The following is a 57,671-nucleotide window of genomic DNA, read 5'->3' as shown; positions in this document are numbered from 1 at the left end:
TATTTTCAAAATGGATTTCAAGTTCGCTATAAGGTAATGATCACGCTTTTAAAGTATTTAAAATTTTTAATTTATTAGTTATGAAATGATCATAAATTAATTTATTATCGATTTTTAAATTTAATTGATTTAAATCAAAATCATATTCTATTTTTGTATTTAAATCAGTGATTTGTTCTAAAAAAACTAAATCAATACTTTGTTCACTAATTTTTTTAAAAAAAGTTAATAAAATTTTTTGATCAATATCTTTTAGATCATTAATATATCAAATTTGCAAATCATGCATTAAAGTTGTTTTTGGTAGTTGATGCAATTCATTAATAATAGTTGCATCAACTAATTGATTAAAATAAACAAATAAATTGTTTTTTTTATCTTTAGTTAATTTTTTAATATTGATTTTATCTAACAGTTCATCATCAATCATTACAATTTTTTTAAATAACGCATTTTTTGTTTCCATTTTATATTCCTTTATTTATTAAATAAAATAAATGCACACTATTTGGTTATTGAGTTGCATTTATTGTTTTATTGAACCTACATTTATATTTTATAATATATAAAATTTTTTAAATTTATAATTGTTTAAATTTTAAAAAACTAATACGTTTTAAACTTGTTAAATTTGTTATAAAAGCAAAAAATATTAAGATATACACAAATGAATGTATACTCAATATTTTATTGTAAATTTATTATTTATTTTAGTTAAAAATATTTATTAATTTTAAGTTGCTGGATTTACTTGTTCTTCAGCAACTTTTAAATCACTACTTTTAATAGCATCAACATTAGCTTCAACATCATTAATCATTAGTTTTGATACATTATAAGTATCTGTTGCAAATTCAACAAGATCTTTTGTAGTTACACTTAATTTATCAGCACTTAATACTAATTCAACTTCTTTAGTTTCTTGTGCACCTTTTTTAGTTAGTGTTAATTTTAGTGATGGTGTAGTTTCATTTGCTACTACAAGTGCTTTAGAGAAAGTTAATTTAACTTTTGCTTTTTTAGTTCCAGTATCTTTGTCTACTAATTCAACACTACTTACAACTGCTTTTTCTTCTTTTGGTGTAGGTGTTGGAGTCGGAGTTGGTGATGGTGTAGGTGTGTTTTCAAAGTCCACTTTTTCTGTTTGATAATTAAAATTCTAAAAATTATCAGTTTTTAAGGTAATAAAAAATAGCCCAATTTTGAGCTATTTAATTTATTTTTTAGAAAATTTGTAACTAGATAATTATTTTTCAGTTGATCCACCTTCTGTGCTACCTGTTTCAGGTTTTTTACCTTCAGTTGATCCACCTTCTGTGCTACCTGTTTCAGGTTTTTTAGAAGCTTCTACTTTTAATTCTTTATTTTTAATTTCGTCATTTAAACTAACTTCATTACCATTTAAAGTTAATTTAGTTACTTTATAAGTTCCTTCATTTAACACATTTAAATCAGCTGTTGCACTTAATTTATCTTGACTTAATACTAAGTCAACTTCTTTTGTTTCACTATCTTTAGTTAAAGTTAATTTCAATGATTTTTGGCTTTCGTCTTTTAGTTGAACTGCTGAGGCAAATGTTAATTTAACTTTTGCTGTTTTTGTTTGTGCATTAACTTCGCTAAACTCAACATTACTTACAATTGCTTTATCTTCTTTTGGTGTAGGTGTTGGAGTAGGTTCTGGAGTTGGTGTAGGCGCATTTTCAAAGTCTACTTTTTCTGTTTGATAATTAAAATTCTAAAAATTATCAGTTTTAAGGTAATAAAAAAAGCCCAATTTTGAGCTATTATTAATTTTATTATTTTAACTTTTTAAGTTCTTCTTTTGCTTTAGCTAATTCTTGTTCAAGGTTTTGTTTTTGTGTTTGTTTTTCTTGAACAACTTTTTCTAATTCTTTAACTTTTGCAACATCGTTTTTACCTGCTTTTTCAGTTTTAACAGCGTTTTCAGCTTCTGTTAATGCAGTTGTTGCTTCTTTTACTTTTTTATCTAAATCAGCAACTTTTGCTTCTAATTGTTCTTCTGTTAGAGCAGGAGTATTTGATGGATGATCTCCTTGTTCGTTTCCACCATTTCCATTATTATTTTTGTCTTCAATTAATAATTTACTATTCTTAACTGTATCATTTAAATTGATTTCATTACCATTTAATGTTAATTTAGATAAATTATAAGTACCTTCTTTTAAGTTAGATAACTTCCCACTTAAAGTTTTAGTAGTTTCATCATAGCTTAAATCACTAACTTGAATTGGAGTTGTTTCGCCTTTTTTAGTAACTTCTAAGTTAAATACTTTTTTGTTAGAATCCGCTAATTCTAATTTACTAAAAACTAATGAAACTGTTCCTTCATCTTTTTTGTTTTTATCTTTTGTAAATGTAACATTACTTACAATTGCTTCATCTTTTTTGGGCGTTGGAGTCGGAGTAGGTGATGGTGTAGGTGTGTTTCCAAAGTCTACTTTGTCTGTTTGATAATTAAAATTCTAAAAATTATCAGTTTTAAGGTAATAAAAAATAGCCCAATTTTGAGCTATTTAATTTATTTTTTAGAAAATTTGTAACTAGATAATTATTTTTCAGTTGATCCACCTTCTGTGCTACCTGTTTCAGGTTTTTTAGAAGCTTCTACTTTTAATTCTTTATTTTTAATTTCGTCATTTAAACTAACTTCATTACCATTTAAAGTTAATTTAGTTACTTTATAAGTTCCTTCATTTAACTCATTTAAATCAGCTGTTGCACTTAATTTATCTTCACTTAATACTAAGTCAACTTCTTTTGTTTCACTATCTTTAGTTAAAGTTAATTTTAATGATTTTTGATTTTCATCTTTTAGTTGAACTGCTAAGGTAAATGTTAATTTAACTTTTGCTGTTTTTGCTTGTGCATTAACTTCACTAAATTTAACACTACTTACAACCGCTTCATCTTTTTTAGGTGTGGGTGTTGGTTGTGGAGTTGGAGTTGGTGCAGGCGCATTTTCAAAGTCCACTTTTTCTCTTTGATAATTCAAATTCTAAAAATTATCAATTTTAAACAATAGAAAAAACATTTGAAATAAAGTATTTATTTTTTATATTTCATATTAATTTTCCATTATTTTTTTGATCTAAATTTTATTAAATAAACAATTATAAGAGTCGTTTTTTATTTTGATTTTTGTAATCTTATATGTTTTGTTGGGATAAAAAAATAGCCCAATTCATAGGCTATTAATCTCTTTATATATAAATAATTAAAAAGGCACTTTTTTAAAAAAAATATAAATTTTATTTTCCTGGTTTTGTAGTTTCACCACTTCCTGGTTTTGTAGTTTCACCACTTCCTGGTTTTGTAGTTTCACCACTTCCTGGTTTTGTAGTTTCACCACTTCCTGGTTTTGTAGTTTCACCACTTCCTGGTTTTGTAGTTTCACCACTTCCTGGTTTTGTAGTTTCACCACTTCCTGGTTTTGTAGTTTCACCACTTCCTGGTTTTGTAGTTTCACCACTTCCTGGTTTTGTAGTTTCACCACTTCCTGGTTTTGTAGTTTCACCACTTCCTGGTTTTGTAGTTTCACCACTTCCTGGTTTTGTAGTTTCACCACTTCCTGGTTTTGTAGTTTCACCACTTCCTGGTTTTGTAGTTTCACCACTTCCTGGTTTTGTAGTTTCACCACTTCCTGGTTTTGTAGTTTCACCACTTCCTGGTTTTGTAGTTTCACCACTTCCTGGTTTTGTAGTTTCACCACTTCCTGGTTTTGTAGTTTCACCACTTCCTGGTTTTGTAGTTTCACCACTTCCTGGTTTTGTAGTTTCACCACTTCCTGGTTTTGTAGTTTCACCACTTCCTGGTTTTGTAGTTTCACCACTTCCTGGTTTTGTAGTTTCACCACTTCCTGGTTTTGTAGTTTCACCACTTCCTGGTTTTGTAGTTTCACCACTTCCTGGTTTTGTAGTTTCACCACTTCCTGGTTTTGTAGTTTCACCACTTCCTGGTTTTGTTTCAAAACCTATATTTTCTGTTTGATAATTAAAATAATAAAACTTAGTGTAAAAATAGGAACAAAAAATTATAAAATTCAAAATAAACATTAATTTTTATTAACAACTTTATTTTTAATTAAAAATTTCTTCAAAAAACACATTAAAAAAAAAAAAAAAACTAATAAAAATTATAAAATTAAATTGCAAGTGTTAAGCGAAAGACATTTGCAATCTTCATATGTTTTCGTTAAAATTAAAATTCCTATTAAAAACAACATGAGATTAAACAAAATCTTAATGTTGTTATTATCTATACATTCTAAAGAAAAATATATTTGCAAAACTATAAATAGACACAAAAAACAATAGAATAATAAAACTAAATTTCATATTTAGTTTATTAGGAGATCGTTATAAATGAAATTATTAAAAAATAAGAAATTTTGAGCAATTACACTAGGGGTAACTTTAGTGGGAGCAGGGGTAGTTGCTGTGGCAGCTTCATGTTCTAGCTCAAATGTTAAATCTAAATTAAGTAGTCAACTTGTTAAATCAAAAGACGAAAAGAGCTTTTACGCTGTTTACGACATTGAAAATTTCGATGATTTAACTGAAAATGATAAAAAAGCATTAAACGAAGCTGAATTCAATGTTGCAATTACATCAGCTGAAAATAAAACAGAAAACGCAACAACAAAAGGTCACTTACTTAACAAAAAAATCTATGTTAAATTACCACGTGAACCAAAAGCTAAAGAACAATTAACTATTATTAATAAAGGTGGCTTACTAAAAACTGCATCTTTAGTATTACCTGATAATTTTAATTATCAAACAGAAAAAGTGGAGTTTGAAAACACACCTACACCATCACCTACTCCAACACCTAAAAAAGACGAAGCAGTTGTAAGTAGTGTTGAATTTAAAAAAGTTGAAAATAAAAAAGATGAGGCAACAGTTTCATTAGTTTTTAGTAAATTAGAATTAGCAGATGCTAGCAAAAAAATATTTGTTTTAGAAGTTACTAAAAAAGGTGAAACAGCACCAATTCAAGCAAGCGATTTAAAATATGATGAAGCATCTAAAACTTTAAGTGGAAAGTTATCTAACTTAAAAGAAGGTACTTATAATTTATCTAAATTAACTTTAAATGGTAATGAAGTTAGTTTAAGCGAAGAAATTAAAAAAGTTGAACTAAAAGTTGGACCAATTAATGAACAAAGTGCCCAACCATCAAATCTGCAAAAAGATAAAGAAGAAAAAGTTAAGGCTGTTAAAGCTAAATTAGATGCTGCAGAAAAAGAATTGACAACAGCTAAATCTGATGTTGAAACTAAACAAAAAGCTGTTGATGCTGCTAAAACTAAACTAGATCAAGCAACTAAAGAATCAACTGATGCAAATCAATCATTAGAAACAGCTAAAGAAAATCAAAAAACAAAACAACAAGCTGTAGATTCAGCTAAAGAAGAATTAAAAGTAGCTGAAGGTTCTACAGAAAATAAAGAAGAAAAAGTTAAGGCTGTTAAAGCTAAATTAGATGCTGCAGAAAAAGAATTGACAACAGCTAAATCTGATGTTGAAACTAAACAAAAAGCTGTTGATGCTGCTAAAACTAAACTAGATCAAGCAACTAAAGAATCAACTGATGCAAATCAATCATTAGAAACAGCTAAAGAAAATCAAAAAACAAAACAACAAGCTGTAGATTCAGCTAAAGAAGAATTAAAAGTAGCTGAAGGTTCTACAGAAAATAAAGAAGAAAAAGTTAAGGCTGTTAAAGCTAAATTAGATGCTGCAGAAAAAGAATTAACAACAGCTAAATCTGATGTTGAAACTAAACAAAAAGCTGTTGATGCTGCTAAAACTAAACTAGATCAAGCAACTAAAGAATCAACTGATGCAAATCAATCATTAGAAACAGCTAAAGAAAATCAAAAAACAAAACAACAAGCTGTAGATTCAGCTAAAGAAGAATTAAAAGTAGCTGAAGGTTCTACAGAAAATAAAGAAGAAAAAGTTAAGGCTGTTAAAGCTAAATTAGATGCTGCAGAAAAAGAATTAACAACAGCTAAATCTGATGTTGAAACTAAACAAAAAGCTGTTGATGCTGCTAAAACTAAACTAGATCAAGCAACTAAAGAATCAACTGATGCAAATCAATCATTAGAAACAGCTAAAGAAAATCAAAAAACAAAACAACAAGCTGTAGATTCAGCTAAAGAAGAATTAAAAGTAGCTGAAGGTTCTACAGAAAATAAAGAAGAAAAAGTTAAGGCTGTTAAAGCTAAATTAGATGCTGCAGAAAAAGAATTAACAACAGCTAAATCTGATGTTGAAACTAAACAAAAAGCTGTTGATGCTGCTAAAACTAAACTAGATCAAGCAACTAAAGAATCAACTGATGCAAATCAATCATTAGAAACAGCTAAAGAAAATCAAAAAACAAAACAACAAGCTGTAGATTCAGCTAAAGAAGAATTAAAAGTAGCTGAAGGTTCTACAGAAAATAAAGAAGAAAAAGTTAAGGCTGTTAAAGCTAAATTAGATGCTGCAGAAAAAGAATTAACAACAGCTAAATCTGATGTTGAAACTAAACAAAAAGCTGTTGATGCTGCTAAAACTAAACTAGATCAAGCAACTAAAGAATCAACTGATGCAAATCAATCATTAGAAACAGCTAAAGAAAATCAAAAAACAAAACAACAAGCAGTAGATTCAGCTAAAGAAGAATTAAAAGTTCTTCAAGCATAAAAAAATAATTAATAAATACCATTCAAGAATCTTAAAAATAAGATGCCTTTGTTTGGTATTTTTTTTATTACCTAAAACTAATAATTTTAGAATTTTAATTATCAAACAGAAAAAGTAGACTTTGGAAATACACCTACACCATCACCTACTCCGACTCCAACGCCAACTCCAGAACCTAAAAAAGATGAAGCGGTTGTAAGTAGTGTTAAATTTACAAAAGATGAAAAGAAATCAAATGAAGCAGTAGTTTCATTAGTTTTTAGTAAGTTGGAATTAGCGGATTCTAGCAAAAAAGCATTTAATTTAGAAGTTATTAAAAAAGGTGATACAAATCCAATCAAAGTAAGTGATTTAAACTATGATGAAACTTCTAAAACTTTAAGTGGAAAATTATCTAGTTTAAAAGAAGGTAGTTATACTTTATCTAAATTGACTTTAAATGACAATGAAATTAGTCTAAGTGACGAACTTAAAAAAGTTGAATTAAAAGTTGAAGCAACTAATGAGCAAAATGACCAACAATCAGATCCAAAAGAAAATGATAAAGAAGCAAAAGTTAAACAAGCACAAACTAAATTAACTGAAGCAACTAATGCATTAACTAAAGCACAAACTGATTTAAAAACTGCTGAAGATGAACTTAATAAACTAAAAACAGATAAGGCAGAACAAGCTAAGATTGATGCTGCACAAACAAAAGTTAATGCTGCTAAACAAGATGTTCAAGCTAAAACTAAAGCAAAAAATGATGCTCAAGCTGAATTAGATAAATTAACTAATTCAAATGATAATCAACCATCAGATCCAAAAGAAAATGATAAAGAAGCAAAAGTTAAACAAGCACAAACTAAATTAACTGAAGCAACTAATGCATTAACTAAAGCACAAACTGATTTAAAAACTGCTGAAGATGAACTTAATAAACTAAAAACAGATAAGGCAGAACAAGCTAAGATTGATGCTGCACAAACAAAAGTTAATGCTGCTAAACAAGATGTTCAAGCTAAAACTAAAGCAAAAAATGATGCTCAAGCTGAATTAGATAAATTAACTAATTCGAATGATAAAATGTAATCATATTTAAAAAAATAAATGGTCCATTTGGGCTATTTTTTATTACCTTTAAAACTGATAATTTTTAGAATTTTAATTATCAAACAGAAAAAGTGGACTTTGGAAATGCGCCTACACCATCACCTACTCCGACTCCAACGCCAACTCCAGAACCTACACCAACACCTAAAAAAGATGAAGTAGTTATAAGTAATGTTACATTTACAAAAGATGAAAAGAAAAAAGATGAAGCAACAGTTTCATTAGTTTTTAGTAAATTAGAATTAGCAGATTCTAGCAAAAAATTATTTAGTTTAGAGATTACTAAAAAAGATGATACAAATCCAATCAAAGCAAGTGATTTAAAATATGATGAAGCATCTAAAACATTAACTGGTAAATTGACTAATTTAACAAAAGGTGAATACAGTATTTCTAAATTAACATTAAATAATAATGAAATCAATTTAAATGATACAGTTAAGAATAGTAAATTATTAATTGAAGACCAAAATAATAATGGAAATGGTGGAAACGAACAAGGAGGTCAACCATCAAATCCTAATAAAGATGAAAAAATTCAAAAAGCTGAAGAAAAATTAGCTAAGGCTAAAGAAGAATTAAACAAAGTAAATGAATTAGTTACAACAAAAGACACTGCTGTTAAAGAAGCTACAAAAGCATTAGAAACTGCTAAAGCTGATGCTAAAACAAAAGAAGCAGCTGTAACAACTGCAACTCGTGAATTAGAAGAAGCTAAGAAATCAAACGAAGCTAATAAAGATGAAAAAATTCAAAAAGCTGAAGAAAAATTAGCTAAGGCTAAAGAAGAATTAAACAAAGTAAATGAATTAGTTACAACAAAAGACACTGCTGTTAAAGAAGCTACAAAAGCATTAGAAACTGCTAAAGCTGATGCTAAAACAAAAGAAGCAGCTGTAACAACTGCAACTCATGAATTAGAAGAAGCTAAGAAATCAAACGAAGCTAATAAAGATGAAAAAATTCAAAAAGCTGAAGAAAAATTAGCTAAGGCTAAAGAAGAATTAAACAAAGTAAATGAATTAGTTACAACAAAAGACACTGCTGTTAAAGAAGCTACAAAAGCATTAGAAACTGCTAAAGCTGATGCTAAAACAAAAGAAGCAGCTGTAACAACTGCAACTCGTGAATTAGAAGAAGCTAAGAAATCAAACGAAGCTAATAAAGATGAAAAAATTCAAAAAGCTGAAGAAAAATTAGCTAAGGCTAAAGAAGAATTAAACAAAGTAAATGAATTAGTTACAACAAAAGACACTGCTGTTAAAGAAGCTACAAAAGCATTAGAAACTGCTAAAGCTGATGCTAAAACAAAAGAAGCAGCTGTAACAACTGCAACTCGTGAATTAGAAGAAGCTAAAAAGTAAAAATTAATCATTAAATACCATTCAAAAATCTTAAATATAAGATACCTTTGATTGGTATTTTTTATTGCTTAAAATTGATAATTTTTAGAATTTTAATTATCAAACAGAAAAAGTAGACTTTGAAAATGCGCCTACACCAACTCCAGAACCTACTCCAACACCTACACCAAAAGAAGATAAAGCAATTGTAAGTAATGTTGAGTTTAGCGAAGTTAATGCACAAACAAAAACAGCAAAAGTTAAATTAACATTTGCCTCAGCAGTTCAACTAAAAGACGAAAGCCAAAAATCATTGAAATTAACTTTAACTAAAGATAGTGAAACAAAAGAAGTTGACTTAGTATTAAGTCAAGATAAATTAAGTGCAACAGCTGATTTAAATGTGTTAAATGAAGGAACTTATAAAGTAACTAAATTAACTTTAAATGGTAATGAAGTTAGTTTAAATGACGAAATTAAAAATAAAGAATTAAAAGTAGAAGCTTCTAAAAAACCTGAAACAGGTAGCACAGAAGGTGGATCAACTGAAGGTAAAAAACCTGAAACAGGTAGCACAGAAGGTGGATCAACTGAAAAATAATTATCTAGTTACAAATTTTCTAAAAAATAAATTAAATAGCTCAAAATTGGGCTATTTTTTATTACCTTAAAAACTGATAATTTTTAGAATTTTAATTATCAAACAGAAAAAGTAGACTTTGAAAATGCGCCTACACCAACTCCAGAACCTACTCCAACACCTACACCAAAAGAAGATAAAGCAATTGTAAGTAATGTTGAGTTTAGCGAAGTTAATGCACAAACAAAAACAGCAAAAGTTAAATTAACATTTGCCTCAGCAGTTCAACTAAAAGACGAAAGCCAAAAATCATTGAAATTAACTTTAACTAAAGATAGTGAAACAAAAGAAGTTGACTTAGTATTAAGTGAAGATAAATTAAGTGCAACAGCTGATTTAAGTGAGTTAAGTGAAGGAACTTACAAAGTTTCTAAATTAACATTAAATAATGTTGAAGTTAGTCTAAGTGACGAACTTAAAAAAGTTGAAATGACTCCAACACCTAAAAAAAATGAAGCTATAGCAAGTGGAGTAAAAATTGGCGAAGTTAAAAATGGCGTTGCATATATTGAAGTTACATTTAGCAAATTTGAACTAGCAGATCAAAATAAAAAAGACTTTGTTTTAGAAGTTAATAAGAATCAAAATGGCACTTCAGCATCTATTAAAGCAACTGATTTAACTTACAATGAACAAACTAAAACACTTAGTGGCAAATTAAACGGACTAGAATCAAATACAAATTATGAGATTTCAAAACTTACTTTAAATGGTAATGAAATTAAATTCGATCAAGAAGAATTATTAAAATCATATGTTGATCAAGCTAAATTAATTATGTCGTTTAACAAAAATGATAAAAAAGTTAATATAAAATTAGAAAACTTTAATATTTTAGATTCTTTTCAAAATAATCAACCGTTATTAACGTTTGATATAGAAATAACAAAAAAAGATGGCATAACACAAGTTGTTCACAAATCATTAACAAAAAATCAATTACTAAATAAAGATGGTTTAGAAATTGATTTAAAAGATAAAATGAATGGAACAAATGTTAATTATGAAGTTAAATTAACAAATGCTAAATTACTAAATATTTCTATAAAGGAAAAAGCTATAGAAACAAAATAATTAGAGTAATAATAGCCTAAGACTAGGCTATTTTTTATTGTTTAAAACTAATAATTTTAGAATTTTAATTATCAAACAGAAAAAGTAAACTTTGGAAATGCACCTACTCCAACACTTGCACCAAAAGAAGATAAAGCAGTTGTAAGTAGTGTTGAATTAGTATACAAAGAAACTGCTTCACTTTATTCAATTCGCGCAAGATGAAATGGTTATAAATGAATTTATGTAAACGAATGTGAAAATAAGACGATTAAAGAAATTGAACATGAAATTGGATTATTGAATGATCAAGCAAGAGTTTATGATAAATATAAAGATCGAGAATGAATTAATCATAGTTATCCTATAACTAAAGAAGATATTGATTATTATTTTAAATTTAATTCTAAATTAACAAAAGATAAAAATGGTAAACCATTAAGTGAAGATGAAATTAAAAAATTAAAAGAAGAAGAATTCAAAAGAGTAGTGGAAGATTATAAAATAAAGATCCAAACTGATTATTGAATTATTTTAATGTGTATTTTAAGATTGGTTGATAAGCCTCGTGCTCAAAAAAATTTAACACCATTTGATCAAAAAAACGAAAATAATGAGTATGTTTGATCAGAACAAGAACTAAGAACGTTACAAAGTGAAGCAACTAAAATTGCAGGCAAGGCAGCTACTAATGAATCTGATTTAAATAACGCTTTTGGCGAAAAAAATCATTCATTAGATGATCGTAAGGCTGTGATGGAAGGAATTGCAGATGATTTGTTTAAAATACGCAATGAAATAGATAAAGAATTGGAACGTCGTGAAAATGAATATATCAAACAAAAATAAATAACCAAAAGCATAAATATTAATTATTTTGGTTATATATTTCGATGTTGAAAATTTGATTATTTCAACATAATTATTTAAGGGTTTTAATAAAAATATCAAAAATAATGTTTTTGAATACAAATTCCAAAAAATTTTTATATCAAATTAACTAATATAAAAATTTCATTATCGAATATTAGTAAAAAGCAACGAAAGTTGTTGATTTTTGCGTCTTTATATGCACCAAAAAGGTCCAATAATCACGATTATTAAACTTTATGTATATGGTCTTAGGAGCGACAAAGTATGATAAACAAATTTCTACAAAGTATTAAAAAACGTAATTTATCAAAAAATACATATTTAACTTATGAATCACATTTAAGAAAGTTTAAGGTGCAAGAGCAAAGTTTTAAACAGATTATTAAGCAATTATTAAATAACAATTACAAACCAAAAAGTCTAAAATTAGCTAAGTCAATTTTAAGTGAGTATTGAAAATTTACTAAACAATACCAGTATGTGCAAGACTTGCAAGAAATAAAATTAAGCAAAGAACAAAAAAGTTATAAAAAAATCTTTAGTTTAAATGAAATACAAAGATGTTTAAAAATTAATAAACAAGATACTAAACAGATTAAGTTTTATAAAACGATTTTATTATTCTATGCCACAACTGGAATTAGAGCAATGGAAATCTATCAACTTAAACAAATAAACAATGACTTATTCGTAATCAGTGGCAAAGGTAATAAGAACAGACAAATTTGCTATATTGAACATCTGTGAAATAACATTAAAAACAAAAAACTACCATCAACTAAAACATTACGTAAATATCTAAAAGTATTTTTTGATAATAAAAACGTTTCATTACATACGCTAAGACGTAGTTTTATTACAAACTTTTTAACTAGCAATGATAACTATAAACGTGGTGATATGTTAAAAATTGTCCAAGATTTAGTTGGTCATGAAAACATTCAAACAACACTACAATATGTACAGATCACAAAAGAACAAGTGGACGACGTTTATAAAAAATTTTTTAAGGAATTTGAAAATGATAAATAATATTTTTAATAAAAAGTTGTTAGTTTACAACGAAAAAGATCAACGTTGGTATAACAAATTTGATAGAACTAAACCTTTATTTTCACCAAGTAGACTATTAAGTTTTAAAAATTACATTTTTGAAAAAATACCAGCAAAAAATCTAGAATATCCGATTGAGTTTGGAACTAGTTTAATGCAAATCATTCAATACTATTTTGAAAATCAATCAAAATTAGATGTCATTTTAAATAGTATTAATGAAGAAAAATTAAAAGAAGTCTTTTTATTGTTTTTAGACTATTTAAAAACAAATGATTATTCACTAATCGCTGTTGAATTACATTTATTTAGTCCAAAACTAAACCATTACTGACATGGTTTTGCTGATGTTGTTGTTAAAACCAAAGATGATAAGTATAAAGTACTTGAAATCAAAACACACAACGAAATCCAATCAGTGCCATCTTGAAAGTTTCAAGCTGGTGTATATGATTACATCATCAGCCAAGAATTAAGCAATTACGAACCATCAGCTATACTAGCATTTAGTCGTAAACAAGCAAAGTTAAGCGTTTATGAAAATGATTCATTAGATTTAAGTTTTATTAATAAAATCAATGAACTATATTCTTAATAAAAACAAAAAAGTAAGCTTAACTGAACTAATGAATCAACAACCACATTGATACTTAGAAGAACTACAAGAACATTTAATTAAATATCTTGATACAAACGGACTAAACGACACTAAAAAACTAATTAAACAAACAATTAAAGAATGGAAAAAATAATATGGATAAAATTAAAAATTATCTAGAAAAATTACAAGCGTTTTATAAGTTATATTCTCTTAATTTAACTCAAGGAACAGAAATTTTAATTATTCAAATCATTGATAAAGGTAATTTAATTTTTGATTCCATTGAAAAAGGTAAAACATTTAACGAAAGTAAAATAATAGAACCACTTTTATTCATTTTTAAAAAAATAAATACAATTTTAGCTATCTTAAAATTAACTTTTACTAAAGATGATTTAATTGGAATTCTACAATCATTAGAAGAGCATATATCAGAATTTATTATTGCAAATTATAAATATGATTTTGAAATCGAAGAAGATGATGAAGATTAATAACAATGGAAAAAATAGTTGGCTTTATTGTGAACATAATTAATGTTCAAAAACAAATGATAAAAGACTTAAAAGAACTAAAAAATCATAAAGACATCATGGTGAAAGACCATGAAAAATTAAATGATATGTTAAATGCCATGATTGATGAAGCAGTTAAAAATTACAAAATTGCATTAAAAAACATAACAGAAATTCTAAACGTTCATTTAAACTGTGTTTTATATAATCACAATCTTAAATGTGGCGTAAAAGATGAAAAATTATTATTACCACTATTTAAAAGAAAGAAAGCGAGTTAATAACTTATGGCAATGCTTTGTATGTGTGATGAATGCCAAGCAATTATTAATTATTATGTTGTACAAATTGAACAATTGTGTAACGAAATTGTAAAAACAAGAAAAAGAGTTGAACCATATAAAAAATTGGGTAAATTGTTTTTTGAAATTATTCAAAATGATTTATTTGAAGCAATAGCTGAAGAAGTGTTTAGAATAGATGAAAAACCAAAACGAAAAACAAATAAAAGAGTATGTAAATAAATTTAAAGATTTGCGTAATCAACTAACAAAAAACAATGACGTTAAAAAAGTTTGCGATTTAATTAATGATTTGTTTTTTGAAGTATATAAAAACAATTTAATAGATGAAGTTATCAAGGAGATTAACAAACATGACTAATTGAGATAAAGAACATGCATTAAGTGAAGAACTAAGACAATTAAAAGATGAGTTCGAAGATTTAATGGATGATTTAGCAAGAATTAATAAAGATTTAGATTTTAATATCTGAGAACGTAAAGACTTAGAATATCGTAAAGCAAGTTATGAGACAGATATCGAAAGTATTAGATTACGAATTAACCAAAAACAAAATGAAATGATGGAGATAATAAAAAATGACAAATAGTATTAAACGTGAAATATTAAGTGCTTTAAATGATGAAACAAAAAAAGTAATTAGCAAATTACAACAAACAAATAATTTAATTAAACAATTAAGCGATGAAAAAAAGACATTAGAACAATATTTAAAAGATAATGTTAACAATCATGAAATCGTTGATTTAGACAGTGATTTAAAAATTAAAATCTATGATTTAACATCTAAGGATAGTATTGTTTTAGATTATGACAAAATCATTACTGATTATAAAGTTGATACAAAAAAATATGAAACGATTAAAAAAGGAACAACATCAACACGAATAACATGAAGTGGAGCAGATAAATAATGGTTAAAGACGATAAATTAGTGCCAAGCATTAGATTATTAACACCAAATGAACTAAGCGAACAATGAGCTAATCCAAATAGCGAAATTAATCAAATCACACGTGCTGTTTTGACCATTCAAGGAATTGATTTAAAAGCCATTGATTTAAACCAAGCAGCACAAATTATTTATTTTTGCCAAGCAAATAATTTAAATCCACTAAACAAAGAAGTTTATTTAATTCAAATGGGTAATCGTTTAGCACCAATTGTTGGTATTCATACTATGACAGAACGTGCTTATAGAACTGAACGATTAGTTGGTATTGTACAAAGTTATAACGATGTTAACAAAAGTGCTAAGACAATACTAACAATCAGATCGCCAGGTTTAAAAGGTCTTGGAACTGTTGAAGCTGAAGTATTTTTAAGCGAATACAGCACGAATAAAAACTTGTGATTAACAAAACCTATTACCATGTTAAAAAAGGTGTCTTTGGCCCACGCATTGCGTTTAAGTGGCTTATTAGCGTTTAAAGGTGATACGCCTTATATTTATGAAGAAATGCAACAAGGCGAAGCAGTGCCAAATAAAAAAATGTTTACACCACCAGTTGCTGAAGTAATTGAACCAGCAGTTGAAAATATAAAGAAAGTAGATTTTAATGAGTTCTAATAACTTTGATAATAATATGCCACGTATTGAATTTAAAAAAATGCCACTAACTTTTATTAGATTAAATACGAAAAAAAGTAATAACGCACCCTTTGTTTCAGGTAGTTTTTGATTAGCAGATAAAGTAAATGCGAACGTTTATTTTAGTGAATATTTAATGGAACGTATTGTTCCATTTGAAAATAACAAAACTAATATCGTTATCTTAGAAAATGTTTCATGTTATATAAATTTTAACTGAGAAGAAAAACGAATTATTATGCGTGTTGTTTCATTTGATAATATTTTTTACAAGCATCAATTAAGCGAACAACAAACTATTGATTTTGTGAGTGCTGAAAAAGAATATAACTATCAAACACAAACAGTTAATTCTTATAGTAATAGTGATGATGAAATTGAAATTATTAACTGATTAGAAAGTGATGAACAAAAAGCATATTTTGATAGTCAGTTAATGTTTATTGATTATAAAAACCAAGGCTTTTTTAAAAATAAAACAATGCCAGATAAACTAAAAAATAACGCTAATGCTTTAGAACTTTATAAACAAATTATTAAATTAGATTTAGAAGCATTTAGTGGTTTATACAACGGCTTAAAACCATTTGAAGCAGCAAATAAATTAATTGAAAAAGGCTATATAACACTTAACGATTTCTTTAAATATGCGATCTAAACAATGACATTTGAGCACACAAGATGCTAATTTAGCAAATAAAAAATATGATTATATTTACTTTAGGGGTGTTAATCAACTTTATTTAAAACGTCTTAAAAAAAGTAGTAATAAGTTTTTTGTTTATAAAAAATGTAAAATCGTACCACGTATGATATCAAAACATTTAAATAACGACCATTTAATTAACGTTAATGATTATGTACCACTAACCAAAGAATTTATTAAAAAAAGCGTTGAAAAAGAAGTTAAACATTATCTAAGGTTTATATCTTATGAAAACAAAACTAAACAAATGCCTGAACTAATTAATTTTTTAGAAAAAACACTTGAAGATAAGTTATTTATTGTCGCAAAAGATTATGACCCTTTATTTTCTGTGTTTTTACGTTATTACATTCAAAGTTTAATAGAAAAATATATTAATGAATTATGAATAAATGAGTGATAGGAATCGATTTATCAACAACAATAACAGGAGTTGCTATTTTAAGAAATGAGCAGATAATTAAAACCTTTGCTGTTGCTTTTGATAATTTTAACGAAAAGAATTTATATAACAACGTTATAAGACTTATTAAAGAAATTAATTTAAATGTTTGATTATTAGCTGATGATGATTATTATATTGGTATTGAAGTTGCTAACTTTTCAAATCCAAAACTAACACAGCGCTTTTCAATTTATGCTGGTATGATTATTGCGTTAATGTCGCAAGTTTTAAGAGATTTTAACGCTGAATTTAAAATGTTTAATGCGAATGCTTGACAGTTAAAAATACCACAAATACAATATAACACATTGCGTAAAGATCGTAAATTAATTACTAAAAATTTAATGATTAAAACATTTAATATTAAAAGTAATTTAAACGAAGACGAATACGACGCCTTAGCGATTGCTTATTTTTATGATAGTATTAATTCAACGCTAGAACAAGAAGAGATAACTAAGGCTAAAAAAGTAGTTAAAATGAATAAAGTTAAACAGCAGTTATCAATTAGTAAAAAGATTAATAAACTGCTTGAAAAGAAAAGCAAACTAAAAAAAGCAACTGCGATATCAAAAGTTGATGAACAAATAGAAGAATTAAAGAAACTAAATAAATAATGTTATAATATTTATCTCGTAGGTAGTCATACTATCATTTGCTAAATAGTATAACTAGAATAAAAAAAAGGTGTTAGTTGAATCTAGCACTTTTTTATTTTAATAATTTAAAACAAATTATATATTATGTTATAATATATATACTAGTACACGTTGATATAACGCTTACGTGTTAAAATAAAATAGCGTTATTCTTTCTCTTCTTTTTTACAAAGATTATTAAAATATTATTTTTTACTTAAAAAATAATCTTTCTGATTTATTAAACAATATTGGACAAATATATTTTTTGCTTAAAGTACGCCCAATGGCGTTGTTTAATTAATCTTTCTCACCACTTATTAAATAAACGACTGCTAAAACGTCATGATAGCGTTTTTTAATTATTTATTTGAATTTTTGAATGTTAAATTTCAAAATAAACTAAGCAAGCCTGATAAACTTGCTTTTTTTATTGTCTTTTGGTATAATATTATTGTCCATTATCTGGTATTTATATTAGGTCTTTGGGCTATAATTCTAAATGTATTATAATATTGTTGAAAACAAAAAACACGCTCCGTTAAAGCGTGCTTAATGTGTTAGTTTAGGTTTTATTATCTTATTTTCTTAAACTTATTAGGATTTGGATTATTGTTAAGATTATTACTATTAGGTCTGATAATTCCATAGAATCACCCCCTTTTTTTAAAAGGTTATGGTGTATTCCTAAACTAACAATAATATTATAATATATTTTTTACACTTTGTCAATACTTTTTATATATAAATATATAAAAATGTGGTATAATTTAAGTGGCTATTACTTATTTACGACTGGTAGTAGCAAAATCTTTATTATTTCAGTTCCTTAATGGTTGAAATATAAAAAAGCCACCCTTTAGCAAGGTGGTTTTTATTTTGTCTAATAATCGCTTTTAATACGTTTTAAATATTCGATCTCTTCTTCTAATTTGCGTTGTTTACGTCTTGATAGATAACTATGTCTGATATCATCAATAAACGCCTTTGGGTCTAATATACCATCTTTAATTAATTTAGCTAGCATTAATCTAAATCTTAGCATTAGCATTAATTCAAATACTTTTAATGGAATTGATAACGCTGTTATTAAATATCCAAGCACTGAGAACACTAAACCAAATAATGCGGTTGGATCTTGTCAGTTGATGTGTTTTAATTTGTCAAACAAACTCTTAATCTTGTCATTGAAATTAAAAAATGGTACAAATACAATAATCATAGCAAACGCAATTACAAATACTAAAATACCAATTCATAATATCAAGCGTTTTTTATTAAAGAAAAATAATTCCTTAGTAATCGCTTTGAACTCTTGTTTTGTCATCTTTTATAATCTCCTGTTCTAATCGCTTAACTTTTTGTTCTTGCTCTTGTATTTTTAATTGCTTTTCTTGTTGTTCTAGTTTTTTTAATTCTTCATCCAATGTTTTGTAATTGTTAGAACTTATAACTGCTTTAATATTTTCAACACTAATATAACGATTACGTATTTGTTCAACTAGTATATCTAAGGCTTCAAACTCTTCTTTATTTAAATCCCCGTATTGGTGCATTTTAGCAACAGTTCGCCATAATGTTTTTAATGTTGGTAAAAGTGTTAACATTGAAATAATCAAATTAATAAATCCAATAGTCATAAAGAACGGGAAATAAAATTTTTGTTCTTTAACAAATAATACAAACACGTTATCATTTGGTAGTCCAGCAATTAAATAAGTTGACAATAGTGCTAATCCTAAAAACAAACCTGAGATAATTGAACTTATTAAATAAATCAGCTGTACTTGTTTTTTAGAAAACTTCCATTCTTTGTTTTTAAACTTATTTTTATTGTTCATCATTTAAAATACTCTCCTTATTTTGCTTGTATAAATCATTTTGAGCCTTTTTTATGCTTCTTTTTTGTTCGTTAATAGCTTTTCATTCACTTTTTAGTTTGTCTTGTTCTATGCGAGTTTTTAGATGTCAGTTTTTACCTTCTGTTGTAAAACGTCAAAAGAACGGCGATATTGCGAAAAAATCAACGCAACCACAAATGATATAAGCAAATAAAACGACTAAAAATAATTGCCATTTTTTCGTACTTCCTAGTTTTGGAAATTTTGATATCATTCAATCTCATAATGTGGCTTTGTCTGTATATTCGCTTTCTTTACCAAAAAATACAAACGACGTTTCACCAATTTTAATAAAAAACGAACAAATTAAAAAAATGGTTCATAATGTGGTTAGAATTCATAGTCATAAAATACGACGATTAATATATTCTTTCATTAAATTATTCTCCTACATAAATTGTTCTAACACTTCATTCATAATTTAATCCAACTTCAAAGTTTGTAGCAAATGTTTTATTTACTATATCTATTAATCACAAATCAACATTAACACCAGATTTTTCAGCATTAACACGAACGACTAAAAATTGAGGTTGATATTGATTTCACAACAGGATTTGTTGCTGTGTTTCTCCACTATCAGATAACATATTATTACGGTCTGTGTTTCTATCAAAAGAAAACGTTAAACTATAATCTTTATCACTTCAATTAACACTACTATTATTAAAATTTAATGATAGATATCATTTAAAAATTACCTCATTATTTGCCATATTTGGAAACGTACGTTTAATATCAGGTCATGGTATTGTTTTATTATCGCCATATTCTTCATCGCGACCAGTTCATTTAAAATTTTCTGGTAATCGAACACGTCCAGCATAATATCATTGTGAATGAATTTTATAGTTATTGCTACTTTTTTTGTTTTCTAAATTTCTAATCTTAGATTCAATTGTTGTAATAGTTGAACTATTAGCATTATTTACTGTTTGTACGCTATTAATTTTGTCGTTTAAACTTGAATAATTACTTTTAACTGTATTTTCTAAATTAGATAATGTACTTGATGCTGTTGATTGTTGATTTTCTAATTTAATATACTTTTGTTCTAAATTATTTTTAGTTTCTTTTAATGATGTTTGTAATTGTAAAAGATTAGATGTATTTTTAGCAATTGATTTATTCATTCTTGGAATAATACCATCATTTTCAGGTTTATCACTGTTTCAATCTAATCGTTCTAGTTTTACAGTGCCAAAAGGTCAAACTGTATCAGAACCTTCTCTATTACCAGCAGATACGTCATTAATTAAATATTTTATTAAGTTATCATAATTTTCACGAAAACCTAACATTCCTATTAGTGCAGTGTTTTTAAAACTTTCTAAATTAGATGTTAAAGCATCAACATTAGCACTATCACCTTTTTCACCCTTTGGCCCAGTTTCACCTTTTGGACCAATTGGACCTTGTATTCCAGGTTCGCCTTTTTCACCCTTAAATACACCAGCTACTTTATCTTTTTCATAAAGCGATAAAACTGTTTGTTTTACTTCATTCACTTTATTTTCTAAGTTCTTAGTGAATGTATTTTCTTTAGCATCGATTGTTTTTTTAATTTCAGCAACTTTATTATCAACAGCGTTTTGTACACCATCTTTAATTTTGTTTAAATCAATTTGTTGAATATTAATTAATTCTCATACATTTTCGTTAATTTGCTTACTTGGATCTACGATATTATGCGTACTTACACCATTGTTAACTAGTGCCTTATAAACTTTAATTGTGTTAGTTTTTTCATCTAAGTCATAAACTAACTCACCAGCTTTATAGTCATAAATAGCATCCCAGTACATTTTGGAATTAATTTTATTACAATATTCATACAATTCTTGGCGTGTAATTGCATTGTTATTATTTTGTCCATATCATGCTAAATTTTTAACGTCATGAATATCGACATAATTAGCAATAGCATTATCATAAACTTTATTGCTTTTATCTGTTGTTAAATCATTTGGTAGTGTACAATCATTTAAAATAAAGCCATTTAATGTTGCTAAATTACCAGATGCGTTAATGCTACTTACGTTATTAATATTGTGATGGTTTAAATCAAAATTATTATTAACAACAGGGTTATTTTTAGATATATAATGGTCTCTTAATTCTTCATGAACATTATTAATCGCATTAATTTTTAATTCATCATAATTAACATAAATACCATCATCGTTAAAGTTAGCGAACTTTGATTTTTTATATAATCCACAAACGCGTAATTTATTAATGATATCTAATCGCTTTTTTTCAAAATCAGCATTTTCTGATTTAAAAGACAATGATAAGCCATCGCCAATACCAGATGAATAATCCTTATCTATAAAATGACCTTGTAATCATAAATAATTTGTTAATGTTGCAATTGCTTCTTTAAATTTAGTTTTTTGATAATCTGTTGTTTGTGCATCATCAAATCAGCCATAAATAAAACCTGCTTGACCATTTGCTGCTATACAATCATCAATCATTGATTGAGCACGCAAAATAAACGTAGTTAACGCTTGTTTTTTACGTTCTAATTGTAATTGATTATCTTCTAAATTTTCGTTTCTTACAATTAGTGGAAACAAGCTTAAATATTCTTGTACACTTAATAATAATTTATTATTCATTATTTAACTCCTTCAAAAAATTTACGAGATGCTCCAAATCAATAAATGCTTTCTTTTTGTAAATGAACTAAGTTTTTACGATTAGCATGATAGAATACATTTCAAAACGTTGTACCAGTTGGTGCAAATTTCAGCATTGTAGCAATGCGTTTTGGAATATTACGTCATGTATAACGTGCTAGTGGATTACGTTTGGATGGTTTCATTAATTTAAGTGTTAAATAACCAATCTTACCAACGCCATCACTTGCGTATCATGTGCCATAATCTATCCAATGTTTATTAAAATCAATGTCAACATTATCAACATCTTTAAACTGATTTTCTTTACGCACTTTTTCAAAATTCTTTTTTTCAGTTTTAGATGCGTTATCTAATGTATCTGTTAAATGTTTGATAATGCTATCTTTTTGTTTTGTCGTGTATTTACTAGTTTGTTTAGCAATATCTTTAATCGCTTCATTAATAGCATCTTTTAGTTTTTTAGCTAAATCTTTGTTATCTTGAATAATTTTTAATTCTTTTGAGTTAAAAATCTTTTCTAAACTTGAATTATCAAAAAACTTTTTTAATATGTCATCTGGTTTTAAATTAAAGTCATGAAAAACAGTTTTACCTTTTTTCATAAAAGCACCAGTTTTATTTTTAAACATTTTAAAAAAATCAAATTTAAACATCTTTAACATACGTGAAAATAAGTTAATCAAAGTAGATATTAAACTCTTAATTTTAGATAACAACAAGCGACCAACAAAGCGTAGTATTAGAATTAGTATACCCATAGTATTAGTTAACAAAAAAAGGGCATTATTTGCCCTTTCTCCTTTCTTTGTAAAATTACTTGTAAGTACTTAAACCCCTTCAATTTGCTTTATTTACTTCAGTGATTTTAGAATCTTCACTGATTGGTGTTTTAAATTCAGCATATAGTGAGGGAAATTGTGAATAAAGATTTGAGCGTGCTTTATTGATTTCATCTTTTGTTGGTTTATCATTTAAAATCACAAAATTTAAATGTGCAAATTGTGGAAAGACCGCACTGTTCATACTTCATGAGTTATGAATTAACTGGTGTGATTTGCTTGTTGGACTTTGAAATGTTGTTAACATTAATTCTTGTTTTAAACAAATTGTAGTCTCAGGCATTGTAATAATACCGCTTAGTTTGCTAAACTTGTAATCACGAATTAAATTACTTGTGTATTTTTGATCTGTTGATTTTAAATAATCTTCGCCTAAATATGCAGATGAGTATATTGGCATTCCTAAATAATCACCCATATATTGTGAACTACTTCCTAAACCCTTAGTGCTATAGTCGCTGTATGCTTGACCATCACGAATTTTATAAGTTTTAGCAGTTAATACAACTAATGCTGCATCATCTGATAAAACGAATCGTAATTTATTTGGATCTGCTCCTAAATTAAATTTAGTACGACTTTTTGTTACTTGTTTTGCTTTACGATATATTTTTTCAACAATTTTTAATCGTTCATCATCTGTTAATGATTCAACACGATCAGGACTAAGTTCTGGAATAATAATATAATTACCAGTTGCTAAACAAGATTGATAAATCGCATCAATGTTAATTAAATTAATTTGATCTTGTTTAACGACTTCTAAATTTGCTAATGTCTTAGCTAAAAAATCGTTTCATTGAGCACCTGTTTTTTTATCAAATACACTAATGCTTACTTCTTTTTGATAATCATTACTTAAATGTAATGTTAATCTATCAATTGCTGGTACTTGCTTTTGTGTAAAGTCATCACGGTACTCTTCAACTTGTCCGATTACGCCAACTTCATAAATAGCAGTTCGCATATCATCCATAATTTTAGTTGGTGTCATTGTTGCACTTCCTAGAAATTCAGCGTTAAATTGATTTTCTAGCATATATTTTTCAAATCCACCTGCAACAACACGTTCATTATTAGCGTTAACAACATCTAAATATTGAGTGATTGTATATTTAGCATTTGGATCTGGTCTTTTTCAAGTGTTTTGGTTATCAGCCATTTTTTCAATTCTCCATTAGTTAAAAAATTTTAAAAAGTGGCTATTAGCATCTTCTACGACTGGTTTTTCTTGATGAATATTAACAAACTGTTGATTTTGTTCAAGCGTTGCGATTTTATTTAATAACTCTTGTTCTCGTTGCTTAAACGTATTTTCTAAGTCTTTGATTTCTTTTAACTTAGCTTCAACTAATTTATTAGCATTATCTAATTGTTCATTTGTTTTTAGATAATTTTCAAATTGTTTTTGAATACGTTTGTCAATTTCATCATATAAAGCATTTTCTTTATTTTCTTCAGTTTCTTGTGGTTGAACTTGATTTTTTTCAAGTTCATTATCCATATTTACATACCTACTTTCTTAGATTGTTTTATTTTTTGTTTCACAATATACGCAACTTTTGAGATTATGAAATAATCAATTAGCATAGTTCCTACAAATCCTAAACCAAACGCTACACCGATAATGGCTCGTGAAAAGATTTGAGTTGTATAAAATACTCCATTAACTGTTGGGTCTTTTATTAAATTATAAGAATATAGACGAATTATTTTTTCTAAATTACTAGTTAATAATTCTCATTTACCTTTATCATCTGTATAAATTCACTTAACATTATCAAAGCAAATAGCAAAAAATGAAATTGCTAATATAGCAGTTAGAATTCATAATCACTTAATACGTTCATTGTGAAATTTAATTATTTTGTTCATACTATATATTTTACTCCACTAATTCAATTGTTTTTAATTTAATGGTTTTTGATTTAATACAGTTATTTGTCTCTAATTCTTTAATAGCATCGCTTAAATCAAATGGTGCAGTTTTAAATAAACGTCGTTCATTATTACCACCTTTAAATTCATCTATAACTCCACTTTCGCTTTGTATTTGTTTTTCATTGCCCCTATCATCAATATAAATATTTGCGTTATTAGCATCGCTTAAATCAAATGGTTTTTCAATTTTATAAGTTGGTAAATAATTTGAAACTAAACGATAATTAACACGATTAGTTGGCTCGATACTATAAACAATATCTTTTGTTGTACTTTCATAATCTTTTAATTCAATTTTAAATGTGTTTTCATTGATTTTAGTTAAGATAATATATTTGTTTTCATTTGGTTTAACACTAACAGATATATTCTCTTTATTATCAACAACAGAATTAACACTAAATTCTTGATTAATAGCTACAAGATTAAATTCTAATTTATCATCAACTTCACCTAAATTAATACGTATTGAACTATTATTTGGTTTTGAAATTAGTAAATCATAAACATCAGTTTTAATACTAAATGTACTAATCGTTGATTTTTTATTTGGTGTGTTTAAATCTACTGCATAATTACCACCATATTTTAATTTATTATATTTTGTTAGTTCAAAACCAACAAAATTATTAGCTGATTGAAAACTATTATCAACGTTAAACTGATTTGTTCAACCTTTTGAAATAAAATTATCTTCAATCTCAAAAGTTAGTTTTAAATTCCGTTTTGTTTTATTAACTGAACCTAAATTTAACCATTCACGATAATTAAAATCTCATTTAAACACAAAACTATAAGCAATAACTTTATTAGCAACAATTACATCACTTAAATTACTTCCACCAAATAAATAATTTAGTTTATTAGTATATGAACCATAGCCAAATAGATTTGCTAATTTAGAGCTGTCTGGTTCATAAAAATAAAAGCGTGGTTTTCTATATTGCGTAGCACTTAATAATGAATTATCGCCCACTTTATATAATGTCTCATTAATTGTTTGTAAACTTGCATTAACTCCATCATCACTATTTGTTTTAGTATTTTTTAAAAAATCAGTTTCAACTGGTGGCTTTGGATAACTTAGTTTAGTTCCAACTGAATTAATCTCATCAAGCGTTGAAAAATTAATATAGTTGCTTCATTGACTCATATCATCAGTATATTTTCCATTGCTTTCAAAAATCGCTTCATACACATTTTTAAATTCATCTTTTAAACGTGCATCTGGTGAATAAAAGCCACTAAAAGCTGTTAGTTTAATATCACACTTACCCAAGCCTTTAATATCAATCGTATCAATTACATAAGGATATTTAACACGATTAACATCTTCACGTTTACCAGACGCTATATTAATAACAGCTGGTTCATAACTAAGCGGTGTGTTTGGTGGTAATGCTTCACAGAAACTATCTCAATATAAAGGTTTTTTATCTTTTCTTATATACGTACCATCACGATATGTTGTTTGTCCAATTAGTTCAGTATCAAATACTTTTAGCTCATCATCTACAAATTTAGCAAATCTATCAGTTATATCAAAATGATAACAACAAGCAATGGCTGGTATGCCAAGTGGACTAAATGTTTTAGCTGGTTTGTTAGTGAAAATATCTAAATTAATTAAATCCGCTTTTAGTTTGTTTGATACTTCTAATTCAAGTGGTAAACATGGTGCAATAAAATTAAAACCACGTGTATTTAATCAAATGTTTGACATGTTATAACCTGTTGCGTCTTCAACTTTGGTTCAACCAGGATATAAAATATCTACAATACCACGTCTAATTTTACCTAAACTAAGTGGTGTATTATCTATTAATTCGCCAAGATTTTGACGTATTGTTTCCTTGTATGAATATGGTAAATACTTAATCAAATCATACATAAACGCATTGTGATTTAAAAACGTATGCAAATTAGTACCAGGTGGCATTGTAATATTATTTAATCCAATTTTAGTTGCTTCTTTTATTTGTTCAGCTTTGGTTTTAGCAAATCCCATATTAAAAGATCATAAACCTAAATTATTTAAATTAAGTGCTTGTGAAACAACACGTCCAACACTTTCAAACGCTGTACCCACAACTTCACCAGCAACTTGACCAGTTACAACAGCATCAGCTAATGGATTATTTTGTTCTGCATTTTCAGTTAATGATCCGCCCTTTTGTGCTCCTGTTCCACCTAATTTAAAGTTAAAAAAGCTCGCATGTATTTTAAAACCTTCATCTCATAATTTAAATGGATAACGATTGTCTTCATAACTTAGTGCGTTATTGCTTGCGTCTCATTTATGATTTAATAATAATCCACCATTTAATTTAATATTAGCGTTATGGTCAAATGTAAAATCTTTTTGTTTTTCATACTGGTCTTTATAAATCTTTTCAATTTCAAAAAACGCATTGTATAAATATACATAATTACTTGTTGGTGCTGATACATTAAAGAATTTAGATGCGACTGGTATTTTAGCTTTATATAGTAATAATCGCTTATTAGCACTTAACTCTCGTGTGTCATTATTATAAGTTCGTCCTGTTATTAACATACTATTTAGTGCATATGGACCATTAGTTAATAATTGAATACTTTTAACTCCTAACGGTTTTTCTTTACGTTCATCATATGTTAATTTACCATTTTGAATTACTGGTCATAAATAACCATCTCCAGGTTGGCATGGTTGAATTGTTGCTAAAATGTCATTACCAGATGATGTTAGTAAATCGTTAACGTTTGTTAGTGTAATTTGTGCTCCTTCATAACGTTTTGATGTTGTTGAATAAAAAGGAATGACTTCATTAACCATTAATCATTGATTAGCTTGTGCATGTTCATCTGGAATAATAAATAAATACTCTTTTAGCATATCAGTCGTTCATTGTTTAAACTTTGCTTTATGACTAACTAAATTACCTTGTTCATTTTGGTATATTTCATCTTCATAAACACTTGGATATTTAACAATTAAAGTAACTGTTGTAATTGTTTTAATAACTGTATGTTCTTTATCATTAAAAACAATTGTAGATACATTATTTGCTTGGGAATAATTTTGTACTCATGCTTGAAAATAATAAGGTTTAAAGTTGTTTTTTAGCGTTGTATTACTTGGATCAATACGTGCGTAATCTTTACTAATGTAATTTAAACTACCTTTAAAGTTATACGTAAATGATTTATCTCAATACGCAATAATTGGCTCATTACTTGCTTTAATATTTCAAACAGTGCTAAAATCTTTGTCATTTACTAATAATGATTGTTCACCAGTGTTTGTAATTTTAATAAAACCTTTTAGTATTCTAAATGGGCATAAATGAATTGGTTTTTGGTTTGGTTCAATTAAACTATCAATGCTGTCTTCAATATTTTTTTGACTATAACCTTCAAGTTCATCTAAATAAATATTACTCATTTTCAAACTCTCCATTTTCTAGTTTTTGTTTATGTTCTAATTCTTTTACTAGTTCATCTTGTTCGGTAGGTGTAAGTTCTGGATATAATTTTTGTACAGCTAAATTAAGTGGCATTAAATTAGCACCATATAAGCTGATCACTTTTTCCATATTATCGTTGTAATCTTTAATTAAATTACTAATAATTTTAAATTCAACATATTGATCAAACTCTTGACGTATTAGTTTATTAACTTGTTTTTGTTCAATTGAGCTTAAACGCTTGTTACCATAACGTTTTGTTTTAAATCATGCAATCGCAATATTTTTAAAAAAATCTATTCAATCATTGGTGTATAGTTCTACTTTCATTTTTGTCGTTTCAAAAGTTGCTTTATTTAAATTAGTTGCTGTTTCGCTATTTTGATAGCTTAAACTATCGCCCATATTTCATACATAACCACAACCTTTAAAGATTAAATTTAATTTTTCAGTAATGGCTTGTAAGTGAATACTTTCGTTAAAAGTAGATTGCATAATTTCAAATGCGTTTTTATCTGGTGTGTTTGTGTTTAATATCAGATCTGAACTCATGTACTGTATTTCATCAATTCATTGATTACGATAAGTTTGTGCGTCATTGTGATTAATAATTGATCCAACGATTCGTGTTTTGTTTAATTCACGTTCTTTTTTAATAAAGTTTAATAAAGCATTAGTATCATTGATTAAATCATTAACTGGATATCAATCTGGTAATTTCTCATTAATTTTATTTTCAAAGTCAATAAATGAACGATTTAAAAACTCTTTTGTGCACAATACGCCGTAGTTGTGTACGACGTTTTTGTTTTTAAAAATATCTTTAAAATACATTGGTGTAGAAACTTCAAATTCATTAAAAATAATTTTATATACACCAGTTGAGTTATAGATTAATCGTTTAATTTCGTATGGTGTGTGTAGTTCTTTTAAACTTAAATATTCACTATCTTTCATTAACGCAATTTTACGATAAATAGTACTGCTATACTCTTGTTGTTGATTAATCCTAATGGATTTGTTCATAGCGTTATTAATATCTGCATTAAAAATTAAAATATCATTGTTATATATTTCAAAACCAACATAGTTAATACCATACAATGATTTAATACGACAATCACCTTTAATTAGTTTTAGTATTTCGTTGTTTTCATTAATATTATCAATAAATTCCATCCACTCCAAAGGTACATTATCTTTTGTTTTTAAGATAACATCATTAACAGTACTTTCTTGTGCAGTTCGTGCAATCATTTCTTTAATGTCAATGTTAATATCAAAATTAGATGGATTTCATTTACTTTTAATAATTGTATTAGTTTTAAGTGCCATATCTTATAGCTCCTTTTTCATTAATTGCAGGTGCTTGTGCATAAAAATATAAATGAAACGCACACATTAAATACTCCAACGCATTAATCGTATGCGTATGCTCATGACTACGCTCTTTTTTAGTATCTTCTTTAATGGTTTTTGGTAAAACAACGTAGCAATTTTTTAAGTCCTTATATAGTTTTGGACACGCATTTTTACTAAATCGCAATTTACCACTTGCAAGCATGTAATTAACTAAAACAACACGGTCTCAAATAGCGTGTTTAATAGCAGGTGCAAAAACAAGTTCAGAACCATACATATTATATTGAAACGCAATGCGTTTAAATGTAGCGTTAAATGTTTCATAAAAATAACGCAAATGAGCATTATCAATATAAATTACAATCTTAACGTTTACTTCTTGTTGTTTTTTAATAAACCAACGCACAACTAACTCAATTTGTTGCTCGCTTGTTAGTGGATTAACATTGTTGTTATAAACCATTTCATCTAAAATCTCAATTCCATTTTCTTTTGAAATTGAACCAAATAAGCACGCAGTATCTGATGATGAACTACTTGTTCCATCTCCCCAGTCCATACCACCAAAAAACTGCATTGCATAATTATCATATTCGCCATATGGTTCATGCATTACGCTTAAACTTCGTGCATAAATAGCACCTTCAACACTCCCACTTAATCCCAAACTAATTACACGATATTTAGAATAATCAATATCTTTTCATCATTCAAACTGCTCAATTTCTTGTTGTGATGTAAATTTATTCGCACGATATGTACTTCTTAAAAATAATTTTTTATCTACAACGCTATATTCATAATATGGCTTTTGTTGGATTGAGAATTCGTTTTCTGCTAAATGATTATTAAAGTTTTCAATATATCAGTGTTCACTTGTTCAAGGATTAGATGCAAAAATAGATACGACCTGCGTATCTTTGGTACCTCTAAGTGATTGCTGTGAGTTTTTAACTAAATTAAAATCTAATTGTGACGCTTCTTCAAAAAACGCAAAAACATAACGTGCTTGCGTTCACAAACGAAACCCAACCTTAGCACCTTTGTTAATGTTATTACGTGTCTCATTTAACGCTTCAAACATTACAGTTCAACCATTAATAATAACAGTACGTTCTGAATGGTTAATCTTAGCAAATTTTAATAATTGCTTTTGCTCTAAAAAATTTAAATAGTCGCTAAAAATTTTTTTCGCATCAGATATATTCTGACGAAAAACATATATTGCGTTTTGCTGTTTAATCGCAACAAGTGATGATAAAAAATCTAATGTCGCAAAAGTCTTACCACTACTTCGTCCACCTAATAAATTAATTTCATTAAATGGTATTGGCAACTTTTTGGCTACAAACTCAACTAAATCACTATAGAAACCAAAACATTCTATAAAATCTAGTTTTATTCTCATAACGATATCAAAAAGCATTAAACTAAAAACGATTAGTCTAACCTTTTATTAAAATAAAGTTTTAATTATTTCGTTGTTTAAGTAGCTTTCATAATAACCACTTACCACGTAAAAACTTTTAAAAATATAATGTGGCCTACTTTTGGTTATGTCTCGTGCTTTTTATCACCAAAGAGATAAGACTAATAAATAATTTTCACACTCAGATACTTGACAAACGTGCTCTTAAAGCTAACTTTGTAGCTATTATCATACGACTTATTTTTGTAAGCGGCAATATTCAGGTGCTTTAAAAGGATATCTAAATATATCTAAAAAACGTTGCTCTTTGTTCGTTTTTTCTAGTCATAAATATTATAACACATTTATAAGTTTTTTAATGGTTAATTTGTTATTATCATCAACTTTTTCAAACGTTATTGTTGTATCTTCAATATCTGTACTTTTTTGCTCATTTGCTAACTCAAAATCTAGACGTTTAAAATATTCTTGCGTTCTAAATTTACGCAATCCTTGGTTATTTAGCTCTTTATCGTATGAAGCGTTTCTACCCAACAACTCATTTAAAGCCATTCTAAGGCCATAATTGGCTTTGGTAATGTATTCATACCTTTTTTTGTTAAACTCGTCTCTTTGCGTACTTAAATTAACTCACACGCCCCAATTTATGTCTAAGAATTCAAGCAAAGCACTCAAATTACATAAATCTAGGTTTTTAGTAGTCATAACCAAAGTGTAAAAGTCATTGATTTTTAACTGCAGTTCTTGTAATTGTTTTAGTTCGTTTCTTTTCATCATACAAAAATTATAACCACATCGCACATAAAATTTAAATTAGATCATCGTTTAGTTTATCAATCAATAGTACAATCTAAAACGTTATCGTAAGGAAGTAGCGTAATATACGCATATTGAGGATTATCGCAAAAGCGATAATACGAAATAGAAGTATATGAAGATACTTTCTTATGATAACTAATATCATTTTTTTAAGAGACTTTAAGAGAATATATACGATATCGTAGTCTCTTAAAAAAATATAATAAATATAAATAAGATGAAAAATAATAAATATGATGTATAAGAAGTATATATATGAATGTTAATGAATATATATACGATTATATATTATATTTTTGTTTTTTATTTTGTTTATATTTTAATTTATTACGCGTGAGATAAATTGACAAAAATAAATTGACAACAATAAAAAAATGTTGTTATAATATTCTTGTCGTTTCCAAATTGCTAGAAACCAAACAACATAAGCCAAGGTTCAATAATCACGATTACTTGCCATTTATTGATCTTATTGTTAATCAAAAAGATTTAGATAATCAAAAACTTGATCAAATTAATTCAATTCCAACAATTTCCAATATTATTATTAGCAATATTGCAATTAAAAATGAACAAGGTTCAAATTTCCAAAAAAGATTAACTAATCATGCAATTGTTTTCGATCCTTCTGTACTTAAAAACCAAATTGAATGTTGGATCAAAAATATAAGTTTTAATTATATTACGCATTTGCCTAATTCAGAAAAAAGTATTGACATTAACTTATTTACTACTAAAATCAAAAATTTTAATCAAAACGTAAGATTAAAAATATTGTGTTATGATGACAATGGTAATCATATTTTTGAAGATTTTAATTTTGGTAAAATTACTAAAAAAACAAAAAACGAAATTTATATTACGTTTAAATTTACAAAAGAATTATTAAGAGAAAGAAAATATTACATTTCTGAAATTGAATTTGTGGATGAAAAAATTAAATTTAAAACTTATAACGATTCAATAACTGATCCCAATATTAAAGGTAACTATAGTTTTTATATAAATAATTATAAAAGTGATAGTAATATTGAAATTTATACTAAAATAATATTATAATATATTTTTACACTTTGTCAATACTTTTTATATATAAATATATAAAAATTATGTATAATTTAAGTGGAAGCGTCTACTAAAATAGTATTAATTGTATAAGGTACAAAATAAATATTATTTATGTTAATATGTTATAATATTATTGTCCCATTGGACGCAGATATACTATAATAAAAAACCACTAACCCGTAGTTAGCGAGTTAGTGGTTAGTTTAGTTAGAGTATTAAGTTAATTTTTAACTATTGTGATTAGGATTTCAATTAAGGCAATTAGTAAGGCGATTAATTTGTCATTGTTCATAAGGTTTACTTTCATTCCCTTTCAAATTAAAGGGAATTACCAAGTTAATACTAATATTAGTTGAAATATAAAAAATAAAAATCACCATTCGCTAAGGTGATTTTTATTTTGTTCATGATCGTTTTTTAATGAACTTTAAATATTCGTTCTCTTCTTCGAATTGTTTCCGAAGCTTTATGTTTATATAATCTTTTATAAATTATCTAAAATCTAAATGGATTGTGATTATTTGCTTTTAGATAATATATTAAAGTAGACTCGTTAATATTTAAATTATCATCAAAATTAATTTGGTGTTTTTTTAACAATTCTTCAAAATCATTTAAAATTTTTACTTTATTTTATTCCAAATTTACAATTTGAGCATTAATTTCTTTTAAACATTTTTGAATTTGTTCTAAATTAACATCTTTTTGTTGTTTTAAAATATTTAATAAAGTTTGCAGATATAAGTATTGACTCAATTTAAATGCATTATTAAAATAAGCTTGTTCAAAGTATTAGGATTTTGTTTGTTAAATATTTTTGCTAAATTAAAATCAAATCAATTATGTACATCATTATTTTTTCATAATAAGTGCATAATTAAATTAGTGTTAACATCTTTTATATTTTTAAAATAACGATATGAGTAAATAAGCTGTGGCTGTAAAAAGAATAAGGGATATTTAATGCTTTTTAATTCGTTAGCATCAAATATTGATTGAATAAGCTTTGAATTTTGCGAATTATTTTTTCAAGTATTAATATTTTGATTTAGTAATGATTGAGCATTGTTTAAAATAGTTGTATTTTGTAAATTTAGCTTATCTAAATATTCATTAATAATTTCATAATCTTCTTTTCAAAATAATTTTTCATTATTAGAAATTTTAGAGTCCTTATTTAAACTTTTAGTAATTGATAAAATTAATAAATTTTTAAATCATCAAAACTAGTTTTTTGATTTAAATCAGTTATTAAATAATTAGGAATTAGATTAGAATTTTCAAAAGCAATACCTGGTAGTTTAGCATGAATATCAAATTTTCAATCATTATAAGTATCATATACTAAACCTTTTTTTAGCATCATTATAATCAAAAACAAACTTTTTATATTGTTTATAAAATACATCAAATGGTTGTGCTATTAATTGTTCATAAGCTTTTTTTGAAACTAAATCATTCGTATCACAATGATAGTATTTTTTAAATAATTCAAAACCTAGTTGTGTATATAATTCATGATCAGTTGTACTAATTAGTTTTTTAGTACTCATTTCATTAGCAAAAATTTTAGGTTTTTGATCAATGATATAAGTAGCATTAGCAAACATATAATAATCAATTAATTTTTTAAAATATGGTTTACCATAACTTTGTTTAACAAATTCAAAATCAACTAAATTTGTTATATGTTGGTCAATATATTTCAATAGTTTTTCAACAAAATCTCATTGATAAGTGTTTTTGGTTTCATCTCAATGTTGTTTAGCATACTCAAAAGCTATAATTTTCTTCTTTGGTGCATAATAAACAATCAATGGAATATAATAAGGCTAAGAGCTGAAGCTGCTATTAAAATTGAAATAATTATTTTGGTACGTTTTTTCATATGATAATTAATTTTCTTTTTTAAATAACTTTATTATAAATAAAAAATCAATATTAGTGTGTTTTTACATAATAAAACAAAAACATTAAATCTTGTTTTTCATAAATTTAGTAACAATTTATTTTTAAGATTTAATGTTTTTAGTATTAAATAACAAAATTAATAATTTTATTAACAACAACGATCTGTTTTTTAATTGGTTGATCCCCAATTGCTTGTTTAACTTGTTCGCAAGCTAATGCTAAATTAATTAATTGTTCAGCATTTGTATCTCTTAAAACATTGATTGTGTGCTTTAATTTACCATTAATTTGAATTGGAATTGTAACATTTTGAGCAATAATTTTTTGTTCATCATAAATAGGCATTTTTTGTAAACAAACAGATTCAGAGTGGTTTAAACTATATAATTCTTCTGCTAAATGTGGAGCAAAGCATGAAAGTAAAATTAAAAAATTATCTAGTAACTTATAATTAATGACTTTATTTTTATATAAAACATTAACAAAAACCATCATTTCACTAATAGCAATATTAAATGCCTGTTCATTAATTGCTTTTGTGTAATTTTTAATTAAAGTGTGATATGCAATAATTATTTCTTCATTTAGCTTATTAACATCTTCAACAACTTCTAGTTCACTTAAATTATGGTATAAACGATAAACACGATCTAATCATTTTCGCATCGCATCTAATCCATCTGGACTTCATGGTAGTGAAGCTGTTAATGGTCCCATAAACATTTCATAAATTCTTAATGTATCTGACCCATGCGAAGCAATAATATCATCAGGATTAATAACATTTCCTTTTGATTTAGACATTTTTTCATTATTTTCGCCTAAAATCATTCCTTGATTAATTACTTTATAAAATGGTTCTTTTGTTGGTACTACACCAATATCATATAAGAAACGATGTCAAAAACGAGCATATAGTAAATGTAAAACAGCATGTTCTTGCCCACCAATATAAACATCAACTGGCAATCATTTAGCAAAACGTTTTTTAGCTTCTTCACTATTTAATGGCGTGTATGAACCATCTTCATTTTTTAAAATATAAGCTAAAAAATATCATGATGAGCCTGCTCATTGTGGCATTGTATTTGTTTCACGGCGATATTTTTTACCATCAATTTCTACATATAATCACTCTTGAGCATTAGCAAGAGGAGATTCACCAGTTTTAGAAGGTTTGAATTCATCTAAATTTGGTAATAAAACAGGCAAATCTTCGATGATTTTAATTTGATTATTTTCATCAAATAAAACTGGGAATGGTTCGCCTCAATAACGTTGACGACTAAAAATTCAATTACGTAATTTATAGTTTACAACTTTTTTTGCTAAATGATTTTTAACTAAGTAATCATTTAAAATATTTTGGGATTGTTCAATATTTAAACCATTAATCATTGGTGAGTTAATATGTAAACCATCACCTGTATATGGTAATGATTGTTTTGTATCAATTACACTTTTAATTGGTAAATCATATTTTTTAGCAAAAGCATAATCACGTTCATCATGAGCTGGTACACCCATAACAGCCCCTGTTGCAAAATTCATTAAAACATAATCACTTACTCAAATTGGAATGATTTCTTGATTGATTGGATTAATGGCATATGTTCCACTAAAAACACCAGTTTTATTAGTATCAGCAATTCGATCTAAATCGCTTATTTTTTTTGTTTGATCGACATATGCTTGAACAACACTAGCTTGTTGCTCACTAACAATTGATTTAAGAATTGGATGTTCTGGTGCAACTACTAAATATTGTGCTCCATAAATTGTATCAATTCGTGTGGTAAACACATCAAGTGCTAAATGTGAATCTTTAATCTTGAATTGCACATTAGTACCAATTGATTTACCAATTCAATTGCGTTGTAATGATTTTAATGATTCACTAAATTCAACTTCATTCAAACCGTCTAATAACTTATCTGCATAATCAACAATTTTTAAAACTCATTGCTTCATTGGTTTACGAACAACAGGATGACCACCCCGTTCACTCACACGCTCGTTTTTATCATTTAAAACGACTTCTTCATTACTTAAAACAGTCCCTAAATTTTCACATCAATTAACATCAATATCTTGAATTTCAGCTAAATTATGTTTATATAATTGCACAAAAATCCATTGCGTTCATTGATAGAATTGGGGATCGGTTGTATCAACTTCTTTATCATAGTCAAAATCAAAACCGATCATTTGTAATTGTTTGCGAAAAATTTTAATATTTTGTTGCGTAAAAGTATGAGGGTGATTATTTGTTTCTAAAGCATATTGTTCTGCTGGTAAACCAAAAGCATCTCAACCAATTGGGTGTAAAACATCATAACCATTCAAACGTTTAAAACGACTAATTACATCAGTTGCTGTATAACCCTTGGGATGACCAACATGTAATCCTTTTCCACTAGGATATGGAAACATATCTAATACATAAAATTTCTTAGGATTGTTAGGATTATCAACAAATTTAAAAGTCTTATTATCTAGTCAATATTTTTGTCATTTTTTTTCAATTTTATTGTGATTATACATAAGGTTTACCTTTCTTTAATTAAAATGATTTTTACTTAAATAACTTTCCAAAATAACAACAGCACTCATTTTATCTTTAACTTTTTTAATTTTAGCTGCTTTAACACAACTATTTTTTAAACGTTGTGTTGCAATTTTAGTACTAAAACGTTCATCCTCATAAACAATTTTAATTTTTTCATGATTTAAAAAGTGTTGTTTTAATAATGTATAAAATGATTCAATTAAATATGTTCGTTTGTTTTTTGATCCATCATAAACATTAGTTGGATAACCTAAAACGATTGTGTCAATTTCATGATGATAATTAATCATGATTTCATCAATTTTAGCTAAAACAGCTATAAAATCATTTTCTTCATAGATAAAATTATCAAGTCCACTAGCAATTATTCCTAATAAATCACTAATCGCAAAACCACATGATTTTGTTCCTAAATCAAGTGCTAATTTACGCATTAATAACTCATTTATCTATAGCAGTTAATAACTCATCTAATTTTTCTTGTTCACTTGTTCCACCTTGAACAAAATATGGTTTACCCCCACCTTTACCATTAGAAATAGTATTTAACTCTTTAATATATTTATTTAAATTAATTTGATTTGTAGTAGCAAACTTTTCATTAATTGCTAATAAATATTGAATTTTATTTTCATCTAAATTAAAGCTAATAAATAATGTATTTTGATTTTCATTAATTAATTCATTTAAAGCATTAAAAATATTTTTATTATCAGTGTTTTTAAAAACATGTATACGTTTATTAGTTTGTTGCGCATTAAAAGTATTCTTAATATCAATGATAGCTTGTTTAGCATTTTGTTTATCAAATTCGATTTTAAAATTAATTAATGTTTGTTTTAGTTCAGTAAATTTTTCATTTAATAAATCATAATCATCAATTGATAGATTTTTTCAATTTGCAAAAGCATTGTATAAATCATTTAATTTATGATCATTAATATCTAAATTAGCTTTTAAGTGATTGATTTCATTTAAGTATTCTACATATAAATCGTGAATGTATTTTGCTAAATTATCATGGCCTGTTACCATAGTAATTCTTCAAGAACCAGCTCCTTTAGAAGCACATTCAACAATTTTAATTCGCTCAATTTCTGATGTATGATGTGCATGTGTTCCCCCACATAACTCAATTGAAGGTCCCATTTTAATTACACGTAATTTGCCTTTTAATTTTTTATAAACATCTTCAAAATAAGCAGCAGCACCAACAGCTTTAGCTTCATCTAAATCCATGTGTAATTCTTGTACATCAAAATTACTTTGTACCATTTCATTTAACACATTTTCTAACTTATCTAATTGTGCTTTTGTTGGTTGGGCATGATAAGTAAAGTCAAATGTTACTTTATGAGGATATTTAGCAGCTCCTTCTTGTTTAATATCAGGACTTAAAACTTGTTTTAAGCAATAATGTAATAAGTGTTCAGCTGTATGGTTTGCTGTAATTGATTTACGATCTTGTTCATTAATTTGTAAAATAACATACTCATTCATTGATAAACTAGCATTTTTAACATGATGAACATGTTGACGATTAGGTGCTTTAAAAACATCATCAACAAAAAATTGTTGGTCATTTTTAATAATATAACCTGTATCGTGTTGTTGACCGCCGGATGTTGCATAAAAACATGTGTTATCAAAAACAACATAACCATCTTCATGATCTAAACCATCAACTAATTCGAAATCCTCATTAAATAAAGTAATGATCTTAGCATTTTCTCATTTAAATATTTCATAATGAAAAGTTGAATCGACATCTAATTGCATTAATGATTCGTTTTGTGATTCCATTACTTTCAAATTAGCTTTATTTGCTTTTGAGACTAATTGATGATGTTTAAACATAGCATCAAAAGCTTCTAAATCAACTTTAACATTACGTTGTTCACAAATTTCCTTAATTAATTCGATAGGAAAACCATAAGTATCAACTAGTTTAAAAGTAATGTCTTTATCTAATTCTTGATTATGGATAGAACTTTCAAAAATATTTAAACCTAATTGTAAAGTTTTTTCAAACAATTGTACTTCTTTGTTTAAAATCATCTTAATTTTAGCAAGTGTTTTTTCATCTTTTAAATAAGTATAAAAATCACCCATTGTTGAAGCAATGGCGTTAACAACTGCATCAACTCATAAAAGATTATTAATATTTAAACGACGCACTAAAATCATAGTTCGACGAATCAAACGACGTAAAATATAACCACGTTCTTTATTTGAAGGAATTGCACCATCTGCAATCGCAAAAACAGTTGCACGCATATGATCCGCAATTACTTTATAAGCGAAATTAATTTTATTTTGAGCAACATTGGGATGAAAGTATTCATTCATATCATATTTATATTCTGAAAACTGTTCAACACTTTTTGTAATTTGCATAAAAACATCACTATCAAAGTTTGTTGGTACATCTTGTGAAATACAAGCAATTCTTTCTAAACCAGCTCCTGTATCAATGTTTTTTTGTAATAATTCAGTGTAATTGTTATGACCATCATTATTGAATTGTGAAAAAACAATATTTCAAATTTCTACATAACGATCATTTTCAATATCTTCTAAAATTAGTTTTGAACCAACTTTATTAGGATCAAAATGTTCACCTCGATCATAATGAATTTCTGTACATGGACCACAAGGACCATTACCTACATCTCAAAAATTACGATCACGATTACATTTAATGATTTGTTCTTTAATAATTCCTAATTTAATTCATTCATCATACGTAAACTGATCATCTTCAAAAACAGTTACCCATAGTTTTTTTACGTCAATTTTTAAAACATCAATTAAAAACTCATAAGCTCAATCAATAGCTTCTTTTTTAAAATAATCTCCAATTGAAAAATTCCCTAGCATTTCAAAAAAAGTGTGGTGACGGCTCGTTAGTCCCACATTAAAAATATCGTTTGTACGAATAGCTTTTTGAGAATTAACTAAACGTTTATGTGGTGGTTTAACCTTACCACTAAAATAATCTTTTAAAGTTGAAACACCAGAGTTAATTCATAATAGCGTAGGGTCGTTTTTGGGAATTAATGACTTTGGTTCAATAAATAAATGATCTTTTGACTCAAAAAATTCGATTCACTTTTTTCTAATCTCATTCGTGCTTAATTTCAACATAATAAATATTCTTCCTTACTTTTTTATTATTTAACGCATTACTTTAATAATTGATGGTGCAATTTGTTTTGGTGTTTTTAAATAAACTACATTGTTGTGGTATTTATTAACAACTTCATCACTAATTGGTTGATTAGCATAAAGTGTGGCAATAACTTCATTTGTTTTAACGAAATCATTATTTTTCTTATTTAAATAAATTCCAGCTTGAAAATCTAATTGATCAGTTTTAACTTTACGTCCTGCTTTTAAATCAACAGCAATCATACCTAATTCTTTTGTTGATTTAAAGTCTAAATATCCATCTTGTTTTGCTAGAATTTCTAGTTTGTATTTAGGATTGAAATATGTATTATTTTCAAGACTAATATAATCACCTTTGTATCATCTTACTCAATTCACAAATTTTTGATAAGCCAAGCCATTTTTAATAACATTATCAATCTTAGCTTGAGCATCTTCTTTATTTTTAGCAAATTTTGTATCAATTAAAATATCTAAAGCAAATTGATTAATTAAATCATATAAATCTTGAGGTACTGGTTTACCTAATAAATAGTCCATACTCTCTTTAATTTCAATAGCATTACCAATTGCTTTACCCAAGGGTTTATCCATATTTGTTAAATGTATAATTGTATTACGATTAAATTTCTTTGATAACTTTAACATCTTTGTTGCTAAAGATTCTGCTTGTTCTACATTTTTACAAAATGCTCCTTCACCAACTTTAACATCTAAGAAAATATAATCAGTAATTAAAGCTAGTTTTTTAGCCATAATTGATCCTACCATAAGATCAAAAACATCACTTGTTGCTGTAACATCACGTAATGCATAAATGTATTTATCAGCCAGAACCATATCATCTGATTGACCAGTTAATAATAAACCATTATCTTTTAGTTGATCCATGTATGTTTTTAAATCAAAATCTAAATTTAAATTTAATGATTCTAATTTATCAACTGTACCACCAGTATGTCCTAGTCCACGACCAGACATTTTTCCAACATACAATCCTAAGGCTGATAGTAAAGGAGTTAAAATAATTGAAACTTTATCTCCCACACCACCAGATGAATGTTTGTCAACAACAATTTTATTTTCAACACGTAAATCTAATACTTTGCCAGATTCAACCATTGCTTTAGTTGCGTAGTATTGTTCATTTTCACTATATCCACAAAAATTAACAGCCATTAAAAAAGCTGCCATTTGATAATCTGGAATTGTCTTATTAACAAAACCATCATAAACAAATTTAATTTCTTGTTCACTTAATTCAATATTATTTTTTTTCTTGCTAATAATTTCTACAACATTTAACATAAATTTCACCAATTTAATTTTTAAAAACTTATCTTTAATTTTAGCAAAGAAAAACGCGAAAGTTTTTAAAATAAGTGAGTTTTACTAATCTATATTAATAAATGAGGATTAAGATTTTAGTTATAAATAAAATACTAGTTATTAACTAACGCATCAAAAAATAATATTTATTTAAGACATCTTTTTTTAGAACACATTATAATAGAAGTATGATCTCTAAGAATTAATGCAAAGGAGTCGTTTATGAAAACTACTGCTAATAAAAAAATTAAATTAATTAATATTGAAAAATTAGAATTTGAAATTCTTGAACCAATCAATACTAATGAAATTTTAGTTTTTAAGGATGAAAATTCAACTATTTATGAATCTTTTAATCAAAATTTAGAAAAACAACGTGATGAATTTATTAAAAAAATTCGTGAAGAAGAAGAACAAAATTGGAGAAATGATTTTATAGCTAATGATCGTGATTACAATGAATTAGTTAAACAAAGATATGAGTTTGAAAAACAACGTGATGAATTAAAAGAAAAATTAAAAAATGAAGGCGATAAAGCAATTGCTCATTTTAAAGATAGTGATGAATACAAAAGTTTAATTAAAGCACAAGAAAAAATTAATTCTTTAAATAAGACAATTGAAAGTAATGAACAAAACTACAAAAAAGAAATTGAAAATATAAAATTAAAGTTAAAAAACAAATTTGAGGAAGAAACAGAATCGCTAAAAAATACTATTATTGAACAAAAAAGTAAATTAGATAATGTTGAAAGAATGGCAATTGTTAATTTTAAAGAAAGTGATGAATATCAAAAAATTATTAAAGATAAAAGAGATTTAGATCTTGAAATAGAAAAATTAAAACTATCTATTCAAAATCATGAAAAAGATATGGAAAATGCTAAATTAAAATGAAACTATCAAAAAACTGCTGAAATTAAGGATCTTGAAACTAAAAAAAATAACGAAATTGATAAATTAAAAGAAGGTATTGAACAATTAAAACGTGAAAAATCATCAAATGTCAAACTTGTTGGTGAAGAACTTGAACAATGATTAAAAAATAAATTTGATGAAACTTACTCTTTTTCATGTCCTGATATGGCATTCACTAAAATTAATGAGGTGATTGATGGTAAAAAAGCTGATTTTTTATTAGAATTTTTTGATAAAGAAACATCAAATGATGATAAAAAATTAATCTTTAGTGCAACGATTGAGGCCAAAACAGAATTTTATGACAATCAAAAGGGTACAAAAAATAGTGTACATTATAAAAAATTAAATCAAGATCGCATTAATCAAAAATCTGAATACGCAATTTTAGTAACCGAATTAGAACCTGATGATCATTTTATAATTAAAAAAATTAATGAATATGAAAATATGTTTGCTGTACGTCCTCAATATTTCATTCCATTAGTTGATATGATTCGAAATTTTGCAACTCTTAAAGCAAGAATTAATTCACAAATCATAAAATATGAAGATCGTGCAAAAATTGAAACAAATCTTGAAGAATTAAAAAAAGATATTATTGATAACACTCTACAATACATTAATGATAAAACTAAAAAAATAATCGATGATTCAAAAGCTATTATTAAAAAAGCAGAAAGTATTGAAGAAACTGCTGGAGATATTATTAACAAAAAACTAAATACTTTAAAAAAGAAAATCAATGGGTTAACAATTAGAAAAATTGATCCAAATAAACTTTTATTAAAATTTAATGATGATGAAAATGATGAAGAATAAATAAATTTCATAAATTATTAATTATTGAAGATCATAACCACATTTCAATTCTCTATATTATGTTAAAATTATTAATATTTAATAATATTTTAATGTTATATTTAAATATAAATATCCAAGTCGTTTAGTGGAGGAACAAATGTCTGTAACTAATAAAAAATATGATCCACAAATTAGCGAATTATTAAAGCTTCGTGATTTAGCTAATAAAGTTGATAATTTAAAAAGAAAACTAAAAACAATTGAATACAACCATTATTGTGAACACGAAAATTATGATAGTGATGTTAATGAAACTAATAATGTTTATGAACAAGAAGTATCATTAAATCATGAAACTCAAATTGTTAAATTACGTGTTGATTTAAATGATTTAACAAATTTAAGCAATCCAAAAATTGTTGAGGTTGAAAAACCTGTTTATATTGAAAAAGTTATTGAAGTTGAAAAGCCAATTGAAAAAATTGTTGAGAAAATTGTTTATGTTAACCAAGAAAATCAAGTTAATAAACAAGAAAGTATTAAAGAAGAAAGAGAACTAAAAACGCCAATTAAATCTGGTAAATATGTTAAATATCGTCGTTTGAAAAACAATGGTATGTCAGATGCTGGTTGAAAGATTTTTGAATTAGTAAAACAAACTCAACAAGATAAAGTTGCTGCTGAAAAGCGTTTTGATGAACAACAAGAAGAAAAAAAACGTCAACGTGAACAAAAGCGTCTTGAAAAGCAACAAAAACTAGAAGCAAAAAACGAGCAATAAAAACTAATTTAAAGCAAAACTTATTAACTAATGATGTTTTGCTTTTTTATTTATATATTATTTAAAAAAGAAAAAAAGGTAATGATTTTATATATGCAATTAAAAATTAAAGAGATTTTTGATCAAGATTATACAAAACTTGAAGGTCAAAAAGTACAAATTAAAGCTTGAGTTCGTTCAAATCGTGATTCAAAAAAAATTGGTTTTTTAGTTTTAAATGATGGAAGTTCTCTAACAAATTTACAAGCTGTATATCGTGTTGATAAAATTAGTAATTATGAAGAAATAACTGCGGCACGAATGTGAGCAGCAGTTGCTATTGAAGGTGTAATTAAATTAACTCCAACAGCTAAACAACCATTAGAACTAGAAGTATTAAATGCTCAAATTTTAAAACAAAGTGATGAAGATTTTTTATTATCAAATAATGATTTAAGTTTAGAAACATTGCGTTTAAATGCCCATTTAAGACCAAGAACAAATTTATTTCATGCCATTATGAAAGTGCGAGCAACACTTGCTTTTGCAGTTCATGAATTTATGAATCAAAACGAATATAGTTGATTAGCTGCACCATTGTTTACAGGAAATGATGCTGAAGGAGCAGGGGAAACTTTTAGTATTCAAAAATTTGATAATGAAGAATTCTTTGGTAAACAAACTCATTTATCGGTAACAGGGCAATTACAAGCTGAAGCATACGCACAAGCTTTTGGTAATGTATATACATTTGGCCCTACTTTTAGAGCTGAAAAATCGCACACAAATCGTCATTTAGCTGAATTTTGAATGATTGAACCAGAAATGGCTTTTGTTGATTTAAAAGGTATGCAAGATATTGTTGAAAATTTAATTAAACATGTTATTAAGGCTGTTTTAGAAAAAAATCAACAAGAATTAGAATTTTTAGCACAAAGAAACGATGAAAATTTAATTAAAAAACTTCAAAAAGTTGTTGATTCTAAGTTTGAACGTATTGAATATAAAGATGCAGTTAAAATTCTAGCTGATGCTGTTAAAAGTGGTCATCAATTCGAAGATAATGAAATCTTTTTTGGAATGGATTTAGGTTCAGAACATGAAAGATATATGTGCGAAACTTATCATCAAGGACCTGTTTTCTTACAAAATTATCCAAAAGATATTAAAGCATTTTATATGAAATTAAATGATGATCAACAAACTGTAGCTTCAACAGATTTACTAATTCCAGGTGTTGGTGAATTAGTAGGTGGTTCACAACGTGAAGATAATTATGAAAAATTATTGAAACGATGTCAAGAATTAAAAATGCCAATTGAAAGTTTACAATGATATTTAGATTTACGTCGTTTTGGATATTATATGTCATCAGGTTTTGGAATTGGTTTTGAACGTTTAGTGATGTATGTAACAGGAGTTAATAATATTAAAGATACAATTCCATTTCCACGAAGTCATGGCCAAATTGAATTTTAAAAAAAACATCTTAACATCTCCTTTTTTTAGAAACATTCCTAATATCATCACTATCTTTAGAATTTTTTTAGCACTTATTTGTATTATCTTATTATTGGTTGATTTTTACACAAAAAATTTAAATATTGTCTATGAAGTTTTAGATGCCAATATTAGTGCATTACGTTTAAGTGCGACAACCATTTTTATTATTGCCGCTTTTTCTGATTTCTTAGATGGATATATTGCTCGTAAATACAATTTAGTTTCAAATTTAGGAAAAATTTTAGATCCTATTTCTGATAAAATCCTTGTTAATGGTGTTTTAATTTGTTTAACACTAGATCATACAGCGTTAGCTTATTTAACAATCATTAATATCTTAAGAGATATTTTTATTGATGGTTTACGAATGTTTGCTTCAAGTAAAAAAATCATTATTCCAGCAAATATTTTTGGCAAAATTAAATCAATTTTATTATTTATTAGCATTTGTTTTATTTTGTTTTTACTAAGCTTAACTTCATCATGAAAAAACGTTTATTTATTTAATATTCCTTTATTTTTTGCAACATCATTATCTATAGTTAGTGCTATTATTTACTACATTGATTTTTACAAAGGAGTTAAAAAACGTGGGTCAATTACAAAAAGCTAAAATTAATCAAACGCAAAAAGCAATTGTAGAAATTAAAAATCGTTTTCAAAAGTATTTTGCTAAAAATTTAAATCTTTCACGTGTAACAGCACCATTATTTGTTGAGGGACAATCAGGTCTAAATGATCATTTGGACCATAAACAAAAAGCAGTAAGTTTTTATGCTAAAAAATTAAATAAAACCCTTGAAATTGTTCAATCACTAGCAAAATGAAAACGTTTAGCTTTATTAGATTATGGTTTTAGTTTATATGAAGGTTTATACACTGACATGAATGCGATTCGTGCAGATGATGATATCGATGAAATTCATAGTATTTACGTTGATCAATGAGATTGAGAAATTTTAATTAATAAACAAGATTGTACCTTAGATTTTTTAAAATCGATCGTTAATAAAATCTATTCAACAATTAAAACTGTTCAATTAGAAATTGATCAATTATATAATCCAAAACAAATTATTTTACCAGATAGTATTACTTTTATTGGTTCGCAAGAACTAGAAGATTTATATCCACATTTAACACCGTCTCAACGTGAGTATGAGTTTGCAAAAATGCATCAAGCAATCTTTATATACCAAATTGGATATCCACTAAAATCAGGTTATATTCAATCAATAAGATCGCCTGAATATGATAATTGAAATTTAAATGGTGATTTAATTGTTTATCATAAATTAAATGATCAAGCCATTGAGTTATCATCAATGGGAATTCGTGTTAGCAAACAAGATTTTATTAAGCAAACAAATTTTGCTAATTTAAAAAATGATCAAGAAAATAATTTTTATCATCAAATGATTTTAAATGATCAACTACCCCAAACGATTGGTGGAGGAATCGGCCAAAGTCGTTTGTGTATGTTTTTATTAAACAAAAAACACATAGGTGAGGTACAAGTTTCAGTTTGACCAAATGAATATAAAGATGAATTGTTAAAAAAAGGAATTAAATTACTATAATTTAATTTAAATAATAAGGGAGGTTTTTAATTTGAACTATAAAACATTAATTAATGGAGCATTTGTTGATGCTAAAGAAAAACTAGCAGTTTATAATCCATCTAATAATCAAATTATTGCTTATGTTCCTAACATTCATGATGAAAATGAAATTAATACTATTTTTGAAAATGCTCATAAAGCATATTTAAAATTTAAAGACACAACAATAGAGTGTCGTTGTGATTTGCTTTTAAAATTAGCAGATAAACTAGACAAACACAAACAAGAATTAGCACAAATTATTAGTACTGAAATTGCAAAAGGATTAAAAGATAGCCTAATTGAAGTTGAACGAAGTGCTGATTATTTACGCGAAACAGTTTTTGAGTATCAAAAATTAATGCAAAAACCAATTATTTTTGATGAAACAGTTCACCATGTTAAAAACAAAGTGGCAACATATTATCGTATTCCAGTTGGTGTTGTTTTAGCAATTTGTCCTTTTAATTATCCTATTAACTTATTGATTTCAAAATTAGCACCAGCATTAGTTTCTGGTAATAGTTTAGTTTATAAACCATCAACACAAGGTTCATTAATTGGTATTCGAATTAGTGAATTAGTTCATGAAGTAGGTTTTCCAAAAGGAGTTGTTAACTGCTTAACAACTGAAGCACGTATAACAGGTGATCTACTAGTTACTAATAAATATGTTAAAGCGATTAGCTTTACGGGCGGACCTAAAGTAGGCAATCATATTGCTGAAATAACATCAAAGATTTCTTTAGTTTTAGAATTAGGAGGAAAAGATCCAGCCCTTGTTTTAGATGATGCGGATTTTGAACTAGCTGCTAATGAAATAGTTAAAGGTGCTTATGGCTTTAGCGGGCAAAGATGTACTGCAATCAAACGAGTATTTGTTTCGCATAAAAATCATGATTTATTAGTTAATTTAATTAACAAAAAAGTTGACGCTTTAACAGTCGGTTTACCACAACAAAATCCCATAATTACTCCATTAATTAATTCTAATTCATTAAAATATAACTTATCATTAGTTGAGGATGCAATCAAAAAAGGAGCAATAGTACACCAAAAAATCGTTTATAATGAAAAAAATAACCTTTTGCATCCTTTAGTAATTGATAATGTTACAAAAGAAATGCGCGTAGCTTGAGAAGAACCATTCGGTCCTATTTTACCAATTATAACTTATAATAGTATACAAGAAGCTATTGATTTAATTAATCAATCACAATATGGTTTACAAGCTTGTATTTTTACAACAAATTATGCAAGTATTGAACAATTAGCTTTACAAATTGAATCAGGAACAATTAACATTAATAAATCAAGTTCACGTGGTCCAGATATTTTACCTTTTTTTGGTGTTAAAGATTCTGGATTTGGTATTCAAGGTATTGTTGATGCAATTTTATCAATGACAACAATCAAAGGAATAATCATTAATAAATAAAAACCTCTTTCTTTAAAAAGAGGTTTTTATTTATTAACAAACTAAAGCATTTTGATAGGAATTGGTTGAAAATGTTTAGCATTCATTATTAAGTTATCTGTATCAAAATAAAATGATTTTAGTAAATCATCACCAACAACTAACATTTTAGTATTAGCTAATAAAACAGGAATCTTTACGTAAATATCAACATATTTATTATTACTTAAAACTTGTACAGGTAATGCGCGCATGCATAAATCTTGTTGCTTAATATTTTGTTTTGCGTTTTCTTTTGGAATAACAGTTTCAACATTAATATAAGTTTTTTTAAGTTTATTAATGAAAGTATTTCATTTAAGATCATCTTTAAAATACTTTTTATTTTCTTCATCATTACGACTAATACGAAACTTAACAGTTTTTTCATTATTCTTAGTGATATAAATCTGATCATCTGCAAATGTATTAGGATAAAAATTTTTCTTTACACAAGCAGTAGCAACTAATGTAATACTTCCAAGACTTATAAAACTTATTGGTATTAATAACCAAAATTTACTTTTTCTAAAATACTTATTTTTCATTAATTAATCCTTATTTTTATAAAACTAATATATATTCTACTTTAATTCTTTTTGTAAGAATTAAATTTTTAGATAAACTCTAAAAATAATAAATAAAATGTGAACGCTTTCTTATAAATATAAAGAAATAATTCACATTTTTATAATTACGAAGGATTATTCATCAGTATTTTTAACATTTAATTCATCTTTAAAAGCACGTAAATGTTTAACATTATCCTTAGTAAAATTAGGAATACCCAAATCAACTTCTGGACTATTTTCACCATTCATTCAACGATTTAAAATATTAACAATTGTTTTTTGACCCATAAAACCATAACAACCATCGCAGAATGTTCCTTCACGTTCAATAAAGAAATTTTTACCAACAACTGGCTTTTCTTTTAAAATCCTTGTAGGATTAAAACTATTTTTTGTATTTATATCTAAACTATTTACATATTTTGCTAAATTAGCTTCGAATTTTTTAATTATAGCTTCACCTTCTGCTGTTCCTGGTTTATATCCTTTAATTAAATATTAATTATATGAATAAATTACTTTATCAACCGTTCCTTCAAAAGCTTCACCCAATGTTGGACCAACACGTTTTGCAGCATCAGGATTTTCTGCACTAGATGATAATATTGCACCGCCTATTCAACCTCAATTATCAATATATTTTTGTACATCTTCTAAGTGTTTTTTAGGAATAGGGAATTTACAACCCATTCCAGGTGTATAAGGATGATTTTGATCAGCATATAAAATTGGTAAATAAACGGGTTGGGTAATAAAAAAATTACTTAAATGTAATAAATCTTCTTTAGTAATGTTTGGATCTACAATTCGACCATTTGGCATTACATCAGGACTAATCATAACCGTTGTTTTATCTTTTCATTTATTATTTTGTTTTGCTCATTGTGAAACTCTTTTTCGAACAGCTTTTACAGCAACATTAGCATAATCTGTAAATGTTTGAAAATTGCTTTTACCATCAATAACCGCTTTATTAACATTATCAAATTTTTTTGCATCATAAATGCGATCTAAGGTTTTACCTGTAAAGATTAAGCCATCATATGGATCAACAAAAAAATCTGTAATTCCAGCTGAAGCATTAACATTAGTTTCTAAATAAGGATTATTTTTACCAAACAACCAGCTAGGCATGAATAAGGCCGGTGTTTTTGAAGGCAAACTTGATGATCGTGATTGCATTGCTACACCACCGATTTCATTTTTATCTAAAAAATTTTCTTTATACTTATTGAATTTAAAATCAGCAATAAATAATGTACCCACATTTAATTTAGCAAAATTTTCTGGTAATGCTCCTTTACCTGTGAAATTCATTCCCTTTGTTAGTTTAGAGTTGTATAAATAATTTAAATAATGAGGATGTACTTCTTCAAGTTCGCTTGTTTTTCAACGAAAGCCAGAATAATCAGGTGCGATTCCAAATGCATATAGTGCATCATCTTGACATAACGAACTAGAATCATTAGTAACCGCAATTTTTTGGTTTTTTTGATAATAAGAACTAGCTTTTGATGATAAAGTTTCAATTCGATTAAATTTTTTTCCTGACTTACTTACTCCACCTTCAAAATAAACTTCTAAATCAGCTTTTCATGCTTCTTCTCTTTTTTTAAGCTCAGTCAATTCTTCTAAAGTTGGTGTTGTTTTTGAAAAATTTGTTTTAGATTTTACTTGATTGCTACATGCAGCAATTGTGATAATTGATGATAAAATTATTAAACTAGTTGATATAGATAATAAGATTTTTTTAAACTTCAACTTCATATATTTTTAGTAATTCCTTTTTTAAGTTTAAATGATTAATTAATAAATTTAAAAAATTTATGCATAAAAACTTCCAATGCGTAAAATTTTTATTATTCATCAGTATTTTTAACATTTAATTCATCTTTAAAAGCACGTAAATGTTTAACATTATCCTTAGTAAAATTAGGAATACCCAAATCAACTTCTGGACTATTTTCACCATTCATTCAACGATTTAAAATATTAACCATAGTTTTTTGACCTATAAATCCATAATTAGCATCGTAAATATTACCTTTTCTTTCGATAAAAAAGTTTTTACCTACCACTGGCTTTTCTTTTAAAATCCTTGTAGGATTAAAACTATTTTTTGTATTTATATCTAAACTATTTACATATTTTGCTAAATTAGCTTCGAATTTTTTAATTATAGCTTCACCTTCTGCTGTTCCTGGTTTATATCCTTTAATTAAATATTCATTATATGAATAAATTACTTTATCAACCGTTCCTTCAAAAGCTTCACCCAATGTTGGACCAACACGTTTTGCAGCATCAGGATTAGTAGCATCACTTAAAATTGCTCCACCTATTCAACCTCAATTATCTACATAGCGTTGAACTTCATTTATATCTTTTTTAGGAATAGGAAATTTAGCTCCTAATCCAGGTGTATATTCATCATTCTGGTCTGCATATAAAATTGGAAAATAAACAGGTTGTGGAATAAAAATATTACCTAAGAATAGTAAATCATCTTTACTAAAATTAGGATCAATAATTCGTGCTCCTTTCATTACGTTTGGCATTGTCATAACAACAGTTTTATTTTTTCAATAACTATGTTGTTTAGCTCAATTCGAAACATTCTTTCGTACAACACTAACAATTGCTTTTGCATAATCTGTAAATGTTTGAAAATTGCTTTTACCATCAATAACCGCTTTATTAACATTATCAAATTTTTTTGCATCATAAATGCGATCTAAGGTTTTACCTGTAAAGATTAAGCCATCATATGGATCAACAAAAAAATCTGTAATTCCAGCTGAAGCGTTAACGTCAGTCTCTAAATAAGGGTTATTTTTACCAAATAACCAATTAGGCATGAATAAAGCTGGTGTTTTTGAAGGCAAACCTGATGATCGTGACTGCATAACAATTCCACCTATTTTATTTTTATCTAAAAAATTAGTTTTATAATTTCCAAATTTAAAATCTGCAATAAATAAAGTACCTACATTCTCAGCAGCTAATGTTTCTGCTTTAACACCTTTAAGTTCCATACCTTTAGTTAATTTAGGATTATAAAGGTAAGATAAATAATGTGGTACAACTTCTTCTACATCACCTGCTTTTCAACGATAATTAGAAATATCTGGTGCAATTCCAAATGAATATGCGGCATCATCTTGACATAATGAGCCAGAATCACGCGTCATAGCAATTTTTTGGTTCTTTTGATAATATATACTTGCATTTGTTGCTAAAGTTTGAATTCGCTCAAATTCTTTTCCTGAAGCAGACTTTCCACCCTCAAAATAAACTTGTAAATCATTAGCTCAATCCTTACGTCTTTTAATTAAATTTGTAAGTTCTTCTTTAGTTGGTAATATTTGTTTAAAAATGTCATTTGAAGACTTAACTTCATTATTAACTTTACTACAAGCTGTAGTTGTACTTACAATAGTTGTTATAAAAGCAATAGAAGCTATTGAAGTAATTCAAATTCTTTTATATTTCATAACAATATTCTTTCTTTATTTTTTATTTAAAAAAATTATTAATACCTTTAATTTTAATACACAAAAATAAATATATTTTTTTCCATTTACCACCCAAAAAAAAAAAAAAAAATAGTGAACAAGCCATATTGTTCACTACTAAAAATGTGCTTAAATATTATTTTTAAATAAGATAATAAATGTAAATATTGGAGCTACTAATAAAGGAGTTACAATAGGGGCGTCAAATACCAAACTAGTTAAATTTTGAACGATATTATCTAAAATAAATTGACCAAAAATTAAAAAGATAATGGTGATGAAGCTTGAAAAAATTATTGATGAACTAAAGCGATTACCAAAAACCGCATACCCTAAATTTGCTGCAGCAATTCCTAAAAATAATACATTTCCTCCCATAATATATGAAACAGCTGTTAAACAAGATGAGATAAAAATCATTTCTAAATTTAATAATTTTACTTTTAATCCTAATTGTTCAGCAATCATTGTATCTGTAATAACAACTTTAAATTTAGCAGAACGCAAAAAGCATCATATCATTAAAAATAAAAAAACAGCATAACTTAAATATTTTTCAGTACTATTACGGTTTGAAAAATTACCTAACAAACGATCGTCAATATAATTTGATGCAACTAGAGTTAAATTGTCTTTTAAGCTAATTGATAAAGCAATAGCAATAAAATTAATGAATACACCAGAGACAATTAACTTTGTATGGCTAAAACCGGTTCGTTTTTTTGAAAATCAATACAAAATTAATCCGGCACATACTCCTGATATTATGAAAATAAAAGGTAATAAATTTTCAAAAAGTTTTTGAGAACCATAATTTTCAAAATTAATTGATATTGCTAAAAAGAATAACCCAATCAAACAAACATTACCTATCCCAAGAGTTGATGTATCAACTAACCGATTTTTAGTAATCCGTTGGAACATATAAGCTGATGCTCCTAATGATGCTCCTGTAATTCAAATTTGTAAGATTGTTTCATAATTTACTTTAAACAAATCTAAAGGAGTCCGATTATTTAATAATTGACCTTGGTTATTAATTTTAATAAACATAACTAATAACGATAAAAAAAGAATTGTAATAATACTAATAACTCAAGCTGCTAAATGTTGTTTGCGTGCATAAATCTGAAATTTTTTCTTGAAGTTTCCATTGTCAATAAATGTTGCATTGTTAATGGTATTTAAAATATTATTTTTTATTTTAAATATAAATCGTGATGGATTTTTCATATTATTTATCCGTGTTTTCGCATAATAAAAACTAACACAAATGCACTGACAATAGCCATTAAAAAGTTAGGACCAAAACGATAATTTAGTGATAAAAATAATGAAACTTCTAATAATGCTAATGAAAATACAATAGATACAAAAAATACAAATAATGGTTCATGTTTATTAAATGTTGCTCTAACTATATTTGGAATAATTAAACCTAATAAAATCATAGGACTTGTAATATTAACAGTTGCGATTGTAACAATTGCTGTTAAAACTGTCACGACTCAAAAAATTAAATTAACTTTGATTCCTAAAGATTTTGCCAAAGCAAAATCACGTTGCATAATTTTTAATTTTGGTGATAATACTAAAAAAGCAAATAAACAAATCAAAATTAAAGGCATTGAAATATATAATTTTAATCACTCATAAACATTTGGTAATTCACCAGTTCAAATTGTCACTCGATTTAAAATATTTGGACGTGAAACAGCAATTACTAAACCTACCGCTGTAATTGTTGCAGATATAGCAAATCCAATTAAAACTGGTTTAAATGAACGATTACTAGATTTTTGTCGTTGTAAAATATAATTAACTAAAATGATAAATGATGAAAATATAAACCCAAAAACATATACTAATCAGCTTTTACCTTGATCAATCATCAACATTGCTACATAAGCCAAAATTGAAACTGGAATGTATCCTAATGTTGAAGGTGATGATAAACGATTCTGAGTTGTAATTTGAATGGCATATCCAGCAACCGGCATAGAAATTGCTACAAATAATTTAACGATAGGTGGATACCAATACAATAAAATACTTTTATCATCAGCTACTACTTTCGCTCAAGTTCGAAAATAGGTTACATGAGTGTTATAATTTGCATCAAAATACGTAGATCTTTCATAAAAAACATTCATAAAAAACATACCAACAGCCAAGATAATAAATGTTAATACAATAATCGTTATCATATAAGGACGACGAATTTGTGTGCTAACAAATTTTTTTGCTTCAATTATTTTTTTATAAATAGAAAGATCTTTTTTATTAATATTTACTTGTTTTGTTTGCATAATTATTTATTTCTCTATTTTTGCTCGTCTAAAACTTTAACACCCAAAGAATCCTTAAAGGCTCTAATATGTTTAACTGTATTTTTATTAAAAATAGGATATCCTAAATCTATATTTTGAGCATTAGCTCCCCTTGTTCATTTATTTAATGTATTAACTACTAAATCTTGACCAGCAAAACCATAACACGCATCATAGAACTTACCTTTACGTTCAATAAAGAAATTCTTACCTACGACTGGTTTTTCTTTTAAAACTTTTGTTGGCACAAATTGATTTTTTGTTTCTTTTGTTAAACCATTAACATAATTAGCTAAATTAGTTTCAAATTTTTTTAAAACTTCTTCGCCTTTAGCAGTGCCTGGTTCAAAGCCTTCAATCAAATATTCATTATATGAATAAATAACAATATCGGTTGTATTTTCAAATGCATCACCAATTGTAGGAGAAATAGTTTTTGATAATTCCTTATTACTATCACCAACTAAAGTTTTTCCACCAATTCAACCATAATCATCAACATAACTTTGAATCTGATTAATATTTTTTAATGGAAGTGGGAATTTAGCACCTAAGCCAGGAGTAAATGGATCATCTTGCGCAGCATAAATTCCTGGAAAATAAACTGGTTGAGGGATAAACACATTACCAACATTAAATTTATCCACATCTGTTTTAATTTCTGGATTAATAAGGAAACCTGCATAATCTTGAGGATTAGACATCATATTTAAAACTGTTTTACCTTTTCATTCATTATTAGATTTTGCCCAATTTGAGAAGTTTTTACGAGCTATATCAGATGCAACTTGCGCATATTCTTCAAAAGAGTTAAAACCAGTTTTACCATTAATTGTAGCATTATGAACATTATTAAATTTTTTAGCATCATAAATTCGATCCAATGTTTTACCTGTTGTAATTAAACCACTAAAAGGATCAACAAAATAATTTGGTCGTCCAGCATGATCTGATTCTTTTTCTGCTACATATGGATTTTGATTACCAAATAAAAAATTTGGTTCAATATCAGCCGGAGCTTTTGAAGTATAACCTGTTGATCGTGATTGAATTAATAATCCGCCAACTGATCCACCACTTGCTTCTAAAAGTTTACCATGACTTGCAACTTTTGAATCTGCAACTAATAAAACACCAATATTATAATTTGCAAATTTATCAGCAGTCGCATTTTTAAAACTATCACCTTTTGTTAAATTCTCATTATAATATGATCGTAAATATTCAGGCACTGCATCTTTAATAGTTGCACTATTTCAACGATAATGAACATAATCGGGTGCGATTCCAAATGAATAAGCTGCATCATCTTGCACTAATGAACCAGAATCACGTGTTGTTCCTAATTTTTGATTTTTACTTAAACGTTCTTTAATTTGTGATGATTCAGTAATAACCTTTTCAAATTTTGTACCCAGTGATGTTTTTCCACCATTTAATCAAAATTTTAAACCTTCAGCATAATCTTTCCGACGTGATTCTAAATCAAATTTAGTAGTTGGATTATTTGAATTATTTTTTTTAGTATCTTTACAAGAAGTGATTATCGCAGTAGCTGATGCTAAACCAATCGCAGCAACTAATCCAACTAATAATATTTTTTTATATTTTAATTTCATATGTTTCTTCTTAACTTTCTATCAATGTATTATTATTTATTATTATTTTAATACTTTCACATAATATTCTTAATCAATATTATTGAACTATGAGTAATATAACTAAACTTTTTGTTTTTTTAATAAGATAACAGCAATGAAGATTGGTGTTACTAATAATGTTGTAATCATTGGTGTTTCAAAATATAATTGTGTCAAATTAAAAATAATATTGCTTAAGAAAAATTGTCCAACTAATAAAAATAAAGTTGTAATTAGTCCTGAAAAAAGCATTGAACGCATAACTTTTTTACCATGAAATGAATAAGCGATATTAGCAGATGCAACACCTAAAAATAAAACATTTCCTGACATAATATATGAAACACCTGTTAATACTGAAGTGATTAAAATCATCTCTAAATTAATTAATTTAACTTTTAAACCTAATTGTTCAGCGATAATATTGTCAGTTAAGACAATTTTAAATTTAGGTGATCGTATAAAACATCATAAAATAATGAATAAAAATATTGCGTAACTTAAATACTCTTCTAAATAGCTTCTTGTATCAAAACTCCCAACAATTCGTGAATCTAA

57 protein-coding genes and 2 pseudogenes (2 of these 59 only partly in view) are annotated in these 57,671 nt (G+C 26.5%); 27 read left to right on the top strand and 32 right to left on the bottom strand.

The window, feature by feature from the left end:
* The 3 genes and pseudogenes from polC to UUR8_RS02085 form a co-directional block, all read right to left on the bottom strand.
* Positions 1 to 466 carry the 5' end (the start) of a DNA polymerase III subunit alpha gene (polC, locus tag UUR8_RS02095; RefSeq protein WP_004025551.1) on the bottom strand. 3,863 nt of this gene lie to the left of the window's left edge, so 466 of the gene's 4,329 nt are visible here — the first part of the coding sequence; the start codon lies at positions 464 to 466; its stop codon lies off the left edge, out of view.
* A 288-nt stretch (positions 467 to 754) separates the two neighbouring features.
* Positions 755 to 1,135, bottom strand: a pseudogene (locus tag UUR8_RS02090) (hypothetical protein); the annotation flags it as partial.
* 111 nt (positions 1,136 to 1,246) lie between these two features.
* Complete coding sequence (locus UUR8_RS02085; RefSeq protein ID WP_004025501.1) at positions 1,247 to 1,534, bottom strand: hypothetical protein; 288 nt, start codon at positions 1,532 to 1,534, stop codon at positions 1,247 to 1,249.
* A 764-nt stretch (positions 1,535 to 2,298) separates the two neighbouring features.
* Here UUR8_RS02085 and UUR8_RS03790 point away from each other — a divergent pair.
* The gene (locus tag UUR8_RS03790) at positions 2,299 to 2,478 is read left to right on the top strand and encodes a hypothetical protein (protein WP_230438553.1); all 180 of its coding nucleotides are present in this window, start codon (positions 2,299 to 2,301) and stop codon (positions 2,476 to 2,478) included.
* Between the two features lie 94 nt (positions 2,479 to 2,572).
* Here the strand turns inward: UUR8_RS03790 and UUR8_RS02075 are convergent, their stop codons facing one another.
* Together UUR8_RS02075 and UUR8_RS03785 are read right to left on the bottom strand one after the other, a co-directional pair.
* Positions 2,573 to 2,995, bottom strand: coding sequence for a DUF1410 domain-containing protein (locus tag UUR8_RS02075; protein WP_004025497.1), 423 nt, complete (start codon positions 2,993 to 2,995; stop codon positions 2,573 to 2,575).
* Positions 2,996 to 3,238: 243 nt separating this feature from the next.
* Positions 3,239 to 3,991: a hypothetical protein gene (locus UUR8_RS03785; protein WP_004025500.1), complete on the bottom strand. Its 753-nt coding sequence runs from the start codon at positions 3,989 to 3,991 to the stop codon at positions 3,239 to 3,241.
* Between the two features lie 394 nt (positions 3,992 to 4,385).
* Between UUR8_RS03785 and UUR8_RS03780 the strand changes: the two genes are divergently transcribed.
* Positions 4,386 to 6,722, top strand: a complete 2,337-nt coding sequence (locus tag UUR8_RS03780; protein WP_004025498.1) for an MBA family surface membrane protein — start codon at positions 4,386 to 4,388, stop codon at positions 6,720 to 6,722.
* 98 nt (positions 6,723 to 6,820) lie between these two features.
* Here UUR8_RS03780 and UUR8_RS03650 read toward each other — a convergent pair whose 3' ends face one another.
* Positions 6,821 to 7,012: a hypothetical protein gene (locus tag UUR8_RS03650; RefSeq protein ID WP_155105087.1), complete on the bottom strand. Its 192-nt coding sequence runs from the start codon at positions 7,010 to 7,012 to the stop codon at positions 6,821 to 6,823.
* Between UUR8_RS03650 and UUR8_RS02060 the strand changes: the two genes are divergently transcribed.
* From UUR8_RS02060 to UUR8_RS01980, 18 genes are all read left to right on the top strand, one after another.
* Positions 6,990 to 7,796 carry a DUF1410 domain-containing protein gene (locus UUR8_RS02060; protein WP_004025916.1) on the top strand — a complete coding sequence of 269 codons (807 nt, stop codon included), beginning with the start codon at positions 6,990 to 6,992 and terminating at the stop codon, positions 7,794 to 7,796. The two genes, UUR8_RS03650 and UUR8_RS02060, sit on opposite strands and share 23 nt — an antisense overlap.
* Positions 7,797 to 7,888: 92 nt before the next feature.
* Positions 7,889 to 9,181, top strand: coding sequence for a coiled-coil domain-containing protein (locus tag UUR8_RS02055; protein ID WP_004025614.1), 1,293 nt, complete (start codon positions 7,889 to 7,891; stop codon positions 9,179 to 9,181).
* A 292-nt stretch (positions 9,182 to 9,473) separates the two neighbouring features.
* On the top strand, positions 9,474 to 9,761 hold the full coding sequence (locus UUR8_RS02050; RefSeq protein ID WP_004025501.1) for a hypothetical protein: 288 nt from the start codon (positions 9,474 to 9,476) through the stop codon (positions 9,759 to 9,761).
* A gap of 291 nt (positions 9,762 to 10,052) precedes the next feature.
* Complete coding sequence (locus tag UUR8_RS02045) at positions 10,053 to 10,874, top strand: DUF1410 domain-containing protein (RefSeq protein ID WP_004025499.1); 822 nt, start codon at positions 10,053 to 10,055, stop codon at positions 10,872 to 10,874.
* Between the two features lie 279 nt (positions 10,875 to 11,153).
* Positions 11,154 to 11,702 carry a hypothetical protein gene (locus tag UUR8_RS02040; protein ID WP_004026212.1) on the top strand — a complete coding sequence of 183 codons (549 nt, stop codon included), beginning with the start codon at positions 11,154 to 11,156 and terminating at the stop codon, positions 11,700 to 11,702.
* 288 nt (positions 11,703 to 11,990) lie between these two features.
* Complete coding sequence (locus UUR8_RS02035; RefSeq protein ID WP_004026204.1) at positions 11,991 to 12,758, top strand: tyrosine-type recombinase/integrase; 768 nt, start codon at positions 11,991 to 11,993, stop codon at positions 12,756 to 12,758.
* The gene (locus UUR8_RS02030; protein WP_004025921.1) at positions 12,748 to 13,374 is read left to right on the top strand and encodes a hypothetical protein; all 627 of its coding nucleotides are present in this window, start codon (positions 12,748 to 12,750) and stop codon (positions 13,372 to 13,374) included. The genes UUR8_RS02035 and UUR8_RS02030 overlap by 11 nt, the downstream gene beginning before the upstream one ends.
* Complete coding sequence (locus UUR8_RS03705) at positions 13,358 to 13,531, top strand: hypothetical protein (protein ID WP_004026028.1); 174 nt, start codon at positions 13,358 to 13,360, stop codon at positions 13,529 to 13,531. Before UUR8_RS02030 ends, UUR8_RS03705 begins: the two co-directional genes overlap by 17 nt.
* Position 13,532: 1 nt before the next feature.
* Positions 13,533 to 13,874 (top strand): hypothetical protein, encoded by a 342-nt coding sequence (locus UUR8_RS02025; protein WP_004025751.1) that lies wholly within the window; start codon positions 13,533 to 13,535, stop codon positions 13,872 to 13,874.
* Positions 13,875 to 13,879: 5 nt separating this feature from the next.
* Positions 13,880 to 14,176, top strand: a complete 297-nt coding sequence (locus UUR8_RS02020) for a hypothetical protein (RefSeq protein WP_004025670.1) — start codon at positions 13,880 to 13,882, stop codon at positions 14,174 to 14,176.
* 6 nt (positions 14,177 to 14,182) lie between these two features.
* Positions 14,183 to 14,419 (top strand): hypothetical protein, encoded by a 237-nt coding sequence (locus UUR8_RS02015; RefSeq protein ID WP_004026929.1) that lies wholly within the window; start codon positions 14,183 to 14,185, stop codon positions 14,417 to 14,419.
* A complete protein-coding gene (locus UUR8_RS02010) occupies positions 14,376 to 14,558 on the top strand; it encodes a hypothetical protein (RefSeq protein WP_004025899.1) in 183 nt (60 codons plus the stop codon). The genes UUR8_RS02015 and UUR8_RS02010 overlap by 44 nt, the downstream gene beginning before the upstream one ends.
* Positions 14,551 to 14,787, top strand: a complete 237-nt coding sequence (locus tag UUR8_RS02005; protein WP_004026113.1) for a hypothetical protein — start codon at positions 14,551 to 14,553, stop codon at positions 14,785 to 14,787. The genes UUR8_RS02010 and UUR8_RS02005 overlap by 8 nt, the downstream gene beginning before the upstream one ends.
* Positions 14,777 to 15,112: a hypothetical protein gene (locus UUR8_RS02000; protein ID WP_004026070.1), complete on the top strand. Its 336-nt coding sequence runs from the start codon at positions 14,777 to 14,779 to the stop codon at positions 15,110 to 15,112. The genes UUR8_RS02005 and UUR8_RS02000 overlap by 11 nt, the downstream gene beginning before the upstream one ends.
* Positions 15,112 to 15,768, top strand: coding sequence for a phage recombination protein Bet (gene bet, locus UUR8_RS01995; protein ID WP_004025556.1), 657 nt, complete (start codon positions 15,112 to 15,114; stop codon positions 15,766 to 15,768). The genes UUR8_RS02000 and bet overlap by 1 nt, the downstream gene beginning before the upstream one ends.
* Positions 15,758 to 16,447 (top strand): hypothetical protein, encoded by a 690-nt coding sequence (locus tag UUR8_RS01990; protein ID WP_004026102.1) that lies wholly within the window; start codon positions 15,758 to 15,760, stop codon positions 16,445 to 16,447. The genes bet and UUR8_RS01990 overlap by 11 nt, the downstream gene beginning before the upstream one ends.
* Complete coding sequence (locus tag UUR8_RS01985) at positions 16,437 to 16,898, top strand: hypothetical protein (protein ID WP_004025662.1); 462 nt, start codon at positions 16,437 to 16,439, stop codon at positions 16,896 to 16,898. The genes UUR8_RS01990 and UUR8_RS01985 overlap by 11 nt, the downstream gene beginning before the upstream one ends.
* Positions 16,880 to 17,557 carry a hypothetical protein gene (locus UUR8_RS01980; protein WP_004025947.1) on the top strand — a complete coding sequence of 226 codons (678 nt, stop codon included), beginning with the start codon at positions 16,880 to 16,882 and terminating at the stop codon, positions 17,555 to 17,557. The genes UUR8_RS01985 and UUR8_RS01980 overlap by 19 nt, the downstream gene beginning before the upstream one ends.
* Before the next feature lie 904 nt (positions 17,558 to 18,461).
* Here UUR8_RS01980 and UUR8_RS01975 read toward each other — a convergent pair.
* The 12 genes from UUR8_RS01975 to UUR8_RS01920 all read right to left on the bottom strand — a co-directional run bounded on the left by UUR8_RS01975 (position 18,462) and on the right by UUR8_RS01920 (position 31,924).
* Positions 18,462 to 18,905 (bottom strand): hypothetical protein, encoded by a 444-nt coding sequence (locus UUR8_RS01975; RefSeq protein WP_004026034.1) that lies wholly within the window; start codon positions 18,903 to 18,905, stop codon positions 18,462 to 18,464.
* Positions 18,874 to 19,422, bottom strand: coding sequence for a hypothetical protein (locus tag UUR8_RS01970; RefSeq protein ID WP_004026043.1), 549 nt, complete (start codon positions 19,420 to 19,422; stop codon positions 18,874 to 18,876). Before UUR8_RS01970 ends, UUR8_RS01975 begins: the two co-directional genes overlap by 32 nt.
* Positions 19,409 to 19,855 carry a hypothetical protein gene (locus UUR8_RS01965; RefSeq protein ID WP_004025764.1) on the bottom strand — a complete coding sequence of 149 codons (447 nt, stop codon included), beginning with the start codon at positions 19,853 to 19,855 and terminating at the stop codon, positions 19,409 to 19,411. Before UUR8_RS01965 ends, UUR8_RS01970 begins: the two co-directional genes overlap by 14 nt.
* A gap of 4 nt (positions 19,856 to 19,859) precedes the next feature.
* Positions 19,860 to 22,103: a collagen-like triple helix repeat-containing protein gene (locus UUR8_RS01960; RefSeq protein ID WP_004025866.1), complete on the bottom strand. Its 2,244-nt coding sequence runs from the start codon at positions 22,101 to 22,103 to the stop codon at positions 19,860 to 19,862.
* The gene (locus tag UUR8_RS01955) at positions 22,103 to 22,780 is read right to left on the bottom strand and encodes a hypothetical protein (protein WP_004025568.1); all 678 of its coding nucleotides are present in this window, start codon (positions 22,778 to 22,780) and stop codon (positions 22,103 to 22,105) included. Before UUR8_RS01955 ends, UUR8_RS01960 begins: the two co-directional genes overlap by 1 nt.
* A gap of 160 nt (positions 22,781 to 22,940) precedes the next feature.
* A complete protein-coding gene (locus UUR8_RS01950; RefSeq protein ID WP_004025528.1) occupies positions 22,941 to 24,128 on the bottom strand; it encodes a hypothetical protein in 1,188 nt (395 codons plus the stop codon).
* 15 nt (positions 24,129 to 24,143) lie between these two features.
* Complete coding sequence (locus tag UUR8_RS01945; protein ID WP_004025760.1) at positions 24,144 to 24,470, bottom strand: coiled-coil domain-containing protein; 327 nt, start codon at positions 24,468 to 24,470, stop codon at positions 24,144 to 24,146.
* A gap of 2 nt (positions 24,471 to 24,472) precedes the next feature.
* Positions 24,473 to 24,841 (bottom strand): hypothetical protein, encoded by a 369-nt coding sequence (locus tag UUR8_RS01940; protein WP_004025658.1) that lies wholly within the window; start codon positions 24,839 to 24,841, stop codon positions 24,473 to 24,475.
* Between the two features lie 10 nt (positions 24,842 to 24,851).
* Positions 24,852 to 28,334, bottom strand: coding sequence for a hypothetical protein (locus UUR8_RS01935; protein WP_004025514.1), 3,483 nt, complete (start codon positions 28,332 to 28,334; stop codon positions 24,852 to 24,854).
* Positions 28,327 to 29,691, bottom strand: a complete 1,365-nt coding sequence (locus tag UUR8_RS01930; protein ID WP_004026231.1) for a hypothetical protein — start codon at positions 29,689 to 29,691, stop codon at positions 28,327 to 28,329. The genes UUR8_RS01935 and UUR8_RS01930 overlap by 8 nt, the downstream gene beginning before the upstream one ends.
* Complete coding sequence (locus UUR8_RS01925) at positions 29,681 to 31,126, bottom strand: PBSX family phage terminase large subunit (RefSeq protein ID WP_004025564.1); 1,446 nt, start codon at positions 31,124 to 31,126, stop codon at positions 29,681 to 29,683. The genes UUR8_RS01930 and UUR8_RS01925 overlap by 11 nt, the downstream gene beginning before the upstream one ends.
* Before the next feature lie 354 nt (positions 31,127 to 31,480).
* A complete protein-coding gene (locus UUR8_RS01920) occupies positions 31,481 to 31,924 on the bottom strand; it encodes a hypothetical protein (protein ID WP_004025997.1) in 444 nt (147 codons plus the stop codon).
* Between the two features lie 495 nt (positions 31,925 to 32,419).
* Between UUR8_RS01920 and UUR8_RS01915 the strand changes: the two genes are divergently transcribed.
* Positions 32,420 to 33,025, top strand: coding sequence for a hypothetical protein (locus tag UUR8_RS01915; protein WP_004026119.1), 606 nt, complete (start codon positions 32,420 to 32,422; stop codon positions 33,023 to 33,025).
* Positions 33,026 to 33,667: 642 nt separating this feature from the next.
* Here the strand turns inward: UUR8_RS01915 and UUR8_RS03835 are convergent.
* The 7 genes from UUR8_RS03835 to UUR8_RS01885 form a co-directional block, all read right to left on the bottom strand.
* Positions 33,668 to 33,790, bottom strand: coding sequence for a hypothetical protein (locus UUR8_RS03835; protein ID WP_004025783.1), 123 nt, complete (start codon positions 33,788 to 33,790; stop codon positions 33,668 to 33,670).
* Positions 33,791 to 34,235: 445 nt separating this feature from the next.
* Positions 34,236 to 34,400 carry a hypothetical protein gene (locus UUR8_RS03700; protein WP_004025880.1) on the bottom strand — a complete coding sequence of 55 codons (165 nt, stop codon included), beginning with the start codon at positions 34,398 to 34,400 and terminating at the stop codon, positions 34,236 to 34,238.
* On the bottom strand, positions 34,363 to 34,851 hold the full coding sequence (locus UUR8_RS01905; RefSeq protein ID WP_004025860.1) for a hypothetical protein: 489 nt from the start codon (positions 34,849 to 34,851) through the stop codon (positions 34,363 to 34,365). Before UUR8_RS01905 ends, UUR8_RS03700 begins: the two co-directional genes overlap by 38 nt.
* A gap of 217 nt (positions 34,852 to 35,068) precedes the next feature.
* Entirely contained in the window at positions 35,069 to 37,489 is a 2,421-nt protein-coding gene (leuS, locus tag UUR8_RS01900; RefSeq protein WP_004026207.1) for a leucine--tRNA ligase, read from the bottom strand.
* A gap of 15 nt (positions 37,490 to 37,504) precedes the next feature.
* Positions 37,505 to 37,948: a Holliday junction resolvase RuvX gene (gene ruvX, locus UUR8_RS01895; protein ID WP_004025684.1), complete on the bottom strand. Its 444-nt coding sequence runs from the start codon at positions 37,946 to 37,948 to the stop codon at positions 37,505 to 37,507.
* The gene (gene alaS, locus UUR8_RS01890) at positions 37,941 to 40,661 is read right to left on the bottom strand and encodes an alanine--tRNA ligase (RefSeq protein ID WP_004025644.1); all 2,721 of its coding nucleotides are present in this window, start codon (positions 40,659 to 40,661) and stop codon (positions 37,941 to 37,943) included. The genes ruvX and alaS overlap by 8 nt, the downstream gene beginning before the upstream one ends.
* A gap of 30 nt (positions 40,662 to 40,691) precedes the next feature.
* Entirely contained in the window at positions 40,692 to 41,993 is a 1,302-nt protein-coding gene (locus tag UUR8_RS01885) for a thymidine phosphorylase (RefSeq protein ID WP_004025924.1), read from the bottom strand.
* A gap of 243 nt (positions 41,994 to 42,236) precedes the next feature.
* Here UUR8_RS01885 and UUR8_RS01880 point away from each other — a divergent pair, with 243 nt between their 5' ends.
* From UUR8_RS01880 to UUR8_RS01855, 6 genes are all read left to right on the top strand, one after another.
* Complete coding sequence (locus tag UUR8_RS01880; RefSeq protein ID WP_004025826.1) at positions 42,237 to 43,754, top strand: DUF2130 domain-containing protein; 1,518 nt, start codon at positions 42,237 to 42,239, stop codon at positions 43,752 to 43,754.
* A gap of 139 nt (positions 43,755 to 43,893) precedes the next feature.
* A complete protein-coding gene (locus UUR8_RS01875) occupies positions 43,894 to 44,517 on the top strand; it encodes a hypothetical protein (RefSeq protein ID WP_004026093.1) in 624 nt (207 codons plus the stop codon).
* 93 nt (positions 44,518 to 44,610) lie between these two features.
* Positions 44,611 to 45,975, top strand: a complete 1,365-nt coding sequence (gene asnS / locus UUR8_RS01870; protein ID WP_004026011.1) for an asparagine--tRNA ligase — start codon at positions 44,611 to 44,613, stop codon at positions 45,973 to 45,975.
* A complete protein-coding gene (gene pgsA / locus UUR8_RS01865) occupies positions 45,956 to 46,612 on the top strand; it encodes a CDP-diacylglycerol--glycerol-3-phosphate 3-phosphatidyltransferase (protein ID WP_004025573.1) in 657 nt (218 codons plus the stop codon). The genes asnS and pgsA overlap by 20 nt, the downstream gene beginning before the upstream one ends.
* Positions 46,590 to 47,579 carry an amino acid--tRNA ligase-related protein gene (locus UUR8_RS01860; protein ID WP_004026193.1) on the top strand — a complete coding sequence of 330 codons (990 nt, stop codon included), beginning with the start codon at positions 46,590 to 46,592 and terminating at the stop codon, positions 47,577 to 47,579. Before pgsA ends, UUR8_RS01860 begins: the two co-directional genes overlap by 23 nt.
* A gap of 31 nt (positions 47,580 to 47,610) precedes the next feature.
* Positions 47,611 to 49,038 carry an NADP-dependent glyceraldehyde-3-phosphate dehydrogenase gene (locus tag UUR8_RS01855; protein WP_004025942.1) on the top strand — a complete coding sequence of 476 codons (1,428 nt, stop codon included), beginning with the start codon at positions 47,611 to 47,613 and terminating at the stop codon, positions 49,036 to 49,038.
* A 41-nt stretch (positions 49,039 to 49,079) separates the two neighbouring features.
* On the opposite strand, the gene UUR8_RS01850 is transcribed toward UUR8_RS01855, so the two are convergent.
* The 7 genes and pseudogenes from UUR8_RS01850 to UUR8_RS01820 form a co-directional block, all read right to left on the bottom strand.
* Positions 49,080 to 49,604 carry a hypothetical protein gene (locus UUR8_RS01850; protein ID WP_004025830.1) on the bottom strand — a complete coding sequence of 175 codons (525 nt, stop codon included), beginning with the start codon at positions 49,602 to 49,604 and terminating at the stop codon, positions 49,080 to 49,082.
* Positions 49,605 to 49,760: 156 nt separating this feature from the next.
* Positions 49,761 to 51,395, bottom strand: a pseudogene (locus UUR8_RS01845) (iron ABC transporter substrate-binding protein).
* Positions 51,396 to 51,487: 92 nt separating this feature from the next.
* Entirely contained in the window at positions 51,488 to 53,122 is a 1,635-nt protein-coding gene (locus UUR8_RS01840; RefSeq protein WP_004026128.1) for a hypothetical protein, read from the bottom strand.
* Between the two features lie 150 nt (positions 53,123 to 53,272).
* A complete protein-coding gene (locus UUR8_RS01835) occupies positions 53,273 to 54,376 on the bottom strand; it encodes an iron ABC transporter permease (protein ID WP_004026211.1) in 1,104 nt (367 codons plus the stop codon).
* 5 nt (positions 54,377 to 54,381) lie between these two features.
* Positions 54,382 to 55,452 carry an iron chelate uptake ABC transporter family permease subunit gene (locus tag UUR8_RS01830; RefSeq protein ID WP_004026087.1) on the bottom strand — a complete coding sequence of 357 codons (1,071 nt, stop codon included), beginning with the start codon at positions 55,450 to 55,452 and terminating at the stop codon, positions 54,382 to 54,384.
* Positions 55,453 to 55,466: 14 nt separating this feature from the next.
* Positions 55,467 to 57,092 (bottom strand): hypothetical protein, encoded by a 1,626-nt coding sequence (locus UUR8_RS01825; RefSeq protein WP_004026172.1) that lies wholly within the window; start codon positions 57,090 to 57,092, stop codon positions 55,467 to 55,469.
* 102 nt (positions 57,093 to 57,194) lie between these two features.
* On the bottom strand, positions 57,195 to 57,671 hold the 3' end of the coding sequence (locus UUR8_RS01820) for an iron ABC transporter permease (RefSeq protein WP_004025886.1). Its footprint extends 624 nt past the window's final position; only the last 477 of its 1,101 coding nucleotides appear in the window; its start codon lies beyond the right edge, outside the window; it ends in the stop codon at positions 57,195 to 57,197.

Origin of the sequence: Ureaplasma urealyticum serovar 8 str. ATCC 27618 (assembly GCF_000169535.1) — a bacterium.
GTDB lineage: Bacteria > Bacillota_I > Bacilli_A > Mycoplasmatales > Mycoplasmoidaceae > Ureaplasma > Ureaplasma urealyticum.
This window is presented reverse-complemented; position numbering and strand designations above follow the sequence as displayed.